Source organism: Synechococcus sp. C9, assembly GCF_022984075.1.
Taxonomy (GTDB): Bacteria; Cyanobacteriota; Cyanobacteriia; order Gloeomargaritales; family Gloeomargaritaceae; genus Gloeomargarita.
Window position 1 is genome coordinate 1,089,816 of record NZ_JALAAD010000001.1, and the last position, 55,237, is coordinate 1,145,052.

The following is a 55,237-nucleotide window of genomic DNA, read 5'->3' on the forward strand; positions in this document are numbered from 1 at the left end:
ATGAGGTGCTCAATGCCGCCTTTCGCCGGTGTGGCGTTTTGCGGGTGGATAATATCTCCGATCTCTTTGACATGGCGGAGGTGCTTTCCAAACAGCCCAAACTGCCCCAGGGGAATCGTTTAATTATTCTCACGAATGCCGGTGGTCCGGGGGTGATCGCCACGGATGCGTTTATTGAGGGGGGGGGCACGTTGGCGGCAATTGCTTCTGAGACCCAAGCCAAACTCGACCCGATTTTGCCCAAGCACTGGAGTCATGGGAATCCGGTGGACATTTTGGGAGATGCGGATGCCCAACGGTATGCCCAAGCCTTAGATGTGGTCGCCCATGACCCCAATGGGGATGCCATTTTGGTCATTCTCACGCCTCAAGCCATGTCCCAACCGACGGAAACGGCGGCACAACTGATTGCCTGTGCCAAAAATTATCCCAAACCGCTCCTTGCCAGTTGGATGGGGGGAGAAAGTGTCGCCCCTGCCATGCACGCCCTGAATGCGGCGGGGATTCCCACCTTTAGTTATCCCGACACGGCGGCGCACATTTTTAACTATATGTGTCATTACAGCAGTAACCTGCGGGCACTCTACGAAACCCCCCAACTGCCCCCGGATTCGGACGAATTTACCCCGAACCGCCCCCTGGTACAGGAGATATTTGCCCAGGCACGCCAAGCCGGACGGAACCTGCTCACCGAGTACGAAGCCAAACAAGTCCTCACCGCCTATGGGATACCCACGGTGCCGACGGAAATTGCCACCAGCGCCGAGGAAGCCATTGCCATTGCCAACCGCATGGGTTATCCGGTGGTCGTGAAATTACTTTCCGAGGTGATCACCCATAAGAGTGATGTGGGGGGGGTGCAACTGAATTTATCCAACCCTGAGGCGGTAGCGGCGGCTTTTAATCTGATTCGCACCAATGTCAAACCTTGGGAAGCCCAGCATCCCGATGTGTTTTTGGGTGTCACCGTGCAACCCATGTTCCGTGCCCAGGGCTACGAACTGATTTTAGGCAGTAGCATGGACGTGCAGTTTGGTCCTGTGATTCTCTTCGGCACGGGCGGGCAACTGGTAGAAGTCTTCCAGGATCGTTCCTTGGCACTGCCCCCCCTGAATAGCACTTTAGCCAAGCGGATGATGGAGCGCACCCGGATTTACCAAGCCCTGTTGGGGGTACGGGGCAACCGTCCGGTGGACATGGATGGTTTGGCGCAACTGCTGGTGCGGTTTAGCCAGTTGGTGGTGGAACAGCCGGAAATTCAAGAGATTGACATCAATCCGCTCTTGGCTTCGGCGGAACATCTGATTGCCCTGGATGCCAGGGTGGTTTTGCGCTCAGACGCTCCCCCCAAATTGGCGATTCGCCCCTATCCCAGCCAATACATCAGCACTTTTACCCTCAAAAATCATCTGCCGGTCACCATTCGCCCGATTCGCCCGGAGGATGAACCCCTGCTGGTGGAATTTCATAAACTCCTGTCCGAGGAGAGCGTGTATATGCGCTACACCCACATGATGAACCTGCAACACCGGATTGCCCACGACCGGCTCACCCGCATTTGTTTTATTGACTACGACCGGGAAATGGTGTTAGTCGCTGACCACAAGGACCCCGAAACCGGCAACCATCATGTGGTGGGGGTGGGGCGGTTATCCCGTTTTCATAACTCAAATAAGGCGGAATTTGCGATGATTATTGGGGATCGTTTTCAAAAGCAAGGTTTGGGCACCGAACTCCTGCGCCGTTTGGTGGAAATTGCCCGGATGGAACACATATCCCAAGTGGAGGCGTATATGTTACCGACCAACACCGCCATGCAAAAAATCTGTGAACGGGCAGGGTTTGCCTTTGACCCCCAATTAGAAGAAGGGATGGTGAAAGCCGTCTTAACTTTATCCCCATAATTTGATAGGCTATTTTGCGCCCAAGAATATAGCAATCCTACTTGATTAACAAACAGCAATTCTCCAGAACCAAGGGCGTGCGACCCATTTTTAGAAGTGCCCATAATTTAATTTTTTGCCCAGGTGTTGGTGGGATTTGGTTTTCCCTTCGTTCTTAAACATGACCCGCTACCCAAACCCTGAGCCACATGGCCACGAGTACGGGAGCGTGGGTACGGAGAGGGGGGGATTTGAACCCCCGTTGGGTGTGACCCCAAACTTGATTTCGAGTCAAGCGCATTCAACCACTCTGCCACCTCTCCTGGGGCATTCTCTATTATTAGCCGATTTATCAACCCCTGCGCTGGGATGCAAATGACCCCAGGGGTGATACCCTAGTAGGGGGCGAGGCTTGCGCTCTTCGTAACACAAATGGGGATGGATACTCATGGTTGCCACTGCTGAACAGACAAATGTGGGTCGGATTGTCCAGGTGATTGGGCCGGTGCTGGATGTGGCGTTTCCGCCCGGGCAGTTGCCCAAGGTTTATGATGCCCTGCGGATTCAGGGTAAAAATGAGGCGGGTCAGGAAGTAGCGGTGACCTGCGAAGTCCAGCAATTGCTGGGGGACAATACGGTGCGGGCGGTGGCCATGAGTTCCACGGACGGTCTGGTGCGGGGAATGCCGGTGATCAATACGGGGGCACCCATTAGCGTGCCGGTGGGAGAAGTGACCCTGGGACGAATTTTTAATGTGTTGGGCGAACCGGTGGACGAAAAAAGCGAGGTACCCAGGACGGTCACCCTGCCGATTCACCGCTCAGCGCCCAAGTTTACCGACCTGGAAATTAAACCTTCGATTTTGGAAACCGGGATCAAGGTGGTGGATTTGCTCACCCCCTACCGCAGGGGCGGTAAAATCGGTCTGTTTGGTGGGGCCGGTGTGGGGAAAACCGTGATCATGATGGAGTTGATCAACAATATCGCCATCAACCACGGGGGAGTCTCGGTATTCGGCGGTGTGGGGGAACGCACCCGGGAAGGGAATGACCTCTACAACGAAATGATTGAATCCGGGGTGATCAACCAGGAAGACCCCAGCAAGTCCAAAATTGCCCTGGTGTACGGTCAGATGAATGAACCGCCGGGGGCCCGGATGCGGGTGGGGCTGTCGGCGTTGACGATGGCGGAGTATTTCCGGGATGTGAATAAGCAGGATGTTCTGCTGTTTATTGACAATATCTTCCGGTTTGTGCAGGCGGGTTCGGAGGTGTCGGCGTTGTTGGGGCGGATGCCCTCGGCGGTGGGGTACCAGCCGACCCTGGGGACGGACATGGGGGAATTGCAGGAGCGGATCACCTCCACCCGGGAAGGTTCGATTACCTCGATTCAGGCGGTGTATGTCCCGGCGGATGACCTGACCGACCCGGCACCAGCGACGACCTTTGCCCACCTGGACGGCACGACGGTGCTCTCCCGGAGCTTGGCTTCCAAGGGCATTTACCCGGCGGTGGACCCCCTGGATTCCACTTCGACCATGTTGCAACCGGGTATCGTGGGGCAGGAGCATTACACGGTGGCCCGGCGGGTGCAGGCGACCTTACAACGGTATAAGGAATTGCAGGACATTATCGCCATCCTGGGGCTGGATGAACTTTCGGAGGAGGACCGGTTGACGGTGGCCCGGGCCCGCAAGGTGGAGCGGTTTTTGTCCCAGCCCTTCTTCGTGGCGGAGGTGTTCACCGGTGCCCCTGGCAAATATGTTAAGCTGGAAGATACCATCAAAGGATTCAAGATGATCCTGGATGGGGAGTTGGACGACCTGCCGGAACAGGCCTTTTACATGGTGGGGGACATCAACGAAGCCAAGGCGAAGGCGGAAAAACTGAAGGCTGAGGGGAAAGCATGACCTTAACCGTACGGGTGATTACGCCGGGGCAAACCGTTTGGGACGGGGCGGCACAGGAGGTGATTTTGCCCAGTACCTCGGGGCAGTTGGGGGTGTTGACGGATCACATTCCCCTACTGACGGCTCTGGATATTGGGGTCATGCAGATCAAAAGCGGTGGGGATTGGTTCCCCCTGGTGGTCTTGGGGGGCTTTGCCGAGGTGGAAAACAACGAGGTGACGGTGCTGGTGAACGGGGCGGAAATGGCCTCGACCCTCGACGGGGCCAAGGTACAGGCGGAGTTGGCTCAGGCGGAGGCGACCTTGGAAAAGGCGGTCAGCCGCAAGGAAAAGCTGGATGCCGCCCAACAGGTGAAACAGGCCAGGGCACGGTGGCACGCAGTGCGGATGGTATCGCCGGAACGATGATTGCGGTTGCCAGTTACACCCACCCGATTCCCCCGCCGACGGAACCTTTGCAGTACCGGGCGATTGGGGTATTGCGGGGTCGTTATGAACCTTCCCAGGAGCAGTTCACAAAGGGCATTTTGACCACCCACGACGGGGTGCAGGTGGATGCGGTACTCCTGGGGCGGTTGATGACCTTGGTGAAAAAAAAGCTCGACCTGTCCCAGGAACACCTCTGGGTGGTTTATCCCCGCACCCGCAACAAACCCCGCACTAAACCCGGAGAACCGGTGCCGGACACGCCCTTTTTGCCCTTGCACGTGCAGATGATGGGGGTGTGGGAACCGGGGGAACTGCACCCGGAGGAGGAGGACTTGGTCGCCGGGGACATTCGGGTCGAGGAAGATTATTTCTCCGTGCGGGGGGAGGTGGTGCGCCAAAATCATCGGGCAGAGGTGGTCACGGTACGGATTCGGCGGGCGCCCATGAATTTAACGGGAACGGCGGAAACCTTTAAGCTGGAACTGAAGGGCACGCTGCCCCAACCGGGGAAGGGAATGTTTTGGGATTTGCAGGTGCAACGCCAGGGCACCGACCTCCTGATCCGGCAAGCCCATCAGGTGGCGGCGATTTTGCCCAACAAACCAGCGGCTCGCCGTCCTGGCCCTGGTGCCCGCCCTTCCCGACCGCCAACGACCGGGGGGGGTGGTCGTCCCGTGCCCCGTCCCAAACCCGCACCCCCTAGTGCTGGAACCTCCTAAACCCCAACTCCGGGCGCATTTACGGGGACAACGGCAGAGCATTTCACCAGCCCAACATCGGCAATTCAGCCAGCAGGTGATACATCATTTAACCCGCCATCCCCGCTGGCGGACAGCAGAACAGGTCTTTGGCTATGTCAGCATCCAAGGCGAACCGGATTTGGACTGTTTGTGGGACGAGGGGGGCAAAATCTGGGGCTTACCCCGCCGTTATGGGCAGACCTTGCGCTGGCATCGCTGGCAGACAGGTACCGCTTTAATCGCAGGCACAATCCCGGAACCGAACCCGGATGCCCCCCTACTCACACCCCAACCGGGGGATTTACTGCTCATCCCGGCGTTAGCCTACGACCGGCAGGGCTATCGTTTGGGGTATGGGGGCGGTTATTTCGACCGGCTGTTGGCGCAACCGGAGTGGCAGGGGGTGTACCGGGTGGGCATTATTTTCCAGGCATTTCTCCTGCCCCTGTTGCCCCGTGACCCTTGGGATCAGGCGGTGCAGGCGGTGTGTACCGAGCAGGGTTGGTGGGAGATAAGCCCGCCTGGGTAAGAATTTCCGGGATCAAATCCTCCCGTTTGACCGCCATCAGATGCACCCCTTGGCAGAGTTGTCGCGCCCATTGCACCTGCTCGCTGGCGATGCGTATCCCTTCTTCTAGGGGATGGACTGCCCGTTCCAAGCGTTGGATCAGGGCTTCGGGAATCTTCACCCCCGGCACGTTCTTATTAATATAGTGGGCGTTTTTGGCGGATTTGAGCAGAAAAATGCCTGCTAAAATGGGGCGACCACACCCCTGGGCAATCTGGGTCATGAACTTTTCTAAACGGTCAAAATCCACAATCATTTGACTTTGGAAAAATTGCGCCCCCGCTTGCAGTTTCCGTTCAAAACGCCTTTGTAATCCCGACCAACTCCCGGATTGGGGGTCAACGGCGGCACCGGGAAATAGATTTAACGCCCCGTCTGGCAAGGGTTGATTTTCGCTGTCCATGCCCTGGTTGAGTTTTTGGATCACCTGCAACAAGCGCACCGATTCGTAGTCATAAACTGCCTTGGCTTGGGGCTGATCCCCCGCCCGCACCGGGTCGCCGGTCAACGCCAGAACATTGCGAATGCCCAGGGCGTTGGCACCCATCAAATCCGCTTGTAGGGCGATGCGATTGCGATCCCGACAGGCGACTTGGTAAATCGGTTCTAGGTGATGCTGTTGTAATAAGCTCGCCGCCGCCAGAGAACTCATACGCAGGACCGCACGACTGCCATCGGTGACGTTGATGCCATGCACCCAGGGGTCTAAAAGCTGTGCCATGTGGAGCATGGTTGCGGGGTTGCCACCTTTGGGGGGCATGACTTCGGCGGTGATCAGAAATTCCCCCCGTTGAATCCCCTGTTGCAAACGGCTGAGATGGGTCATGCAATTCCCCATCCATTGGTTAGGAAATTCATGGGCAAGTTTATAGGCAAATTCATAAAAGCGCCGCCATGCCCATCGCTTTTTGCACCTGTTCTAAGGTGGTTTGCGCCACCTGATGCGCCCGTTCCCGTCCCTCCCGCAACACTTGATAAAGGTAATCTTTTGCCCCCATTAATTCCTGATAACGGGTTTGCAAGGGACGCAGATGCTCAATAATGGCATCGGTTAATTTGGGCTTAAATTCTCCCCAACCCATGTCTTTCACTTCACTAGCCACAGCGGTTTTTTCCCGTTCCGTAAAAATTTGATAGAGGGTCAGGAGATTATGGCATTCCGGTCGCTCAGGATGGTCAAATTCCAAGCCCTTGATCGGGTCGGTTTTACAGCGTTTAATTTTTTTCTGAATCAGATCGGGCGGGTCGAGTAAGTTAATCCGGCTCATGTCTGAGGGGTCGGATTTGGACATTTTGCTCGTACCATCGGTCAAACTCATCACCCGTGCGCCTGCCGTGCCAATCAGGGGTTCCGGCACTTTCAAAATCGGTGTCTCCGGCGTGGCAAATAGATAATTGAACCGCTGGGCAATGTCCCGGGTGAGTTCCAAATGCTGTTTTTGATCCTCCCCCACCGGCACCAAATCCGCCTGATACAGCAAAATATCGGCAGCCATCAACACCGGATAATCCAATAACCCCACCCCCACATCTTCCCCCTGTTTCAGGGCTTTTTCCTTGAATTGAATCATCCGCTCCAACCAATTCAAGGGCGTGATGCAATTTAACAACCAAGCCAGTTGGCTGTGGGCAGGCACATGGGATTGGATGAATATCACACTGTACTGGGGGTCGAGTCCGCATGCTAAGTACAAAGCCGCTACAGTGTAGGAATTTTGTGCCAGTTCTGCGGGCTGGTAGGGCACGGTCATGGCGTGTAAATCCACCACACAGAAATAATTTTCCCGCTCCTTTTGCCCCATCACCCAGTTGCGGATGGCACCCAGGTAATTGCCGAGATGGAGATTGCCGGTGGGCTGTACCCCCGAAAGCACCCGTGGACGTTGCATTCTGTTCTGAAAAAATTAATTAAGGCTGAAACCTATTGTAAGGGGCGGAGGGATGCCCGGCGGGATTCCGTGCTAAAAAGGGAGGGAAGGGGTCAGCGAGTGGGTCGGGGTGGGCAACCGCACACACCATTGGTTTCGTTTGGCGGTGCAACTGCGGGGGTCGGTGTTGCCACGAATTGCCCCCCGGATTGTCCTATTCATGGGCTACAGTGCTCTGATTGTTTTTTCCCGGCAGATGGGTTGGAAATTGCCGATCAGTATTTTGGGGGAATTGACCTCAAATGTGGCTTATAATTTGGTACTCGGTCTTTTACTGGTTTTTCGCACGAATAATTCCTACGACCGCTACTGGGAAGGGCGCAAAGCCTGGGGACAAATTGTGATTTCCCTGCGCAATTTGGCGCGCACGATGCAGGTGAGTATCCCGGTGCAAAATGAACAGGAATGGCAACAGAAAAAAAGGGCATTTCAATTACTCATTGCCTTTCCCATTGCGGTGAAACTCCACCTGCGGGAAAACCCAGATAATCAAGAATTAACGGATTTCCTGACCCCCGCTGAACGTGCGACCCTTGACCAGGTACCCAATCGCCCCATTTATATCACGCTGTGGTTGCAGGATTATTTCCAAAAACAAGTGGCGCACCAACGTTTGGATTCCAACCGTGCCTGGGAATTGGATGATTCAGTGAATCAATTGATTCAGGGTTTAGCTACCTGTGAACGCATCGTCAGTACCCCCCTGCCGATGGCTTATGTGATTTATTTGAAACAATTAATTTTGGTCTATTGCTTGGCGTTGCCTTGGGGGTTGAAACCGGAGTTGGGCTGGGCAATGGTTTTGATCGTGGGGGTGGTGGCGTTTATTTTAATGGGCGTGGAAGAATTGGCGCGGGAGATTGAAAACCCCTTTGGTTTGGATGTGAATGACTTGCCTTTGGAAGACCTCTGCACCATGATTCGCCGGAGTGTTAATATGATTAGCCAGTTTCAGCCCCCCGTGTTCCCTGCTGCCGATGACCGCTAAATCCCCGCCCCCGGCGCACATCTGGCTCTGGTTGCGTACCGTGTTGACCCTGCGGGGGTCGTTACTCCCCAACATTTTACCATTAATGGGTGTATTTACATTATACAGTGCAGCAATTGTGGAGGCGTGGCAGATGCATTTCCCTTTACCCATCCGTGTCTTTGGGGAATTGACCAACAACGTGGTGTTTAACCTGGTGCTGGGGTTACTGCTCGTCTTTCGCACCAATAGTTCCTACGACCGGTTTTGGGAAGGGCGCAAAGCCTGGGGGGATATTGTGGTGAATGTGCGGAATTTGGCGCGTACCATTCAACTGTGTATTCCCGTGCAAACCGAGGCGGAATCCCAGCGGCGGCAACGGATTTTACAGATGTTGACCGGGTTTGCGGTGGCGACCAAACTGCATTTGCGGGAGGTGACGGACAATCCAGAATTAGTGCCCTATTTTAATGCGGATGAATTAACCCAATTGCAACAGAGTCGCAACCGTCCCCTGCAAATTACCCTGTGGATTCAGGATTATCTTCAGCAGGAATTTCAACAGGAACGGATTGATACGGTGCGATTGCTGGAACTGAACCAATTTCTCAACGCCATTATCCAGGGGTTGACCGCCTGTGAACGGATTCGCCAAACCCCCATTCCCCCCGCCTATTTGATCTACCTGCGCCGATTGATTGCCCTGTACTGCCTATGTCTGCCCCTGGCACTGGTGACCCAATGGGGCTGGTGGACGGTTTTGGTGGTGGGCGTTGTGGGGTTTATCCTGTTTGGCATTGAGGAACTGGGGCGACAGATCGCTGACCCCTTTGGGTTTGACCCCAACGACTTGCCCCTGGAAGCCATTTGTACTACCCTGGCGGAGAATGTGAGTACCATTGCTGGGGTCAATGGGTTCGACAATAGTCCACCAATGCCGCCAACCCCCAGCGATAGCTCGCTACTCCAAACCCACTGATTTGCCCCACCGCCACCGGCGCAATCCAGGAATGATGCCGATAGGACTCCCGGGCGTAGATATTGCTCAGATGCACTTCCACTGTGGGAATGCCAGTCCCCCGGATCGCATCGGCAATGGCTAAACTGGTGTGGGTGTAGGCTCCCGGATTGATCAGCAAACCCTGAAATGTTCCCACCGCCTGGTGAATCCAATCCACCAATACCCCCTCATGGTTGGACTGGCGGCAGGTAATGTTGACCCCTAAATCCTTAGCCTGAAGTTCTAACTGAGCGTTGATTTCCGCCAGGGATAGGTTGCCATAAATGGTGGGTTCCCGCTGTCCCAGCAGGTTCAAATTGGGACCATGCAGGACGAGAATCTGCACTAACGGCGGTCGTCCACTGGCACGGGAATCGGCTCCGCTTCGGGCTGGGGACCAAGCAAAATGTCAATCAAACGTCTCAACAAGTCTCTTAGTTTGGCGAGGATGCTATCCATAAATGTGATTCCCAAAGCAACAGCCCGATACACCGGTATTTTTTATTATAATCAACGACTACGCAACCGTCAGGGGCATCCCATTCCCCACCCCTTGGGGCTATGATATTTTGGGATACTTATGACCAGCCGTAGCCGATGGGGTAATGGGTAGCGAATCCACCATTCTGTTCGCCGACATCAGCGGCAGTACCAAACTCTACGAAACCCTGGGGGACGAAGCGGCCTTGGTGCTGGTGAGCGATTGCTTACAACTTCTGCATCAACTGGGACAAAAGTATCAGGGGCAGGTGGTGAAAACCATTGGGGATGAAATCATGATCCGCTTCCCGAATCCTTCCCTGGCGGCGCAGGCGGCTTTTGAGATGCAGGATCAGTCCGCCCAATTTTTCCTCAACCGCAAGGTAATTTCTGGATTGAAGGTCGGATTTAACCACGGCACGGTGATCGAGCAGGAGGACGGGGATGTGTTTGGGGATGCGGTGAATGTGGCGGCGCGCATGGTGCAACTTGCCAAACGCAACCAAATCCTCACCCCGGCGGAGACGGTGCGCCTCATCGATCCAGCGTTACCCCTACAAAAACGGCTGGTGGAGCGTACCCTGGTGCGGGGGAAACAGGAACCGGTGGACGTGTACGAAATCCTGGTACACGCCTCCGATGCCACCATAGTGGGTGCGGACATCACCCCACCGGTCATGCCGCTGCAAGCCCTCCGGTTACGGCTCCAATTTCGGGATCAGGTGCATTATTTGGATGAACAACACCATTCCTTGAGTTTGGGGCGGGCACCGGATAATGATCTAGTAATTCGCTCGGATCAGGTCTCCCGCCAGCACGGTCGGATTGAATTTCGCCGGGGCAAATTTATCCTGGTGGATCAAAGTTCCAACGGCACCCACATCCATCCCCAGGGGGAACCCCCGGTGCATATCCGCCGGGATGAATTTATCCTCCAAAAAGAGGGCACGATCCACCCCGGTGCTCCCGATACGGAGCCGATTCGCTATCAGTGCCTGGTGAGCCGTTTGGGTTGACAGCGGGGGCAGAAATGGCTGGAACGACCGGCGATTTTTTGCCGCTGGATCGTCGTACCACAGACCCGACAGGGTTGCCCCGCCCGCCCGTACACCCAGGCTTGGTTCAGATAATGACCGTTCATGCCTTGCACATGGCGAAAGTGGGCAAAGGTCGTGCCCCCCGCCTGGATGCTGGTTTCTAGGACTTGCAGGATCCCCCGGTGCAGGTGGGCAACCTGGGCAGGCGATAACAGCGCACTGGGGGTTTGGGGGTCCAGACCGCTCAGGAACAAACACTCATCGGCGTAGATATTCCCCAACCCGGCGATCCAGGTTTGGTCCAAAAGGGCGGTTTTAATCGGACGCTGGGTTCCTTGGCATTTTTGGTAGAGATGGTCAATGGCACAATCCCAGGGTTCCGGTCCCAGGTTCTGTAACCCGGTCACCACCTGGGTTAAAACGTCCCCTGGGGCAACCCACCACAACCGACCAAAGGTGCGCTGGTCCACAAACCGCAATTCCTGTCCGCCGCTGAAAAAAATCCGTGCCCGGGTGTGTTTGGTCACGGGTTGGGGGGTGGTTAGCCACAACAACTGCCCGGTCATGCGCAGATGCACCACCCACTGACCGCCGTTGGTTAATGTTCCCAACAGATACTTGCCCCGCCGCTGCCAATCCTGGAGAACTTGGTAACGCAAACCGGCTTGGAATTCCTGGGCAGAACCCGCCACACAGTCCGGGCGCAGGAGTTCCACCCGGTCAATGGGGAAACCGGAGGTCAGGTTGACCAACCCCCGGCGGATGATTTCGACTTCCGGCAATTCCGGCAAGGGAGCGACCCGTTATTTACCTTTTTTCGGGGGCGGTTCCACTTCCACCAGTTCATCCAGGGCAAAATTATTGGTCGCCACCCCGCCCTGTTCACCGCTGTAGCCGGTGTAGTTGACTCGGTCAAAGCGCACAATCACCGGATATTTGATCCCGCTTTGATCCACCGACGCCACCGTGCCCACATCCTGATACCAGTAGGACTCTTTGCGGAGAATCCGTACTTTTGAACCCCGTTGCACCATACTTTCCTCCCATACACAGGCTGTTTTTTAGCTTAAAGCCAGCCCCGCCCCAATGGTAGGGATGAGGTGCTAAGAATTATTACCAGGTGGGGTCGTGATAGAGGTGAATGGTTAACGTGGCTTCCCCTGGGGGAATCGAGGTCAAACAGGCGCGCACCACCTCCGGTTCCGCCCCCGGCTGGGTTTCCCAGTCCACCACGCAGGCATGGCAGGAACCCATCAAACAGCCCGTGGGAATCACCACCCCCGCCCGAGCCGCCACCTGCAACAGGGGTTCCCCCACCGTCGCCGTCACCGTAATATCCTCCGGCAAAAAACGCACTTGCACCGCCATACTGCTCATGGGTTAAGGGGTTGCTGTTCAATTTTAAGCATGACTTTCCGCATTCGTGTGCCCTGGTGGGTCTAGGCAAGTTTTGCTTAGTGCTTTTCATTGATCGCTACTTCTTCCGAGAGCTTGTAACACTTGCGGTTCTGGTAGTTTTCTCCCCTCCTCCCTGTGACTTTCAATTAACAACTCCAGGACTTCCTGCGCATTCGTCAATGCTTCTTCGTAGGTGTCACCATGGGTAAAGTAGCTTTGTATGGATGTAGCAAACTCTGGCAATTCTACTAGATAACAATTATCTTCTTCCGACCAGATGATATTGATACGATATTTAGCTGGAATCATTGCTCTTCCTCCTTATCTCTAAGTGCTTGCAGTGCCACTCTAACCAACTTTTCTAAGTAGGGCTTAGCATCGAAGTTCTGGTAGTGCCGCGTGTATCCAGCGCTCATGACTGCCTCGAATACGCCGACATACAAAACCTGCTAGCTCTCCAATTTTTTTGGGCATTGACCGCCACCTTCGGTAAAATTGCCTGGATCAGAAAATATAGCAGTCCTATTTGATTAACAAACAGTAATTCTCCAGAACCAAGTATGGGAGCGGTGCCCCTGCGACCCCTATTCCATTTTCATTTAGGATTGCTATATGTCTTTCCCCATCCGTTTGCCGTTGTCGGTCTAGGCAAGACCGGGAAAGTCCCGTATAGTAGAACATAGGATCAATATGCTCATCACATACGCTCCAGCAGTACGTTTCACTTATTCTCCGAGGAGTGAAGATTCCCATGAAACAATTCCTAGTTTTAGCCTTGGGTGGTTTGGTGTTGGGGGTAGCCACGCCCGCCCAAGCGCAATTTTTTGAACAGTATCCCAACGGGTTCACCCACTTTACCACGGGACCCAATACCCTACCCCTGCAACGGATGTACAACCAAGTGTACTTCGGCAATACGGGCGGCTACTATTACCAATCCTGGTTGGCGGGGCAGACCCAGACCCTGTTCAATCTGCACATTGGTCGCCTGAAGACTACCCCCGGGGGCCCGGAAATTGCGGTGCAGACCGATACCCGCAACCTGTCCGAGTTGAATGTGAACATCATGGACATCCAGGGGCAGATTCCCGGCCCGACCTACCGGGTGCAGGATTTCCCCAACCCCTACTCCGCATCCCTGTTTAACCTGAATTGCCGTCCCATTGAAACTGGATGCGCCCGGGATGGTGCTTTTTACCCTCCGGCTCCAGCGGTGGAAGTGCCCCAAGAATTTGTCCCACCCCCTGCACCGATTCGGGGTCGGGGTTAAATTCCTTTGACGTTCCGAACGTTGATTCACTCCTCACGTAGTCTGTTAAGGGCACTTTTAGGTCGCAGGGGCGTAGCCCCCGTCTGTGGTTCTCAATAGTATTGGCATTCTAGGGAGATAACCTTCTGGTAATCCAAACAAAGAGAGGTGCCCTTAATTTGACTAATTTCACCATTTCAAGAAGGCGGCGGTGGCTCCTTGCTCTCGCCGTATTTTACTATCTTCTTCAAACCAGGCGATAATCTGGCTGGGGGTGAGTTGCTCCACCGGCACTTGGTAACTTGCGGCAATGTGGATAAGCAGGCGCAGGGAGGAAATGGTCAACCGAGTGAGGAATTTTTCGTGGGAGGAGAGCAGGGCGGCATCCACCTGGGCGGATTCGTCCAAAGTCAGAAATTGCTCGTTCATCGGCTGGCTTTGATCGTGGCAAGGGCTTTGTCCACATGGGCACGGAAGTCAAACTGGGAATCAAACACCAACCGCACGACCCCCTCCGGGTCAATCACATAGGTCACCCGCCCCGGAATTAAGCCAAAGGTCGCCGGTACGCCGTAGGTGCGCCGCAGTTGGTTGTTGGCATCGCTGAGGAGGATAAACGGTAAATTGTACTTACTTTTGAACCGCTCATGGCTGGGGGTATCATCGCCGCTGACCCCGATCACCACGGCTCCGGCATTCTGAAATTCCGCATAACTGTCCCGAAAGGCGCAGGCTTCGGCGGTGCAACCAGGGGTGTCGTCCTTGGGATAAAAATACAAGACCACCCACTGCCCCCGAAATTGCTGAAGCGTGACCAATTGCCCGCTCGTATCCGGCAGTTGCCAATCCGGCGCAGGCTGACCAACGGTGATTTTAGCCATGATGGTATTAAGAATTATTACTTAATTTTAGTATAGGTCAAGGCGGTCAGGCGTAGAAGCGGAATTTCACCGTGCCTTTTTGTCCCAGGATGATCACATCTTGATCTTCCAGACGCACTTGGGTAATCCGGGGGTGCTGGACACTATTAATAAAAGTGCCGTTGGTGGAGCCACAATCCCGCAGGGTGACGTGGGTTTCGCTCACTTCGATACAGGCGTGTTGCCCCGAAACCTGGGGGTCAGGGATGACGATATGACAGCGTTGGCTGTCCCGTCCCAAGTAATGGGTGCCCACCAGGGTAAATTCCTCCCCTTGGGCGGGCCCGGCGATGCAGACCAGACGGCTGGGGCGGTACTCCTCGGTCGGCAGGGGGCGGTCAGGTAGGGCGGAGCGGGGGGGCGGGGTAATCACCTGGGTTTCCGGCTCGGGGGGGGGTTCTGGCTCGGCGATGAGAGGCAGCGGTGTGAGCATCTGGGTGGGGATGGCTTCCGGGGGGGTAACCGTCGGGTTTTCCGCATGGGGAAGCGTTGGGGGGGTAACAGGGGCGGTCATCTCTACCTGCCCTATCGCCACGGTCATCGGTTCCGTTGGTATTGCGGGAATTCCCTGCACAGGCGGTACCGGACGGGAACGACGGCTGAACCAAATCGCCAATCCCACCGCCCCGGCTCCCAGCCCCAAAATACTCGCCCCCACTACCACCAGCCCCATCTGCCACCAATCCACCGGGGAACGGTCCTGCCCTTGCTCGATCTGTTCCTGCGCCTGGGTCAAGAGGCTTTGGGCGCTGTGGTGCTGGGGATAACGGTTGAGGATGGACTGAAAAACCGGCTGGGCAAGGCGGTAGTGGGCTTCCCAAAAATGGGTTAACCCCTCGTGCCACAGGCTGTTCACTGGGCTGTCCTGGTTTTCTACCCCCGCTTGCTGGAGAAATTGCCGGAGGGTGGTGGCGGCAATCAGACGCACCTGTTTGTCCTGGACAGTAGCCAAGCCCAACACGTCCCCATTAGCCAAAAAGACGATGGCTCCCGCCAACCCCTGCGCCTGCCCTGAGGGAAAAACCATCCCTGAGCCGTTCCAGGTGCCCGCATCCAGGGTCGGGGTGATTCTATCCTGGGCGTAGGTTTGGGCGAGGGCATAAATGGGGGTGCCCGCTGTGGGGGGCTGGGCTTCCCGAAACACCAGGGTAGGGGTTTGGGTCAATGGCACCGTGACCAGGGCGAGATTCCGTTGGGGGTCGTACTTGACCACCTGAAATTCATAGGGTTGATCCGCCTGTCCCCCGGGGAGCAATACCTGATTAATTCGTTCCAATTGCTCCAGTTGGGCTTCCGGTTCGATCCGGGCGACCGCTGTCTGGATGTTTTCGGGCGTAATGGGAATTTTTCGCTCGGGGAAGGCTTCGTTGTACAGCATCAACCGTTGCCGGGCTAAATCTTCGAGCAGACGGCGTTTGCCTTGCTTGTCCCCTTGAACACTCCCCTGTACCACCGTCGCCAGGGTAAGAACTTTGCCGTTGGGATGGACAAATACCCCCGTGCCCTGGGTTTGCACCACCGTCTCCCAGGTGCGTTCTTCAAACCGCCATTGCCCCTGATAGCCGCTGATCAGATAGACCAGGGTGGGTTGGTGCCACAGCTTCCATTGGTCAGGGGTATTTTGCGCCCACACCGGGGGAATCCAGCCCAGGAGCAGGAGGAGCCACCAGCCCCGCAACGTTCCCATCCGCTACACTCCCCCAGCTAGGGCAACGACTACCAGCCTTTTTCCGCCTGCGCCACCACGTAGTTCGCCACATCCTCAATATCGGTAGCACTCAGGCGACCCTTGAAGGCGGGCATGGCATTTTTCCCATTGGTGACTTGATAGATGATGGCTTCCAAATCCATGCCATATTTCGCCAAATCTTCCTTTTTCAGGGATTTACTGGCGACGACCACATTCCGACCCCCCGCATGGCAGGCGGCACAGTTGGCACCGAACACCTTGCCCCCGTGGGCAATATCAGCGGCTTGAGCAGGCATGACCCAGCTTCCCAGCATGATCCCAATGGCGAATAGTACGGTCAAAACAACACGCATGGTTCCCCTCGTATAAAAAAATTCAACGCATGGGGTGATCCCCCCCAATGTATCCTAACTGAATCTTTTTACCCAAGTCACACAAAACTGAGAAGATATTTAACAATGTTTGTTACGATGCCTGAGGAAGCCATGTGTGGTCATAGGGAATGCTGAAAGCGGGAATTGTCGGTCTGCCCAACGTAGGAAAATCCACCCTCTTCAATGCCTTGGTGGAAAATGCCAAGGCGGATGCCCAAAATTATCCATTCTGTACCATTGAACCCAACCGGGGGGTGGTGAATGTCCCGGATGAACGCTTGGCGGTTTTAGCCAAACTCTCCCGTTCCCGGCAGATTGTCCCGGCGCAGATTGAATTTGTGGATATTGCCGGACTGGTGGAGGGGGCGAGCCGGGGGGAAGGGCGGGGCAACCAGTTTCTCTCCCATATCCGCCAGGTGGATGCGATTGTCCAGGTGGTGCGCTGTTTTGATGACCCGGATATTATCCATGTGAGCGGTTCCGTTGACCCGGTGCGCGACATTGGGGTGATTAACCTGGAACTGGCCTTGGCGGATTTGGAGCAGGTGGAACGGCGGCGGGAAAAACAAAAAAAACTCGCCCGTACCCAAAAAGAGGCGCAGGCAGAATTAGAACTCCTCGACCAGGTGGCCGCCGAGTTGAATGAGGGGCGTTTGGTGCGGCAATTGGGCTTGACGGCGGAACAACAGGCGATGTTGCGCCCCTTGGATTTGCTCACCGCCAAACCGATGATCTACGCCACCAACGTCAGCGAAACGGATTTAGCCAGCGGCAATGCTTGGACCCAGCAGGTGGAGGCGCTCGCGCACCAGGAACAGACCCGAGTGGTGCGGGTGTCGGCGCAGGTGGAGGCGGAACTGACGGAACTCCCCCCCCCGGAACGGGCGGACTACCTCGCCAGCTTGGGGGTGAGCAGTGGCGGCTTACAGGCGTTGATCCGTGCTACTTATGAATTGCTGGGTTTACGCACCTTTCTCACCACCGGCGAAACCGAAACCCGGGCTTGGACGATCAAAGCGGGCACCTTGGCTCCCCAGGCCGCTGGGGTGATTCACACGGATTTTGAGCGGGGGTTTATCCGTGCGGAAACCATTAGCTACGAGGACTTGGTACGGTGCGGTTCGCTGGCGGCGGCCAGGGAAAAGGGACTGATTCGCAGTGAGGGCAAGGAATATCTGGTGCAGGAAGGGGACGTGATGGTGTTTCGGTTTAATGTCTAATTAAGGGCACTTCCTCAAAATGGGTCGCAGGGCACCGCCCCATCTTAGTTCTTGATAGCCTGCGTAGCCATTAGCATGGGTATTCGAGCCAGATAACCTTCAATCGGTGCAAATAAATAGAGGTGCCCTTAAGAGTTCCAAATTGGTGAAAAGCGTTTAGTAGCTATAGCTAGGTAGGTTAAGGTTGTCGCCTTAAGATTCTGGGAAACCAATGTGGGGCTACGCCCAACGACCCATATCATGTCAACCTTTGTATGCTTAGCTATAGAAAGATTCGGATGTGTATGACGACACTAATTTGGCACCGTACACAGCATGATACAAGCGGGCAGGGGGAATCGAACCGCCATCAACAGTTTGGAAGACTGTAATAAAATAGCGATGCCTACGGGGTTTTAGGACTACCTCTAAAGAAATTACACCGAATCTACACCTATTTCGGGAATTTGGAGTTATCCCCCGCCCCTGATGATGGTGAGGACTACCCCGGCGATAACGGCAATGGTGGCACCGGCGATCAGGGAAGTTGCGAGTCGCTCTAGGCGTTCCCCCGTTTTCTGGGATGCTTCCATTTCAAATCGGATACGGGAAATTTGCTCTTTGGTTTCCCGTAGCTCTGCCAATACCTGGGCTTGGAAGTCTTGGGGCGGTAATTCGGATTGCATAATGGAAACCATCGGTGTATATTTCCACTCTAAGGCTATTGGCTACTAATTCGCTCCAGCAGTCTTTGTATTTTTGCCCTAGCCGCCACTGGCAATCGGGGCACTCCCCTTCGGCACCTTCGCCGCCCTTGTCCCCATTGGTGTACCTACGTTTGCCTACACCAAAAATACTATGGCAATCTTACTTGATTAGTGAACAGAGATTTCCCAGAACCATACACCGCAGGTGCTTCTTGGACGGGGGCGGTGCCCCTGCGACCCCTTTTCCATTCTCATTTAGGAGTGCTATAGATATGGCTACATTTCTGTACTAATCCCTAGCTTTGATGTACTAATGGGGTAAATTCTGTAAGTACCGTAGAATCGGTGTATTCGGCTCTCTGTGGGAGTAAGCGGGCAGGGGGAATCGAACCCCCATCGACAGTTTGGAAGACTGTAGTTTTACCACTAAACTATGCCCGCATCGGTACTCTAGTATAGGCAATATGGTACAAATTGGCACGATGGCACAGACCTACGAGCAGACCAGTCTGGACTGGCAGACCCGCCTTTTACAACAACGCCTCCAGGAATGGTGGGAGTTTACCATCGCCCGCTTGAATCCCAATCTGCCCAATTTAGAGGGTATTGGTGTACCGCCATTGTATATTCAATTGTTGCTGTGGCTGGGCTTGGTGGGGATGGGAGTATTCCTGGGATTGCGCCTGACCCGCTGGTTGCACAATCGTCGCTGGAACCAATGGCGATGGTATTCCCCCAGGAGTGGGAGCGCCACAGTAACCCATCAAAATTCCTGGCTAGAGGAAGCCCAAAGGTGGCATGGGCAAGGTGATTATACAGAAGCAGTGCGTTGTTTATACTTTAGCCTGTTGGAATATCTGCAAATCCGCCGGGGGATTACCCCTTTGGCAAGTCGCACGGATGGGGAATATCGCCGTTTAACCCAGCACCTTGCCCCCCAGGAAAGCTATGATCTGCTCTGGCGGGTGCATGAACGGATTTGTTTTCGGCAGGACACGGTATCCCAGGAGCAATGGCAAACCTATTGGCAGGCGTATCAACGGGTGGTGAACGATTGACCTTCCCCCTGACGGCGGTGGTAGGACAGGAGCGGTTGAAGCTTGCCCTGCTGTTGGCGGCGGTGGATATGGGGATTGGCGGGGTGTTGCTGGCGGGAGCGAAGGGTACGGCGAAATCGGTGCTGGCACGGGGGATTCATGCCCTATTGCCGCCGATTGAGGTGGTGCAGGGTTCCCCCTACCAGGATGACCCTCAACACCCGGAGGAATGGTTGTTTCACCCAGAAACCGTAGTCACTCAGATCACCGCCCCGCCATTTGTCCAAATTCCCTTGGGGGTGACGGAAGACCGGTTGGTGGGGGCAGTGGATGTGGCGGCTTCTCTGCAACAGGGGGAGGCGGTGTTTCAACCGGGTTTATTAGCCCAGGCGCACCGGGGCGTGTTGTATGTGGATGAATTGAATTTACTGGATGATAACGTTGTTAATATTTTGTTAACGGTTTTGAGTGAAGGGGTTAACCGGGTGGAGCGGGAAGGGGTGAGCGTGGTGCATCCCTGTCGTCCGCTGTTGATTGCCACCTACAACCCGGAGGAGGGGGCGGTGCGGAGTCATTTGCAAGACCGGTTTGCCATCCAACTGGCGGCGGTGCCCTTGGCGGAATTGGCGGAACGGGCGGAGGCGACCCAGCGGGCGGTGCGGTATGGGGATCAGCCCCAGGCGGTCTGGGCGGAGCAGGAAGAAGAAATGGCGGCATTACGCACCCAAATCCTCCTGGCACGGGAATGGTTACCCACGGTGCGGATCACGGCGGCACAGGTGCAGTATTTGGTGGAGGAGTCCTTGCGGGCGGGGGTACAGGGACATCGGGGGGAGTTGTTTGCCACCCGGATTGCCCAAGCCCATGCGGCTTTTTGGGGACGGAATCAGGTCACCGCTGAGGATTTGCGGGTGGGGGTGGAATTGGCAATCATCCCTCGTGCCACAACTGTCCCGCAAACAGAGCCACCGCCGCCCCCCCCGCCTCCGCCCCAGGATTCCCAAACGGAGCAACCCCCGGAAGCGCAACCGGAGGAGAACAACAGCCTCCCGGAGGAATTTATCTTTGACCCGGAGGGGGTGATTCTCGACCCGGAGTTGCTGTATTTTGCCCAAAAATGCCAACCCCGCACCCGCGCCGGTACCCGTAATCAGAGCATTAACCAGCAGAGGGGTCGGTATGTGAAACCGATTTTACCCCAGGGCAATCACCCCCGGATTGCGGTGGATGCGACCCTGCGGGCGGCGGCTCCCCATCAGCAAAAACGCCGTCAAGCCCAACCGGGGAAAAAAGTGGTGGTCACGGGGGAGGACGTGCGGGCGAAACGGCTGGTGCGGAAGGCGGGGGCGTTAATCGTTTTTGTGGTGGATGCCTCGGGTTCGATGGCGCTGAATCGGATGCAGGCGGCAAAAGGGGCAGTGTTGCGGTTATTGACCGAGGCGTACCAAAACCGGGACATGGTGGCATTGATTCCCTTCCGGGGGGAACAGGCGGAGGTGTTACTGCCGCCCACCCGTTCGATTGAAGCCGCCCGCCGTCGTCTGGATCAACTGCCCTGTGGGGGTGGCTCGCCCCTGGCGCACGGGTTAACCCAAGCGGTACGGGTGGGGATGAATGCCCGTCAAGGGGGGGACATTGGTCAGGTGATTGTGGTGGCGATTACGGATGGGCGGGGCAATGTGCCGCTGGCTCGCTCCCTGGGACAACCCCCTGACCCTGGGGTGGATATTAAAACCGAACTGCTGGAACTTGCCGGTAAAATGCGTTTGTTGGATTTCCGTTTGCTGGTAATTGATACGGAAAATAAGTTTGTTTCCACGGGATTTGCGAAAGAATTGGCGCAAAAAGCAGGGGGGAATTATTACCATTTGCCCCGTGCCAACGAACGCACCCTCGCCCAAGTCACCCAAAATGCCCTGCGGGAGGTGCGGCAAAATTAAACCCCGTTTGTAATTTATACTCAATTTATACTTAAGGGCATCTCTAAAAATAGGTTGCAGGGGCGTTGTCCCCGTCTTTAGTTCTGGGGAATTTCGGTTGGCTAATCCCATTATTATAGCCATTGACAGGATTGACCCCAAAATTGATCGAAACGATAGATACCAGCCAGCGGTCTCAGGGAATTACCCAGGCGGCATCCTGCCGACTGCTGGGGGAAAAGCCCCGCACTTGTGCGATATAATCAGATGCAAATGGACACAACTTGAGAAGTTCTTTAGATGTTAATCCTGTCTGCTGAACAAGTGGAGCCGATTGGGGCGGACTACCGACAAGCCATGCGGATTCAATACCAATGTAAGGTTTTTGAGCGGTTGTGCTCCTTTGGTGTCCACCAGCGCCAGCAGGCAATCAAAGAATGCCAAAAGTATTTAGATTCCCATACCCGTGGTTGCTTGGTTGTGGAAGACCCGTCGAGTTATACCCTTTGGACTTATGTGCCGGATGCCGAACTCTAAACATGATCCCGGCTGAAGGCGAGGCTTAATAGGTTATTACTAGGTTCTTAAAAGTTTAGCAGTATGTACTTATATTTTACTTAAGTTTAGCGAAACATTTTGGCTTGGTTCACCGGCTATCCCCCCCAACTGCGTAATCGTACGGAAAGAAGCGGGGAAATTTTTTGCCATGATAGGTATTATTGGGTGTTATATTGCACACTATGTCAGCCTGACATAATGCGAGAATGGAACACGTCACCCTTGACCTCGAGCGGATGCCGTTGCAATTCAGTGCCCTTTCCCACCCTGGGGTTGTCCGGCAATACAACGAGGATGCCTACCATGTGGATGCCCAAGGGCGATTTTTTATCGTGGCGGATGGCATGGGTGGCTATTCCGGGGGGGAGCGAGCCAGCCAGTTGGCGGTGGGGGTGATGGCGCTTTACCTGGAGACCTACTGGGGGCAGACCCAGGCGTTGGCGGAAGTCATGCAACAGGCGGTACTGCGGGCGAATGAGCATTTGCTGGCGGAGCAGGTAGCCAACCCGGTGATCAAGGATATGGGCACGACGGTGGTGATGCTCTGTCGGGGGGAGGGGTCGCAGGGGTGGTTTTGCCATGTGGGGGACTCCCGTTTGTACCGTCTGCGGGGGAATCATTTGGAGCAACTCACCCGAGACCATACCTGGGTGGCGCAGGCGATTGAATCCGGGGGGTTGTCCCCCATGCAAGCCCGTTCCCATCCCTGGCGGCATTTGCTCACCCAATGTTTGGGGCGGGATGACCTGGAGCCGGTGACCGTGCATCCCCTCACCCTGGAACCGGGGGATTGTTATTTGCTCTGTAGCGATGGGTTGACGGAAGAGGTGTTGGACTGGCAGATTGCCGCTACCTTGCGGTTGATGCGTTCCCCGGAGTGGACGGTGCAAACCCTGGTGGATGCGGCGTGTAAGCGGGGGGGGCGGGACAATATCACGGCGGTGGTGGTGCAGGTGCCCTGGGAGCAAAAGCCTACGGATACTTAGGCTCCTACGCTATGGTAGAGCTAGCGAGGAGGAGAACCTATGGCAGAGCAGGTGCGGGCGTGGCTGCAACCAGCGGCGGATTTTTTTGCTGGCTTGAATTTTCCAGAACCGGTTGTCCACTGGGGGCATCCTTTGATGATGGGCATTGTGTTGGTGTTTATGGGGAGCTTTGCGGCGCTGACGGGCTGGCGGGGGCGGTTGGCAACGGACCCGGAGGTAGCACAAACCGCTTGGGGGGAGCATCGGAAATTAGTCCCCTGGCTGTACCTTTTTTTGGCTTTGGGCTACAGCGGTGGTCTGCTTTCCTTGGTGATGCAGGGGCAGGAGATTTTCCAGAGTCCCCATTTTGTGACTGGGACGGTGGTGCTGGCGGGGTTGACGGTGAATGCCCTGTTGTCCTTGGGGATGAAAGGGCAGGCATGGACCCGTACCCTCCACGCCTATGTGGGCAGTGCGACCCTGGCGGTGGCGGTGGTGCATATGGCTCTGGGGGTGAAATTAGGGTTGTCGTTTTAGGAGTAGGTCAGGCATGAGGTGCCGTTGGGGTCGGTGGGTTCTCGTTTTACTCTTATTTATCCTGAGCTTCACCTGGGCACAGCCCGCCCTGGCACTGACGGAACCGGAACGGCTGGTGGTGGAGGTGTGGCACATTGTCAATCGGGCTTATGTGGACCCCACGTTCAACGGGCACAATTGGCAGAAGGTGCGGCAGGCGGCACTGCATCCCCCCCCGGAGACGATGGAGCAGGCGCAAGCGGTGATTCAGGAGATGCTCAGCCGGTTGGATGACCCCTTCACCCGGGTGTTGCCCCAGAGCCAATACCGGAATCTGCAAACCACTACGGCGGGGGAATTGACCGGGGTGGGTCTGCAAATTGTCTTGGATACGGAACGGCGGGTGCCCCTGGTGGTAGCGCCCATTGCGGGTTCACCGGCGGCGCAGGCGGGGGTGCAGAGCCAGGATCGGATTTTAGCAATTGATGGGGAGTCCACCCTGGGGATGGGGATGGATACGGCGGCCAGTCGGATGCGGGGTCTGCCGGGCACCCAGGTGGTGCTGACCCTGGAGCGGGGGGAACGGCGGTGGCCGGTGACCATTACCCGCCAGCGGGTGACCCTACCGTCTCTGACCTGGGACCTGCGTCCGGGGGGGGTCGGCTACATCCAACTCAGCCAGTTTAGTGCCGGGTCGGCGGCGGAGATGGCGAAGGCGATCCAAGCCCTGGAAGCCCAGGGGGTGCGGGGGTATGTGCTGGATTTACGGAATAATCCGGGGGGTCTGTTTCAGGCGGGTTTGGAAATCGCCCAGGAATGGCTCGACCAGGGCACGGTGGTCTATACGGTGAACCGGGATGGACTGGAAACGGATTTTACCGCCGGGGGCAAAGCCCTGACGGACAAACCCCTGGTGGTGTTGGTGAATCATGGTACCGCCAGCGCCAGTGAAATCCTGGCCGGAGCCTTGCAGGATCATCGGCGGGCGACCCTGGTGGGGGAAACCACCTTTGGGAAAGGCTTGATTCAGTCTGTGTTCAAGCTCAGCAATGGGGATGGGTTGGCCGTGTCCGTGGCCCGCTACGAAACCCCCCTCCACCATGACATTCACCGGCGGGGGATTGTGCCGGATCAAATGGTTTCATCCCAGTCGGAAGCAACGGCAAACGACCCCCAATACGAAGCGGCGGTGGCCTGGCTGGCCAAAAATTTCGTCCCAACCGTAGCGGCGGGGGGGTAAACCTCTATGCTGGAGGGGGAGGTAGTCTATGACTGAGAACCGAACCATTCGGGTGGGCTTGTTGGGGCTGGGAACGGTGGGGGCGGGGGTGGCCCAAATTCTCCTTGACCCCAAGGGACGGCATCCCCTGTTGAGTGAATTGACCCTGCATCGGGTGGGGGTGCGCTCCCTGCACAAACCCCGGGCGTTGCATCTCCCCCCCGGACTGCTGACCACGGATTTGACCGCCCTGGTGCAGGACCCGGAGATTGACCTGGTGGTGGAGGTCTTGGGGGGCTTGGAACCCGCCCGCAGTTTGATGTTGCAGGCCATTGCCCAGGGGAAACACGTGGTTACGGCCAACAAGGCGGTGGTGGCCCGTTACGGAGCGGAGCTATTTCAGGCGGCGCAAGACCAGGGGGTGTATGTGCTGATGGAGGGGGCGGTGGGGGGCGGCATTCCCATCATCCATCCCCTCAAGCAAGCCCTGGGGGCGAACCGGCTGTCCCGGGTGCTGGGGATTGTCAACGGCACCACCAATTTTATCCTCACCCAGATGGCCCAGGGGCGGGGGGATTTTGCCACGGCCTTGGCCACAGCCCAGTCCCTGGGTTACGCAGAAAGTGACCCCAGTGCCGATGTGGATGGGGAAGATGCCGCCGATAAAATTGCCATCCTGGCGACTTTGGCCTTTGGGGTGCGGGTGAGTCGGGAGCAGGTCTATTGCGAAGGGATTGGCGGGATTCAGCCGGTGGATTTGCGCTACGCCGAACGCCTTGGGTTTCAGGTGAAATTGCTGGCCCTGGCGCAACGGCAGGGGGAAGCCCTGGACATCCGGGTCCATCCGACATTAATTAGCCACGACCATCCCCTCGCCAGTGTGCAGGGGGTGCAAAATGCCATTGTGCTGGGGGGGGAACCCCTGGGGGAAGTCATGTTCCAGGGGCCAGGAGCCGGGGCGGGACCGACCGCCAGTGCCGTGGTGGGGGATGTGGTGAATGTGGTGGCGACCCTCCGGGCCAATTCCGGCTACCATCCCCTTTTGGGGGCACCGGTGGCCACGGCGATTCCCCAACTGGCAATGGATGAGGTGCAAACCCGCTTTTATACCCGCATCCTGACCCAGGACCAGCCGGGGGTGATCGGTCAATTGGGCACCTGCTATGGTCGCCACGGGGTGAGTTTAGAATCCATCGTCCAGATCAGCACTCAGGAACAGTTGGCGGAAATTGTGGTCGTGACCCACCAGGTGCGGGAGGGGAATTTCTGGCTGGCGCTGGAGGAAATTCGGCAATTCCCGGCGGTGGCGGCAATTCCGACCGTGTTGCGGGTGTGGTCGTGAAGGACCCCCAACTGCTGGCGATTGAGCAATCCGTGCGGGCGGCGGTAGCGTCACGCCAGGGGGATGCGGTGGCTTTATTGGCGGTATTGCGCCTCCTGGAGTCTCTCCACCGGGAGATTGAGACCGGTGCCTTTGCCGCCGCCTTACCCCAGACCCGCCGAGAGTTGTACGACTTCCTGCTGGACATCGAAACCCAGGGGGGCTGGCCCTACATTTACCGCCGCAGTCTGGAGAGTTTCCTGACCTATCTCCGCAAAACCGAGGCCAACGCCGGTCACGATGCCCCCGCTTGAGGAATTTTTTGCCGAAATTGCCCCTTCCCAGTACCCGTTTTAGCAAAAATAACGGTACACTGATGCCATACTCCTGATGTCTGTTCGCCTGCCCACCCATCATCACCCAAGGGAGAATGGTCATGTTGCCGGAACAACAGCAGAAAATTTTGGTGTACTTCATTGAAGAAGCCAAAGAGCATCTCCAAACCTTAGAACAGGGGTTGATGAATTTGCAGACCAACTCCCAGGATCAGGAGATGGTGAATGAAATGTTCCGGGCCGCCCACTCCATCAAGGGGGGAGCCGCCATGTTGGGGTATGACAGCATTCGCCGCACGGCACACCGGCTGGAGGACTGCCTGAAGGTGGTGAAAGAACAACCGGGCACGGCCATTGACCAGGAGTCGGAAGATTTATTTTTGCGGGGATTTGAAACCCTGGAATCCTTGGTCAACCATCTGGAGCAGGGGAATCTCACGGAAGACTTTGGCCAAACGGCGTTTCAACAGGCGGAGCCGATTTTCGCCCTCCTCCAACAGCGGCTCACCGGGGAAATGGTGACCGGAGAGAGCAAACCTCTTGTCCCTGCCAATTTCTCCGCCCAGGTGTTGCAGGTGTTGCGGCAGATGCTGGAACTGATCAAGCAGGGGGCGACCCCGGAACGTACCCAGCAGGTGGCGGCTCTGTGTGGTCGGTTGGGGACTTTCGCTCCCGGCGTAGCCACCTGGCAGACCCTCACCCAGACGGCCCAAAAAGCGGTGACCAATCCCCGGGTACCCCTGGCGAAGCTGGCGGGGCCGTTGCTCAATGAACTCAAGCAGGCCAGCGAATTGATCCAGCAGGGCAAGGCGCAGATGGTCGTCCCCAGTGCCACCCTCTGTAGTTTGGCGGGGGTGGATGCGGCCAGCGTTGCCCCGACCGTGGCGGCTCCGGCGGCCCCCAAACAAATTACCATTCCGGTGGAACCCCGGGAGGCGGCCAAGCTCTTGATTGCCAACTTTGAGCCTGCCCAGTTGGCCGCCCTGGCCAAGTTGTTGGTGCAAGCGCTGAAACGCCCCGCCTGATGTGTCGCAAAATTCTGATTGTGGACGATGAACCCCACATTCGGTTGTTGTTGGAACAGACCCTCGAGGACTTGGCGGATGAGGCGGACATTGAACTCCTGACCGCCAGCAACGGCCTGGAGGCTTTAGACGTTATCCAAAATGAACGGCCCAATTTAGTATTTTTGGACGTGATGATGCCCAAGATGAACGGCTTTGAGGTCTGTCAACGGGTGAAAAAGGAACTCCTGCTCGAAGGTGTCTATATTATCATGCTCACCGCCAAAGGGCAGGAATTTGACAAGGTGCGGGGGCAGGAGGTGGGTGCCGACCTGTACATGACCAAACCCTTTGACCCGGACCAAGTGGTCAAACGCTCATTGGAGGTGCTGGGGTGCTGACCTGGGGCGAACGTACCTATCTGATGGGGATTCTCAACGTCACCCCGGATAGTTTCAGTGATGGTGGGCAGTATTTTGACCTGGATTTAGCGGTACAGCAGGGCAAAAAATTAGTGGCTGAAGGGGCGGATATATTGGATATTGGCGGCCAATCCACCCGTCCGGGAGCCAGTATTATTCCCCTGGAGGAGGAATTGCGGCGGGTGATCCCCGTGATTCAGGCTCTAGCTACCGAGGTCAGCGTACCGATTTCCGTGGATACCACCCGGGCGGTCGTGGCCGCTGAAGCCATCGCTGTGGGGGCGACTTGGGTCAATGACGTTTCCGGGGGTACGGATGACCCGGAACTCTTGCCGGTGGTCGCCCAGGCTGGGGTCACGGTGGTTCTCATGCACCGGCGGGGCAATCCCCAAACCATGCAATCTTTGACTGACTATGGGGATTTAATCGGGGAAATTTATGAATTTCTTGCCCAACAACGGGACAAAGCCCAACAATTAGGCATTGAAAAAATTGTCCTTGACCCCGGCATTGGTTTTGCCAAAAATACCGAACAAAATTTAATTTTACTGCGGAACTTATGCCGATTTCGGGACTTAAATTGCCCGCTTTTGGTGGGGCCTTCCCGGAAAAGTTTTATCGGTCAGATTCTCAATCAACCCGACCCCCAACAACGGGTATGGGGTACCGCCGCCGCTTGTTGTGCCGCCATTGCCCAGGGAGCGGATATTCTGCGGGTTCATGACGTTGCCCAAATCAAACAAGTGGTTCAGGTTGCCGATGCCCTTTGGCGCAGTCATGGGGTCACATCCTAATATCCTCATTTTGACCACGGGGTGCCTGTCCTTGGCGCACGGAACTGGGGCACGTTTGCTCAGTCACTTTGCCACCTATCCCCCCGCCCACCTGTGGAATGTGTTTGCCGGTTTTCAGGGGGAACCCGCCCTTCCCCAGCATCTGTGGGTGCGGCGATACGATACGGATTGGCGGTCAGAATTACGCCGTTGGCGACGCAAATTACTGCAAATTCATTTACCTCACCAGGCGAAAGATATGCGGGAAATTCGGTCGTACTTAAACCGCAAAAAGTGGTATCCCGATTTAATTTACGCCACCTGTTTGTGTCGAGATGACTTAGAAATTTTGGCTGAAATTTTACGGCAATATCATTATAAACTTCCAGTCATTCAACACTTTTTGGATTGGCATCCTGACGATGCTCGCATGATCCCCTTATTGCAACAATTGAATCCCCATTTAAGCCAAGTGTGGGCATTAACCGAAGCGATGCAAGCGGACATTAGTCAGATTTTAGACCGGCCGGTGCCGGTGGTGAGCGTCTTTCACTGCGATTTACCAACCCTTTATAAACAAAACCATCCCCCCTATAATGCCCATTTTCGAGCGGTGATCATCGGCAACTGTGGTTATACGGAAATCTTAGATGACCTTGCGCAAGCATGGCGTGTTTTGGCTCAGGAATTTGCTAATTTGCAACCCATTCATTGGTACGCCCATCCCCGCTCCTGGCAATGTTTACAGGAACGCAATTACGAATTACCCCCCGAAATTGACTACCGGGGTTTTATCCCGCCAGAGGCATTAATGACACAACTCAGTGGTTATGATTTAGCACTGATTCCCTTTAACCGTTGCGACCAACCCGAATCCTGGTATGCCCGCTATTCTAGCCCTTCCCGTCTGACGGAATTAGCCAGCGTTGGTTTACCCCTTTGCCTATTAGCCGGAGCAGGAACCGCCGCCGCCCAATATATGGTGAATCATGATTTGGGCGTAGTAGTGAACCCCAGCGATCACCCCAAGTTAATTAATACCCTCAAGTTGCTAATTGCAAACCAGGAATTACGGCAAACATTGGGGCAAAAAAGCCGTCGGTTTGCGGAGGCACATTTCAATGTTTCAGAACACCGCCAATTCCTCTATGAAACCTTCGCCCAACTCTGCCAACGCCCTACTGAAATTTAGCCTGTTTACGCAACAGTTCCTCTAGGGTAAGTTGGAAATCAGCTTTACCATCGAATACCGTACCCACTTCCTGTTTGTAGAACGTTACCTCTGCCAAATGATAATGCTCATCCGTGAGGGGAATATAACCCACATTGGGCACAATTTTGGCGGCATTTTTTAGGTAAAATCCCACAAAGTCCTTAAGCACTTCTTTCTCTTGCGCTTTGGCAGCATTCACATAAATAAATAGGGGGCGGGTCAAGGGACGATATTTGTTCAACAACACATTTTGCAATGTGGGTGTCACCGGACCATCCCCATTGTCAATGGGAACCGCTTTCATCTTGTCCCGATTCTTCTCAAAGTAAGCAACGCCAAAATACCCAAGCGCATTCGGGTCTTGGATAATTCCCTGGGCGAGCGTATCGTCATCTTCACTAAAAACCACATCTTTCCGGCTGGCATCCACCTTGCCCACAATGGCTTCCGTGAAATAATCAAACGTACCTGAATCCTCACCGGGGCTGAATAAATTCAGGGGACGGTCAGGGAAACTTGGGCGTACTTGGTTCCACTTTTTGATTTTCCCTTGCGCCGCCGGTTCCCAAATCTTTCGCAATTCTTCCACCGTCAATTTGTCCACCCAATCATTGCCCTTATTAACCGCTACGGTGAGCGCATCAAATGCAACTGGTAATTCAATATAACGGACATCATTTCTGTTACACAAAGCCATCTCTTGTTGATTAATCGGACGGGAGGCATTGGCAATATCCACCTTCCCTTCACAAAACTTACGGAACCCCCCGGTTGTCCCAGAAAATTCCACAGTTAATTCCTCCAAAAGCTTCGGTTGGGTTTTCTTAAATTCCTCTGCCACCGCCTTGCTAATTGGATAAACCGTACTCGAACCGTCAATGGCAATACTCGCAGGCTTAGGGGCACCGCCAAAATTACATCCCCAGAGCAGAACCGGGATGCTCAGCATCAGCAATACAAATCTTAACCCCCGACTCCAGCGTTCCATCCCCACCCACCTCCGTAATTAGACAGACAAAAGCATTACCAATTAATCCTGAAGTTTACCCTGATTTTTTGTGCAATGAAAACCCTAACGATTACAGAAATAACCTACCGGAGCAACCCTGTCAAGTAGGAATCCAGGAGAACATCGAGATAAAGGGAAACCTTCCATTTTTCTTAACCCAATCCCACAGGAGATTGATTATAATTAGAGCCAACCTAAAAAATCGGCCTTAAAAACGATGGATGAAGTTTTAGAAAAAATTCGTCAACAGTTTAACTACGGTCCCTATCCCCGTTACCCTTTAGAGAAGTCCCCCAAGGATGACCGAGAATTTTTATGGATTCATAATGTCACCACGCCTTACTATCTGCGGTACCGGCAACGTCCTCCCCAGGATTTAGTGATTTTGGATGCGGGGTGCGGTTCCGGGTACAAAGCCTTAGCCCTTGCCCTTGCCAATCCGGGGGCTAAAATTGTCGGGATTGACTTTTCTCCTAACTCGGTGGATTTGGCTATCAAAAGATTCGAGTTTCATGGTCTATCCAACTATGAATTTCATGTCCTCCCGATTGACCAGGTGGGTGAATTAGGCTTAACGTTTGATTACATTAACTGCGATGAAGTTTTATATCTAATGCCTGACCCGGTAGCCACATTAGCGACTTTTAAGCAGGTCTTAAAACCCCTGGGGATTCTCCGAGTTAATGTGCATAATCAATACCAGCGGGAGATGTATTTCAAAGTCCAGGAATTCTTTGGGCTGTTGGGTTTAATGCAGGATAATCCCGAGGAATTTGAATTAAAAACCGTTCAAGAGATCATGGGGCAACTCAACGATAGATGTGAACTAAAGCGGATAACATGGAGTAAAAAATATGAGGGCGAATTAAATGATCATATCAGCGAATTTATTTTGATGAATTGCCTGCTCCAGGGGGACAAGGGATTTACCATTCCCCAGATATTTGGGTGTTTGGAGGAGGCTGGTTTAGAGTTTATTGAAATGGTGGCCTGGCCAAAATGGCGTATCAAATCCCTGTTCAAAGACCCTGAGAACCTACCCACCGTGTTAACTTTGGCACTGGCAGAAGCGACACCGATGGAGGTATTACACCTGGTGAATTTGTTGCATCCAGGGGAGCGACTTTTGGATTTGTGGTGTGGTCATCCCAATGCCGAACCAACGGTTGTTTCCCAAGGTCAGGCGATGGTTTCTCTGCATCCCCAATTAAGAAACGAAACGGTGCAACAAGCGTGGCAAGCCCATTTGCAGGGAGGGCGGCCTTTAATCCTGTCAGATTACTTGAAATTCCCTGTCCAGGGCGCATTACAGATTGAGAAAGTGGAAATTGATGCGATTGCCCTTGGGGCTTTGTGGCCTTTGTTTGAGGGCACCCAATCTTTTGAAAGTCTTTTGCAACGTTGGTTACAACTCTATCCCCGGGATTTACTCACCTTGGAACCGGTGCCTGTTGAAATTGCTCGTACCATGTTAAGGGAATTACTATTATTTTTAGAACAATCCCTTTATGTGCTACTAACGGTTGAGTAAGGCATGGCTGACAATGGGAATAACAGCAATAGTAACCTTATAAAAATTAGGGAGCAATTTGACTTTGGCCCCTATCCCTATTTCCCCTTGGAGCAATCCCCCCAGCATGAAACAGAATCTTTATTTATTCACAATCTGACCACCCCTTACTATTTGAAATATAAGCGACTTCCACCGCAAGATAATTTAATTATTTTGGATGCGGGATGTGGTTCGGGTTACGGTGCCTTAACCCTGGCGTTGGCGAACCCTAATGCCCGGATTGTGGGGATTGATTTATCTGAAAAATCTATCGAACTGGCCCGCCATCGTCTGCATTATCATGGGATAAAAAACTATGAATTTCATGTATTACCCATTGAGGAAATTGGTTGTTTGAATTATCAATTTGACTACATTAATTGCGATGAAGTCATCTATTTATCGGATGACCCCAAAGTAACGTTACAAAAGCTGGCTCAAGCCTTAAAACCCCAGGGAATTATGCGGGTGAATTTTCACGACCAGTACCAGCGTGCTGAGCAATATCGGGGTCAGGAATTTTTTGAGTGGCTCGGCTTAAAAAAAAATAACCCTGAAGACCAAGCCATTCATACGGTGCGCCTGATCATGGAACAGTTGCAGGATGAGGTTAATCTCAAAAAAAACTGTTGGCAACCCGCCTTAGGTAATCGTTTAGACCGATGGGGTCAGGAATATATTTTAATGAATTACCTCTTTCAATGTGATAAAGGATTTACGCCCCTGGATGTGAGTCACTATTTAGAGTATGCCGGTTTGGAATTGATTGAAATGGTCTATTGGCGCAAGTGGCGATTAACGGAATTATTTACTGACCCGGAGAATGTACCGGCGATCATTGGGGCTGTTGAGGCGATTGCTACCCCTTGGGAGCGGTATTATCTCAGGGATTTAATTCATCCTCACGAGCGGCTCATTGATTTTTGGTGCGGCTATCCCACCGCCCCACAAGCAACGATATTAACAGCGGAATCTCTGATTTATTTGCACCCCCAACTCTGTACCGATCTGGTCAAAACCGCTTGGCGGAGTACCTTGGAACAGGGACAGGCTTTTCCGATTTCTCATTTCTTGAAAACTCCAGCACAAAGTTGTTTTTTTCAAGCGGAAGTAAGCCTCGATTTTGTGACCGCAAGTGTGCTATGTCCTTTACTGGAAATGCCCATGAGATTCTCTCAAATCAAAGATAGATGGTTGCACTTATACCCCCAGGATTGGTTAACGTCAAACCCTACGGATGTGCAAGCAATTACCATCAAATTGCAAGAGATATTATTGATGTTAGAAAAATATCTTTATGTACTGATTGTATCTGATTCATCTGATTCCTAGGAGCCACTATAGCAATCCTACTTGATTGACGAACGGAAATTCCGCAGAACCAAGAACGGGGGCGGTGCCCCTGCGACCCCCTGTTCCATTCTCATTTAGGACTGCTATAGTCGTTTCACAAGAAAATGCAACGCTTTGAGGCACTGGTAATCACTGTATCCCCTTCTAGGACAGGGTTTGCAGGTAAAGGCGAATGTTGCAAACTTGTTTGAAATTACTATATATCTGATTCCTAGGAGCCACTATAGCAATCCCAAACCATTACGCAACAGAAATTTTCCAGAACCAAAGACGACCCCTATTCTATTTTCATTTACGATTGCTATAGCATCTGTTTACAATCCGGTTGCAGGCTGTTCACCAATGAAAGCATACCAAGCATCTTAGAGCCGGTGGGTTGACAGCCGTATCCCGGAACCACTGCAAAGGCTGACTGCGCCGCTTAAATCAAGATGTCAATTGTGGCACGCCCAGTGGTTTTCAGCCAGTTCTGGGCTTCAATGTAGTTGTTGGGGGCAAGGCGAATCGCCTGTTGCCAATACTGGGCGGCTTGGTCGAATAATTGCTCGGCTCGTTCCAAATCATTGGCGGCCTTGGCCTGCTCCGCCTGGTAATGGTAAATCACCGCCACATTATTCAACGCCTGGGGCATCCGGGGGTTCAAGTCCAGGGCTTGCTGGTAATAATCCAGGGCTTTCTCGTGATCCCCGTTGCTGGTATGAATCAGGGCAATGTTGTACAAAATAAAGCTCCGGTCGTAGGTGTCATCCTCTAGGGCCAGGGCTTCTTCGTAGTTTTGCAGAGCCTCGGCGTATTCCCCTTCCGCCTGGGCGTTCATGCCATCCCGGTAGTAAACAAAGGCCGCTTTTTGTTTGGGGGTGGCGGGCAGTACCTTCAGCAAAATATCCGCCAGAACTGTAAAGGTTTTGTCAATGAAATTGTCGTTGCGCTGGGAGCGGGGCATGGCTATTCCCCTGAAGTGACATGGACAGTTTTTACCCATTTTAACCGTTTTGGCCGCACAGCTACCCGCACCATCATGGCCGCCATCACGGGTAACCAATGGGTCATGTAGAGCATGGCCCGCAGGGAAGCCCCCAGGAGTTGCCAAGGGGAGCGGGGTTCCAGCCGGGACAGCCCCCGCCAGGTAGAACCGCAGAACAAGAGCAACATCACGCTGGTTAAGGGCCAGAGTAGGGGGGGGTGTTTGCCCCAGATTGCCCACAGACTATCGGGGATGCTGGCCGCCGGGAGCAGGTATTGGCTCACACAAGTTACCCCCGTATCAAAGCGTTTCCAAGCCCCCCAGGGCCAGAACAGCCAGGGTCGCCAATAGTCTAAATACCGTTGATAGCCCCCTTCTGCCCAACGGTTGCGCTGGTGCCACAGGGCCCGGAAATTGGTCACCCCCTCTTCCATGACGCTGGGGGTAAAGAGAAATTCAATATCCCAGGCATCCAAGTGCAGGCGAAAGGTTAAATCCAGGTCGTCGGTGAGGGTGGCTTCATTCCAGCCCCCCACTCGGTTCAGGGCGGTGCGGCGGACAAATTGCCCATTTCCCCGCAGTTCGGCGATCCCCCCCAGGCGGCGGCGTTGCTGTTGCAAAAAGGCATCCAGGATCATTTCCACCCGTTGCCCGGCTAACCACCAGTTCGGCGGGCCGGGGGCAATGGCCTTGCGTACCTGGACGGCCCCTACCTGGGGTTGCTGAAACAGGGGCACAATCCAGTGCAATAGGTCCGGGGACACCTGGGCATCCGCATCAAACACCCCCACAATCTCCCCTTGGCTGAGGCGCAGTCCCTCGTTCAGGGCACCGGATTTGCCCCCCCCTGCTCCGGCCGGCCGGTGTAAGACCCGCAGTTGGGGATAATGGGGGCGGAGTTGATCCAAAATTTGCCCGGTGGCATCCGTACTGGCATCGTCAATCACCCACAGGTCATAGCAGGGGTAATCCAGTTGACACAGGGAGCGCACCAGCCGTTCAATCACCGCTTCTTCATTTTTGGCCGCCACCAGCAGGGTCACGGAGGGGAGCGGGGTGTCTCCCGTCAGGGCGGGGGGCGTTTCCGGGATGGCTTTCCCCCAGAGCAACCGCAGTACCTGCCAGCCCACCACGCTGGTTAACGCCCATACCACCCAGGTTCCCCAGGAAACCCAATGCAGTGCCAGGGTGCCCCCCCAAATCAGGGACAGTACCACTGCGGCTTTGCGGCGCCGTCCTTGCCCGTAGGCGTTAAAATCCTGGGGGGTGGGGTCGTAAAATTCGGGTTGCTCCCAAATCTGCTCGGCGGCCATAGGCATTCCTACACGTTTGCCCCCACTATACTATGGGAACACGGCACTCCGCACGGCAACTATGCTGGGTCAAATTTTGGATAACCGTTATCAAATCCTGCAACAGTTGGGGTCGGGGGGCTTCAGCCGCACCTACCTCGCCCGGGATACCCGCCGGCCGGGGCAACCCCCCTGTGTGGTGAAACACCTGGTGCATCGAGCCGATGACCCGGAACATTTCGCCCTGGTGCGCCAACTCTTTCGCCAGGAAGGGGAAATTTTAGAACGCCTGGGGGAACACGACCAAATTCCCCGGCTGTTGGCCTATTTTGAGCAGGGGGAAGAATTTTTCCTGGTGCAGGAATATATTGAGGGAACTGCCCTGGAGCAGGAACTGGCGCAACCGCCGGTGTGGAACGAAACCCAGGTGGTGAATTTCCTCAAGGATGTCCTGACCATTCTCACCTTCGTTCACAGCCAAAAGGTGATCCACCGGGATATTAAACCCAGCAATCTGATGCGGCGTTACAGTGACCAAAAAATTGTCCTGCTGGATTTTGGGGCGGTCAAACGCATTGCCACCGGGGATACTCCCAGCGGACAACCCACCCTGGGCTTAGGTACCACCGGCTATGCCCCCCTGGAGCAGGTGGAAGGTCGTCCCCGCCCCGGCAGTGACCTGTACGCCCTAGGGGTACTGGCAATTCAAGCGGCAACCGGGCTGAGTCCTTTGCAGATTCCCGAGGATGACCAGGGGGAATTGCTCTGGCAGGTGCCGGACTTTGACCCAGCCTTGACCGCTGTGCTGTGCCGCCTGACCCGCCGCTATTACTGGGACCGCTACGACCGTGCCGCCGCTGTTTTGGCGGATTTAGCCACGGTGGAAAAACACCTCTATGAACCCCCGGAAACCCTCTTTTTGCCCCAGTCCCCAAGCCGTTCCCGTCAAGGGGATATTTTGCTCGTGGACGACCAGCCGGAACGCCTGCGCTGGTTAAGTCTAACCCTAGCGGAACAGGGGTTTACCGTACGCTCAGCGGTGCATGGACTCCTCGCCCTGGAAGCCGCCCAAGCCCAGCCCCCGGATTTGTTCCTGGTGTCAGCCACCCTGCCGGGGATGGATGGGTATGAATTTTGCCAACGATGCCAGGGACAACCCGCCCTCCAGGGGATTCCGGTGGTACTGCTCGGTGACCAGGCGGCACCCTGGGCGGTCGTAAAAGCCTTGAGTGTGGGGGCGGTGGACTATCTGCCCCGTCCTTTCAAGGTGCTGGAACTGATCGCCCGCTTGGAAACCCGCCTCCACCAGGGGCGCATCTGCCGGGAAGTGCTCTCCCTACGCCAGCAGTTGCAGGAAACCCAGGCACGGTTACAGATGGAAATCCAATGCCGTCAGGATTTGGAACAAAAATTAGCCCCAAAACCAGACTCGGAACCCCCCAAAAATTAAAGTGCCCCGGCTACGGTTTGATCCAATAACCCATCCGTGCGGGTCAAATTCAACATTTGTAAAACCGGTGCCCCCCCGGCTCCTTCGGGGTAGTCAATCACACTAATCGCACCATTGCCCTGTTTGAATAACCAAAAATGCGCCGGTTCCAGATGAAATAGCTGGCACAAAATGGCTTTATTGATCGCATCATGGGCAACGACCATGCCCTGTTGACCCTCGTATTGAGTAATGATTTTTTGCCAGACCTGTCCCGCCCGTTCCCACACTTGGTTGAGGTTTTCTCCCCCCGGCATTTGCACCTGTTCGGGATGCTGATTCCAAGTATCCAACATCCCCGGAAATTCGGCTTCAACTTCCCGATGAAATTTCCCTTCCCAGTCCCCGTGGCTAATTTCTTGCAGGTCGGGAATGAGGTTAAGGTTCACTTCTGGATGGGAGGCTAATATGATTTCTGCGGTTTCCCGGGAGCGGCTCAAAGGGCTACTGATGGCAAAATCCAAACTAACTTGGGACAATAATTTTTGGGTTTGTTGGGCTTGGTATTTCCCCTGTGCATTCAAAGGAATATCCCTCTGCCCTTGAAATTGCCCCTGACGATTCCAATCCGTTTCCCCATGCCGGACGAGATAAATCCGAGTGTTGCCTTTGGTTTTGGGGAATAGGTTGCCGGTGTGAAAAACCAGATTCAGGGCTTCCAATTGCACCCGTTCCGGTTCCCAATTCAGCACCGTTAAACCACAATTGCTCTGTTGCAGGCGAAAATAATGCGCCAGTTTGAAGCCCAATAAGCGCACCAGTAACATCCGGTTGATCGTGGCGTGCCCCACCACGAGGATGGTTTCGCCGGGATGCCTGGGGAGAACCTCCTGCCAAAACTGCTCCGCCTGCGCCGATAACTCCAGCACCGGATACCGCCCCGCCATCACAAACCGTTCCGGCACCTGTCGCCAGTACTGGTAATCCTGGGGGAACTGGGTGCGTACCTGCTCATGGGTCAACCCTTCCCACTCCGGCAGGTCAATTTCCAGCAGATGGGGGGAGGGGGTGATGGGCACCCCCGTTAGGTTTAATAGCTGGGCGGTTTCCAGGGCACGACGCAGGGGGCTGACATAGATGTGATCTACGCCCACCCCCTGGAGGAGTTGTCCGGTCGCCACCGCCATCTGCCGCCCCCGCTCGGTCAAGGATGCCGTATCCGAACGACCCTGCACCCGGGATTGAACGTTGAAGGTGCTTTCGCCGTGACGGGTGAGCAAGATGCGAGTACGGGGGGACATGGGCGCAGGGGGTTACTTCACCGCCACTGTAGCACCCGCTTCGACCAATTTGGCCTTGACTTTTTCCGCCTCGTCCTTGGGAATCCCCTCCTTGACCGCCTTGGGTGCCGCTTCCACCAATTCCTTGGCTTCCTTCAGCCCCAGCCCGGTCAGTTCCCGCACCACCTTCAGGATGGCAATTTTCTTATCAGCAGGCACTGCTTCCAAAACCACGCTGAACTCGGTCTGTTCCTCCACAGGTTCCGCCGCCGCCGCCGGAGCCGCCCCAGCCCCCGCCACCGCCACGGGAGCCGCCATCATCATCCCCCCAGCGGGAGCTGCCGCACTCACCCCAAAGGCCTCCTCGATCTGTTTGACCAACTCGGCCGCCTCCAACAGGGTAAGGCTTTTCAATTCCTCCAAAATCGCATCGGTTTTTGCAGACATGGTTGATTCTCCTGATTAAGTAACGTGATTCAACAACTGACCAAACAACACCCCCTAGGAAGCGGCGGCATCCTCCCGTTGGGCTACCGCCTGAATCGCCCGCCCCAGGGAAGCAGGCACCTCGTTGATCCCGGTCGCCAGTTGGGTGGGCACCGCATGGAGCGCCGTTGCCAACTGGGTGGGCAGGGTTTTCAACATCCCCGCCACCTTGGCCATCAACACCTCTTTGGGGGGTAGTTCCAGGACAGCCTTAATGCCCTTTTCATCCAGGGCTTGCCCCTCCATCACCCCGCCCCGCAGTTCGGTTTTTTTGGTGGCTTTTTGGAACTCCTGGTAGGCTTTCACCGCCCCGGGCAGGTCATCTCGCACCAACAAAAACGCCGTCGTCCCCCGGAGAAAACTCTCCATCGGTTGCCAGGTGGGATTGTCCCGAATCGCTATCCCCATCAGGGTATTTTTGGTGACTTTGCAGACCGTCCCTGTGGGGCGCAACCGCCGCCGTAGATCGGTCATTTCCGCCACCGTCAACCCCTGGTAATCAATCACCAAAGTCATCTGGGTTTGCCCCAGAGTTTGCTTCAGTTCGGCGACAATCGCCTCTTTATCTGCGAACGTTCGTCCCATACATCACTCCCAACAAAAAACCCGGTCATGGGCCGGGTCACAGCCTTCCATCCCCCAACGGACGGAATCACTGTTGACCTCGGCAGGAAATTTTACGCATTGACGCATCATGCACCTGCGGTCTGCGGTCAAAGATTCACTTGGGGGATTGGTCAATAGGCAAACTCCTAACTCACTAAAGTAATGCTGAAATCCTTACGCTTCCGCCACCTTCATCTCCCGCAGGATGTTGAAATCCACCTGGATACTCGGCCCCATGGTAGCGGCAACAAACAAACTGCGCCAGTAGCGACCCTTCGCTCCCGAGGGACGGTTGCGGTCAATGGACTCCTGCACCGCCTTCAGGTTCACCAACAGGTCATGGGCGGGAAACGTCGCCTTACCAAACAAAAGGTGGACAATGCCGGAACGGTCAGCCCGGTACTCCAGCTTCCCGCCCTTAAATTCAGCAATCGCCGCCCCCAAGTCAAAGGTCACCGTCCCCCCCTTGGGCGAGGGCATCAACCCCTTCGGCCCCAGCAGTTTTCCTAGTTTCGCCACCTTGGGCATGATGTCCGGGGTGGCAATCAGCTTATCAAAATCCAATCGCCCCCCGGCAATCTCCTCAATCAGTTCCTCGGAACCATACACATCCGCCCCCGCCGCCTGGGCTTCCGCCACCTTCTCCCCCCGGGCGATCACCGCCACCCGCACCGTCTGCCCCGTCCCCTTGGGCAAGCTCACCGTCGCCCGCAGTTGTTGATCGTTGAATTTGGGGTCAATCCCCAACCGCACATGGGCTTCCACACTCTCAGGAAATTTAGCCGTGGCCGTTTCCTTGAGTAGGGCAATCGCCTCCTCGGGTTCGTAGGCCCGTGGCTCCACCTTGGTTAGCAAAGCCCGCAACCGCTTCGACTGTTTTTTCATGGATGTCACCTCTGGGGTGCCAACGAAGGTAATCCTTCTCCCCCAAAATAAATGCAATTTTTTATCTTACAACGGCATAAGAATCCTGTCAATCCACAATCGTGATCCCCATTTGCCGAGCGGTGCCAGCGATGGTCTTCATCGCCGCTTCCACGTTCTCCGTATTCAGGTCAGGGAGTTTGGTCTGGGCGATTTCCCGCAGTTGCGCCCGGGTGACCTGACCCACTTTTTTCCCCTTCGGATCGCCGGAACCCTTGGCCACCCCAGCCGCCTTCGCCAACAGCACCGAAGCTGGGGGGGTTTTCAGGACAAACGTAAAACTGCGGTCCTCAAAAATAGTAATTTCCGCCGGAATGATCATGCCTGCCTTGTCAGCGGTTTTGGCATTGTACTCCTTGCAGAACATCATGATATTCACCCCATGTTGCCCGAGGGCAGGGCCGACCGGGGGCGCAGGGTTGGCTTTTCCCGCCGGTAGGGCCAGCTTGACAATCGCCGTGACTTTTTTGGCCATGGTAGTTAGCTTCCTTGTTGAAAAAAATTAACTCTCTTTTTGAATCTGGGTAAATTCCAGTTCCACCGGGGTTTCCCGCCCAAAGATGGAGAGCAGGGCCTTGAGTTTGCTCCGCTCCGGGCTGACCTCGATCACTTCCCCTCGGAAATCCTTGAATGGGCCAGCAATGACCAGGATCAAATCCCCCGGTGCCATGTCCACCTTCACCTTGGGTTCCTCCACCGCCACCGACTGGAAGACCCGCTCCACCTCCGCTTCCGACAGGGGCATGGGTTTCACATGGCTCCGGCCCCCGGCGCGCAACTGTTGGGAGCCCACAAAATTGATCACATGGGGGGTGTTGCGCACCAACTGCCACGCCTCGTCGTCAATTTCCCATTGCCCTTGCTCGTTCGCCACCGCCAGCATTTGCACATAGACATAGCCGGGGTAGATTTTTTCCTCCGCATTTTGACGGCTCCCATCCTTGCGAATCCGTACCACCGGGGCCTGGGGAATCGCCACCTGCAAAATTCGATCCGTCATGTCCAGAGTACGACTGCGTTGCTCCAGGGTGCTTTTCACCTTCTGTTCACAACCAGAGGCCACCTGCACCACATACCAACAGGGGCGACCAACCAGTTCTTCCCCTTCCACCGGGTCCGCCGAATAGGTCATGCAAATACCTGCCGGGACAACCATGCAAATAAGGAATCCACCAGGTAAATCAACAGGGTGGACGCCACCACCATTAAAATCACCGCAAAGGACTCGCTGATGAGTTGTTGCCGGGTCGGCCAGATGACCTTCTTCAACTCATTCCGCACATCATTGATAAATGCCAATGGTCCACTCCCCGGGGGAGCCGCCATCGTTTCTTTCTTTTCCATGCAGGCGCAACGGGTGAGCAGAACCCGCTCATTTTTGGGCATTGACTATATTAGCATACCTTTCCCAAATTCGTACCTCTTGCTGGAATGAAAAGCCCATGCTACTATTAGAGACTGTTGCAAAATTCTAACCCTATGTCTCGTTATCGTGGCCCCCGGGTGCGGGTGATCCGCCGGTTGGGGGAACTGCCTGGTTTGACCCGCAAAGCCGCCCGCAAGCGACCCAACCCCCCTGGTCAGCATGGGCAAGCGCCCCGCAAGCCCTCGGAGTACGCCAAACGGCTGGAGGAAAAGCAAAAACTGCGGTTCAACTATGGACTTTCGGAGCGGCAACTCCTGCGCTATGTCCGCAAAGCCCGGCGGGTGAAGGGTTCCACGGGACAGGCATTGTTGCAGTTATTGGAAATGCGCCTGGACAATACGGTATTTCGTCTCGGCATGGCCCCCACGATTCCGGCGGCCCGGCAGTTGGTCGGACACGGGCATATTCAAGTGAATGGCCGCACGGTCTATTCCCCCAGTTATGAGTGCCGTCCGGGCGACCAGATCACCGTCAAACCCCAGGCATCCTCCCGCAAATTGGTGGAAGCCTACGCCGAATACCCCGGTTTGGCGACCCTGCCCACCCACCTGGAATTTGACAAAAACAAACTGGAAGGCAAGGTCACGGGGGTGGTTGAGCGGCAATGCGTGGCACTCCAAGTGAACGAACTGATGATCGTGGAATTTTACTCCCGCAAGGGTTAAGCAGGGGGAAGGACAGGTACCGGGTAACTTTTGGGTGCTTGGAACTGTTTTAACCTTCACCTGTTTATGGGCACTTCTAAAAATAGGTCGTAGCCCCCGTCTCTGGTTCTCAATTGGCATTCCAGGGAGATAACCTTCTCGTCCCTAGTTCTGGATGACATCAGTATCTTGCAGGAAGTTTCATATCCTGACATTTCCTAATTTTTGATGCCACTGGTAGCGATACCCTGAATAAGGGCATTTTGTCCCCAAAGAAATAGCCCCATAATCGGCAAAGTTGTTAACACAATCGCCGCCATCAATACCCCCCAATCACTGGTAAATTGTTCCTGCAATCCAGCCAGAGCCAGTTGCACTGTCCGCAATTCTGGTCGGGTTGTAAAGACCAGGGGTTTGAATAGGTCATTCCACTCCCCAATAAAGGCCAACAATCCTACCGTCACCAAGGCCGGTCGGGACAAAGGCAGGATAATTTCCCACAGAATTTGCCAGGGCTTTGCCCCATCCAAAAGGGCTTGAGCTTCTAATTCGATGGGAATGGTGAGGAAATACTGGCGCAACAAAAAAATGCTAAACCCACTGGCACTACTGGGTAAAATTAACGCTCCTAGGGTATTCAGTAAATGCCCGGTTTTCAATACTAAAAATACAGGAATGACCAGCACGGGTAAAGGCACCACGATACTGGCAATAATCAAGGATAAAATCAACCTTTTGCCGGTAAATTCTCCCCGGGCGAGGGCATACCCCGCCAGTACCGCCGTCAATCCTTGGGTCAGTACCACCCCCATCGCCACCCCCAGGGAAATGAACAAAGCGGGCAAGAGTTGCGCCTGTTGCCAGGCCAGGACGTAGTTTTGCCAGTGCCACCCAGGGGCGAGGGAGGTCTGCACCACAATCACCCCCGGCCAGAGCAACACCACGGCTCCTAGGGCGAGGATACCCGTCAGTAGGAGAGAACGAGGGGACATGGGCTAAACGGCAGAGAAAAAGCGATCCAAGTCGGTTGGTAAATGATCGTCATTTTACTCGACTAACAAACCAAAATTGCCCAAAATTTCGATCTAGCAATCCTACTTGATTAGTGTTAGCTTGCGTGCCGTAGGCATACAGGGATTTCCCAGAACCAAGGGCGGGGGGTGTCCCCTGCGACTGCTAATTTTGAATTGCTAGAGGTACCCTTAGTATATTTGGATTCATAAAGATACCCCAAAAACACTAATTCTTTTCATGACCACCATTCATGTCATTGGCGGCGGTTTAGCCGGGACGGAGGCCGCTTGGCAGATTGCCCAGATGGGATTTCCCATCACCCTGTGGGAAATGCGCCCCACCACCCCAACCCCTGCCCACCACACCGGGGACTTGGCGGAACTGGTCTGTAGTAATTCCTTTGGCGCGCGGGCGGTGGATCGGGCAACCGGTTTGCTCCAACAGGAATTGCGGGAGTTGGGTTCCCTAGTCATGCAGGTGGCGGATGCCCAGGCCGTACCCGCTGGCGGTGCCTTGGCGGTGGACCGGGTGCAGTTTAGTCGGGAGTTGACCCACCGGTTAGCCCAGCATCCCTTGGTGACCCTGCGGCGGGCGGAGGTGCGAGACATTCCCCCTGGCATCGTGGTTTTGTCCACCGGCCCGCTGACCAGTCCCCCCCTAGCGGCGCAACTGCAACGCTTGACTGGCCAGGAATACCTGAGTTTTTTTGATGCCGCCAGCCCCATCCTGCTGGGGGAGAGTATTCACCGGGAGATTGCCTTTCTCGCCAGCCGTTATGACAAGGGGGAAGCGGCCTACCTGAATTGTCCCTTGAACCCAACGGAATACGAAACCTTTTGGCAGGCGTTAATTACCGCCGAACAAGCCCCCCTGAAAGAATTTGAGCAGGAGGAAAAACGGTTTTTTGAAGCCTGTTTGCCGGTGGAGGAACTGGCACGGCGGGGGAAAGATACCCTGCGGTTTGGGCCGTTGAAACCGGTGGGACTGCGAAACCCCCAAAACCCAGCCAGCCGGCCCTATGCGGTGGTGCAACTGCGACCGGAAGACCGGGCGGGGCAGTTGTGGAATATGGTCGGGTTTCAGACCAACCTGCGTTGGGGCGAACAGCAACGGGTGTTTCGTCTGATTCCCGGTCTAGCCCAGGCGGAATTTGTGCGCTATGGGGTAATGCACCGGAATACGTTTCTCAATGCCCCCCGTCTGCTCCACCCCACCTTGCAGTTCCGGGCCTATCCCCACCTGTTTGCCGCCGGTCAACTCACGGGCACCGAGGGCTACATCGCCGCCGTGGCCGGGGGTTGGCTGGCCGGGGTGAATGCCGCCCGTTTTGCCCAGGGGTTGCCCTTGCTCACCCTGCCGCCGACGACCATGATGGGGGCGTTATTGCACTTCATCAGTACCGCAGAAGCCAAATTTTTTCAGCCCATGCCCGCCAATTTTGGGATTTTGCCCCCCCTAGCGACCCCGGTAAAACAGAAGTCCGCCCGGTACCAAGCCTACAGTCAACGGGCGTTGGCGGATTTGGCGGTTTGGCAGAGGCAATTGAACCTCCAGATACCGCTGGGTCATCCTTCGTCCTAGACTGGGAAATGTTCCTCCTGCATTGGCGTATATGTCTATCCTGCCGGTCGCTTGGGCCTATGACCATGTGCGTTTGATTGACCAAACCCGCTTGCCTACGGAGTTTGCCTATGTGGAAATCCGGCGAGCGATGGATATGGTGACGGCGATTCAAACCATGATTGTCCGGGGTGCCCCGGCCATTGGGGTGGCGGCGGCCTTTGGCATGGCTCTAGCCGCTCAGGAAATTGAGACCGAAGACCGGCAGGAATTTTTGGACCACCTGGAGAGCGTCGCCAATGCCCTGCGCCAGACCCGCCCGACAGCGATTAACCTGTTTTGGGCAATTGACCAGATGTTGAATACGGCACGGCAAACCGTCGGCCCGGTCAGCTTTCTCAAGGAAAAAATGGTCGCCACTGCCCAAGCCTTGGCGGTGGATGAATACCAAACCTGCGTCGCCATCGGGGAAAAAGGCTTAGCCTGCCTGCCTGCTGAACCCCAACGCCTGACCCTGATGACCTACTGCAACGCTGGCGCTCTGGCGACCGCTGGCTATGGCACCGCCCTGGGCGTGATCCGCTCGGCCTACCGTGCCCAACGTTTACTACAAGTGTACATCTGCGAAACCCGCCCCCGCCTGCAAGGTGCCCGACTCACCGCCTGGGAATGCGTACAAGAAGGGATTCCCGCCACCCTGATTACCGACAACATGGCTGGCTATTGTCTGCACAAAGGCTTAATCCATGCCGTGGTGGTAGGAGCAGACCGCATTGCCAGCAACGGGGACACAGCCAACAAAATCGGCACCTACAGCCTCGCCGTCCTCGCCCACGTCCACCAAATTCCCTTCTATGTGGCCGCCCCCCTGTCCAGCATTGACTGGAGCATCAGCGACGGCTCCCAAATCCCCATCGAAGAACGGAGCATCGAAGAAGTGTACAAAATCGGCGACCAATGGCTGACCGCCCCCGGCATTGACATTTTTAACCCCAGCTTCGATGTCACCCCCGCCCGCTACATCACCGGCATCATCACCGAACGGGGCATGATCCCCCCCGACCAACTCCACCAACTCCACGCCTAAACTCAAAATCGTTATGAGTATGATATAGTCATAAATGTTAAGGATTTGTGATCGCACACCATCGTTTAGGAGTGGAACCTATGGAAGGTTGTTTACAGGTGGGGCAAATGGCGCCCGATTTTGAGGCCACCGCCGTGGTGGACATGGAATTCAAAACCATCAAGCTCTCGGATTATCGGGGCAAGAAATATGTAGTGTTGTTTTTCTATCCCTTGGATTTCACCTTTGTGTGCCCGACGGAAATCACGGCCTTTAGCGACCATTATGAGGAATTTGCCAAGCTGGACACGGAAATTTTAGGGGTGTCGGTGGACAGTCAATTTTCCCATTTGGCCTGGATTCAAACCGACCGCAAAGACGGGGGTTTGGGGGAATTGAAGTATCCGTTGGTAGCGGATTTGAAAAAGACCATTAGTGCCGCCTACAACGTGTTATCCCCTGAAGGGGTGGCCTTGCGGGGTTTATTTATTATTGACAAAGAGGGAGTCATTCAGCACGCCACGATCAACAACTTGGCCTTCGGGCGGAGTGTGGATGAAACCCTGCGTACCTTACAGGCGATTCAGTATGTGCAAAGCCACCCGGACGAGGTGTGTCCCGCCAACTGGCAACCGGGTGAAAAAACCATGAACCCCGACCCGGTGAAGGCTAAGGAATACTTCGCCGCCGTGTAGGTTATTCAACCCAATGGGGTGATCCGAGCCAGTCCTAGTTCCCTGGGGCTGGTTTTGTATTGGGTGAACGCCGCTGGGTTTCCCCCAGGTACTGACGCACGCCGGGATGGTAATTTAAGCCCGTGAGAAATGGATTTTGTTGCGCATCCAAGGTGAATAACGCCCAAAACGGGTCGGTCTGCCGGAGGGTTGCTTGTTGTTCATACAATACACGGGCAAGGCGATACACCAGGGGTTGCTCCAGGGAACGGCGGGCAAAGAGACAGGAATAGGTCGCCAAAGCGGTTACGGGTTGGGTCTGCCAGGGATAGGTACCGGCGGGGATGGGGGTGGGACGATAGAGTGCCGCCGCTTCGGGAAATGTTTTCTGGGCTTGCTTCAGCACCTCTTGCCCCATCGGCAGGAGTTGAATTTTAGACTGGGCGGGCATGGACTTGAGGGCGGGCGACCCCACCGCACTGGTGACAAACACCGCATCCAGTTTCCCGGCTAACAAATCCTGAATCTGTTGACGCACTTCCCCGGTGATCAGCCGCTCCCGGGTGACATCCAAATCCGCCATCTGGAGCATCAATAACGCACTCACATAGGTGCCCGAATCCTGGGGGCCAACCCCGATCCTTTTGCCGCTTAAATTCGCGAGGGACTTGACCCCTGGGCGGGTGAGGAGATGCACCACTTCCTGATTGACCGGCCCGATGACGGTGAGGTTTTCCGCTAAGGCCCGTTCCTTACCCCCCAAATTTTTGAACAGGACAAAGGCATCTTTTTGGGCAAAGGCTAAATCCCCCTGTCCCTTCGCCAATTGCTCCAGATTGAACATGGAACCCGGCGATTCCTTGAGGGTGAGGTTAAATCCCTGGGGTTTCAGAACTTTTTGCAAGGACTTTCCCGCCCGTTCATACACACTACCGGGGCGAGCGGTGAAGAGGGTTAACGGGGTGGTCGCCCCTGCCGTTCCTCCTATCAGTAAACTGCCCAGTAAGCTCGCAACCCCCCACCCCCACAGTTCCCGGCGTTTCATTCGTCCTCCCATTGGAATACTTCTTTGCCCACTTGCAGTACCCGATAGCCCGAATCCACCGGCTCCAGGGGGTCTTTGCGTAAGCGATGGCGCAGACACAGCACCAGCACCCGCCGAATATCCGCCACCGTCGCCAGGGTACGCCCTTCCCAAGCCGCCAGCGCCTTGGCCGCCCGGTTGGTGACAATATCCCCCCGCAGACCGTCCACATCCAACGTGGCACAGACTTGGGAAATACCCACCCGCAGGTCGTAGTCCATCTGCACTTGGGGTAAGAGGGTGCGCGCCTGGATGATCTGCATCCGTAGGGACGTTTGCCGCTCCTGGTATTGTTCCAGAAAATCCCAGGGGTTGCGGTCAAAGGCGGTTCGTTGTTCCACAATTTGCACCCGCAGGGCTGGGTCTTTCACCGTGCGAATCTCGGCGTGCATCCCAAACCGGTCCAATAACTGGGGGCGCAATTCCCCCTCCTCCGGGTTGCCCGAACCCACCAGTACAAACCGAGCCGGGTGACGCAGGGAAATCCCCTCCCGTTCCACCGTGTTCCAGCCCGAGGCGGCGGCATCCAGCAGGACATCCACCAGGTGGTCATCCAGGAGATTCACCTCATCCACGTAGAGAATCCCCCGGTTCGCCCGTGCCAGCAGTCCCGGTTCAAAGGCTCGCACCCCTTCCGTCAGGGCTTTTTCAATGTCAATCGTGCCGCACACCCGGTCTTCCGTCGCCCCCAAGGGCAAATCCACCATCGGCACCTTTTGTTTCACCACCCGCAGGGGTTCGCCCCGTTCTTTGGCTTGGCGCACGGTTTCCGCCATCAACTCCGGGTCCTCCGGGTCAGAGTTAAAGGGGTCACCTTCGACGACCGTAATTTCCGGCAGGACATCCACCAAAGCCCGAATGGTGGTTGATTTCCCCGTCCCCCGGTCGCCCATGATCATCACCCCGCCGATTTTGGGGTCAATCACATTCAGCAATAGGGCTAATTTCATCTCCTCCTGGCCAACGATGGCACTGAAGGGAAACACCGGACGGGTCAGGGGGCGAGTGGCGGTAGCAGGCACAGGTTTCTCGATGATTAAGACTAACCATCCATTCTGCCATAGGGAGCGGGTAGTATTACATGGGGCGTGTCAACTTACTCGGAAAACCGACGCAAAAGGTATAAAACCAGAGAAAAAATGAAAGAAAGCCCCAGAGAAATCAGAATGGATGTGCCCAGGGGGAAATAAAAACTAAAATTCTCCCGCTCGATTTTGAAATCCAGGGGCAAACGACCCAACCAATTCAACACAGGCACCTTGGGCGCTAAGTAAAGCCCTAAACCAATCAGTAGCAGAACTGCCCCAAAAAAGATCAGAGACTTACCAAGTTCGGACATCATCGGTTTCTGGTTTATGGAATTTATCTTGATTTTAATTTTATTTTAATTTAATTTATTTTATTTTAAGGGCACTTCTAAAAATGAGTTGCAGGGGCGTAGCTCCCGTCAAAGAAGCACCTGCGGTGTATGGTTCTCGATAGGATTGGGTATCTCAGCAAAATATAGCCATCCTCACTAAATTTAGAATAGGGGTCGCAGGGGCACTGCCCCCGTCCTTGGTTCTGGAAAAGTTTTGTATGCCTACGCACGCAAGCTAACTACAAAATCGAAAAACAGCCTATTTTAGGGGATTTCAACCTTATAGGTGTAAAATTTTTACTCACAATTTATCTGAAACTACCCGCTCCAGTTGGTGAATCATCCCCTGGTCGGATAAAATTTCTAAGTACTTACACCATACATTCCCATCTCCTGGGTAGATGAGCCGCCCAAGGGTACTCGTGGGGAAAAATACTTATTGCTCGAACGAGTCTCCAAGTGAGTCCCGGAGTGTGGGAAGATTCTAAAATAACCGCAATTTCTTTGGTTCCCGCATGGCTATTGGCTATCTGGCGCTTGTACTCCACGCTCACCTACCCTTTGTCCGCCACCCCGAGAGCGATTACGTTTTAGAGGAAGAGTGGCTATATGAAGCCATTACCGAAACCTATATCCCCCTGATTCGGGTCTTTGAGGGACTGCAACGGGATGGGATTGATTTCAAAATGACCATGAGTTTGACCCCGCCCCTGGTGCAGATGTTGCGGGACCCGCTACTGCAGGAACGGTATGACGAACACCTGGCAAAACTGGAAGAATTGGCGGAATTAGAAGTCGAACACAATCAGTACAACGGTCATATTCGTTATCTGGCGGAGCATTACGCCCGGGAATTTAATCTGATCCGGCAGACCTGGGAAGAGTACGACGGGGATTTGATTACCGCTTTTAAGCAATTTCAGGACACCAATAATCTGGACATCATTACCTGTGGGGCGACGCACGGCTATTTGCCCCTGATGCAGATGTATCCCCAGGCGGTGTGGGCGCAGTTGCAGGTGGCGTTTGAGCATTACCAGGAGCATTTTGGGCAACCCCCCCGGGGCATTTGGATACCGGAGTGTGCCTACTACGAGGGCTTGGAACGAATGCTGGCGGATGTGGGGATTCGGTACTTCATTTGTGATGGACATGGGTTGCTCTATGCTCGTCCCCGTCCCCGTTATGGCACCTATGCCCCCGTATTTACCGAAACCGGTGTGGCGGCTTTTGCCCGGGATCACGAAACTTCTCAGCAGGTGTGGTCCTCGGAGGTGGGCTATCCGGGCGACCCGGTGTATCGGGAATTTTACAAAGATATTGGTTGGGAGGCGGACTACGAGTACATCAAGCCCTACATCATGCCCAACGGTCAGCGCAAAAATGTGGGGATTAAGTACCACCGCATTACCCATCGCAACGGCAGTTTATCCGATAAAGCCCTCTATGACCCCTACTGGGCAAAGGAAAAAGCCGCCGAACACGCTGGCAATTTTATGTACAACCGCACCCAACAAATTGGGCATTTAGCGGAACTGATGCAACGTCCGCCGATTGTCACCGCCCCCTACGATGCGGAATTGTATGGACATTGGTGGTACGAGGGACCCTGGTTTTTGGATTATTTATTCCGTAAATCCCACTACGACCAGGATGTGTATGAGATGACCCATTTGAGCGATTATTTACGCCGTCATCCCACCCAGCAGGTGTGCCGTCCCGCCCAATCCAGTTGGGGTTACAAGGGGTTCCATGAGTATTGGTTGAACGAGACCAACGCCTGGATTTATCCCCACCTGCACAAGGCGACCGAGCGGATGATCGAACTCAGCCAGCGGGAACCCCAGGATCAATGGGAATGGCGTGCCCTCAATCAGGCGGCGCGGGAATTGCTGTTGGCGCAGTCCTCGGATTGGGCGTTTATCATGCGGACCGGCACGATGGTGCCCTATGCGGTGCGGCGTACCCGTTCCCATTTGCAACGGTTGAATCGCCTGTATGAGGACATCCGGGCTGGCAAGATTGACCGGGACTGGTTGACCCAAGTGGAACAAATGGATAACATTTTTCCTCATATCAACTACCGGGTGTATCGCCCCTTGGCTTAAATTATCGCCGGGTCGCCCTGTACGCTAAATTAATCCTAGAGTCCTGTTTGTACTGCTTTGCACATCTATGACCAAGTTAGACCAACGCCCGAACGATAAATCAGCGAAACCAACCAACGAAAATAGTGCGGTTGAATGGGGCAAAACCATTGGGGTGAGTTTACTGCTCGCCTTTGGGATTCGGACGTTTGTGGCGGAAGCTCGTTATATTCCCTCCGAATCCATGTTGCCCACCCTGGAGGTGAATGACCGGTTGATTATTGATAAAGTCACCTATGATTTTCGCACCCCAGAGCGGGGGGAAATTGTGGTTTTTCAGCCCACCGTTGCCCTCAAGGAACAGGGATTTCGGGATGCGTTTATCAAGCGGATTGTGGGCTTACCGGGTGAACAAGTGCAGGTCAAAAAAGGGATAGTTTTTATCAATGGTAAACCGTTGGCGGAACCCTATTTAGCCGCTCCCCCGGATTATGAGTATGGTCCAGTGGTGGTGCCTGCCGATCATTATTTGGTGTTGGGGGATAATCGCAATCACAGTTTCGATAGTCATTTTTGGGGTTTTGTCCCCCGTAAAAACATCATTGGGCGGGCGGCGGTGCGGTTTTGGCCACCCCATCGGATTGGTGGCATTGGCTCCCCCTCACAGCCCCAGTAAAGGGTTAAATTCGTAATTTTTGTATTGTTATCTATAGCAATTTTACTTGATGAACAAATAGAAATTTTCCAGAACCAAGGACGGGGGCGATGCCCCTGCGACCCCTATTCCATTCGCATTTAGAGTTACCATACATAGCAATTTTAATTAATAAACAAATAGAAATTTTCCAGAACCAAGGACGGGGGCGATGCCCCTGCGACCCCTATTCCATTCGCATTTAGAGTTACCATACATAGCAATTTTACTTGATGAACAAATAGAAATTTTCCAGAACCAAGGACGGGGGCGATGCCCCTGCGACCCTTATTCCATTCGCATTTAGAGTTACCATACATAGCAATTTTAATTAATAAACAAATAGAAATTTTCCAGAACCAAGGACGGGGGCGGTGCCCCTGCGACCCCTATGTTATCTATAGCAATTTTATTTGATTAATGAACAGAAATTTCCCAGAACTATAGTCATTTTTAATAAAAATGCAACATTTTATGAGAGGAGGGTGTCAGATAGAGAAGAAGTATAGTTTTTTCAGATTTTTTGCTTCCCTTACCCAACCATTACAAAAATAACACCACTGGCGGGTCACAGATTACTTGTTGAACTACACATCACCCATGAGTAATACGGCATCATAGAATGGAAACATTCACCCATCACCTTTTTTCACCCCGACCCCCATGACTCGTACCCCCACCAAACCCACGGTTCCTGCCCCTACGAACCCGACCAGTCTCAACGGTTCTCGCTCAGACACGGCACCGATTTTGCCCAACGAACCCCCTGTCCCGGTGCGTTCCCTGGGCAGTCGTCTCGCCATTTTAGCCATGATTACCGGCTTGTGTGGGGCGGTGGCGGGGGTGGCGACCTATGCGGCTTTGTCTCCCCAAACCCCGACTACTCGGATGGAGCAAAAGACCCTGGCGGGTGGGGCGGCGGCGGTGGTGGGCTTGCTGATTGGCTTGGCGGCGGCGGCGTTGTTGGGGCAGGGCTTGACCAAACCGGCACTTTTACTCATGCAGATGGCGCAACGTCTGCGGCGGGGGGACTGGCAGGCACGGGTGTCCTTGCCGGGGGAGGATGAGTTGACCCTGGTGGGGCAGGAATTAAATGCCTTGGCGACGACCCTGCAAACCCTCCAGGAGCAACAGCAGGCGGAACAACAGCGCAGTCAAAAATTTCAGGAATTGGTGCGGCAATTGCGCCAGACCCAAGACCCCCAGACAATTATGGACACGGCGGTGCGGGAAGTGCGTCAGGTGTTAGCCTGCGACCGGGTGGTGGTCTATCGGTTTGACTCCCAGTGGGTGGGGACGGTGGTGGCGGAATCGGTCGGTCGGGGCTGGGTAGCCGCCTTGAGTGAAAAAATTGATGACCCCTGTTTCCGGGGGCAATACGTGACCCAGTACCAGGCGGGGCGGGTGCAGGCGACGGCGGACATTTACCAGGCGGGGTTGAAAGATTGCCATATTAAAATCCTGGAGCGGTTCCAGGTGAAGGCGAATCTGGTCACCCCGATTCTGGTGGAAGGGCGTTTGTTGGGGTTGCTGATTGCCCACCAGTGCAGTGAACCCAGGGAGTGGCGTGCCGGGGAACAGGAATTTTTAGCGCAGGTGGCGGTGCAGGTGGGGTTTGCCCTGGACCAGGCGCAGTTGTGGCAGGCGCAACAGACCCAGATGACCCAGGCGAATCTGTTGAACCAAATCATTGCCAAAATGCGGGAATCCCTCAACCGCCAGACCATTTACCAGACCACCGTGCGGGAACTGCGCCAGGCACTCAAATCCGACCGGTGTGTGGTGTATTTATTTGATGAAAAATGGCAGGGTACGATTGTGGCGGAATCGGTTCTGCCGAGCTTTCCCAAGGCATTGGGGGCGCAGATTCTGGACCCCTGTTTTGCGGATAAATATGTGGAACAGTACCGCTCCGGGCGGGTGAAACCGACGGCGGATATTCACAATGCGGGCTTAACGGAATGCCATTTGCAACAACTGGAACCGTTTCAAGTAAAAGCCAATTTGGTGGCACCCATTTTGGCAGAAGGAAAACTACTAGGGTTGCTCATCAACCATCAATGCAGTGCCCCCCGGGAATGGCAAACCCCAGAGATTGAACTTGCCCGCCAAGTGGCTTTACAAATGGGATTTGCCCTAGATCAGGCGATTGCCTTGGAACGGCAGGAAGAACTGCGGCGGGAACAGGAAACCAAGGCGAATTTGGCGCAATTATTAAACGACATTACCCTGCGGATTCGGCAATCTTTGGATCGGGAAGCCATTTTCCAAACAACGGTGCAACAGATGCGGGAAGCCCTGGAAAGTGACCGCTGTGTGGTGTATTTGTTTGATGAAAAATGGCAGGGCACGGTGGTGGCAGAATCGGTGGCTCCCGGCTGGCCGAGGGCGTTAGGGGCAAGGATTGCTGACCCCTGTTTTGCGGATAAATATGTGGAAAAATACCAACGGGGACGGGTGCAGGCGACCCCGGATATTTACCGGGCGGGGTTGACGGAATGCCATTTGCAACAACTCGAACCCTTTGCCGTGAAGGCGAATTTAGTGGCACCAATCCTATTAGAAAATAAGCTATTCGGCTTACTCATTGCCCACCAATGTAGTGGTACCCGGCAGTGGCAAAGCGGCGAAATTGAATTAATGAAACAGGTGGCGGTGCAGGTGGGATTCGCTCTGGATCAGGCGAATTTACTTGCCCAACAAAAAGCCAAGGCGGAGCAGGAGCAATTACTCAACCGGATTACCTCAAAAATTCGGGAATCTCTGCAACGTGCCACCATCTATGAAACCACCATTTGGGAAGTCAAAACCGCCCTGAAATGCGACCGTTGTGTGGTGTATTTGTTTGACGAAAAATGGCAGGGCACGGTGGTGGCGGAAGCCTTGACCCCCGGTTATCCCCCGGCATTGGGGGCATTGATTGCCGACCCCTGTTTTGCCGACAAATATGTGGAGCAGTACCGGGCGGGGCGGG

At 54.8% G+C, this 55,237-nt stretch carries 59 protein-coding genes and 2 tRNA genes (2 of these 61 only partly in view); 32 read left to right on the forward strand and 29 right to left on the reverse strand.

Annotated features, from left to right (window positions below):
• Positions 1 to 1,904, forward strand: the 3' portion of a protein-coding gene (locus tag MLD66_RS05410) for a bifunctional acetate--CoA ligase family protein/GNAT family N-acetyltransferase (RefSeq protein ID WP_247215917.1). It extends 841 nt beyond the left edge of the window; only the last 1,904 of its 2,745 coding nucleotides appear in the window; the start codon falls outside the window, past its left edge; its stop codon occupies positions 1,902 to 1,904.
• A gap of 215 nt (positions 1,905 to 2,119) precedes the next feature.
• Here MLD66_RS05410 and MLD66_RS05415 read toward each other — a convergent pair.
• Positions 2,120 to 2,206: transfer RNA gene (locus tag MLD66_RS05415), tRNA-Ser, on the reverse strand.
• A gap of 125 nt (positions 2,207 to 2,331) precedes the next feature.
• On the opposite strand from MLD66_RS05415, the gene atpD reads away from it, so the two are divergent.
• Genes atpD through MLD66_RS05435 form a run of 4 tightly spaced genes read left to right on the forward strand, consistent with a single transcriptional unit; the run spans position 2,332 to position 5,489 of the window.
• Complete coding sequence (gene atpD / locus MLD66_RS05420; protein WP_247215918.1) at positions 2,332 to 3,792, forward strand: F0F1 ATP synthase subunit beta; 1,461 nt, start codon at positions 2,332 to 2,334, stop codon at positions 3,790 to 3,792.
• On the forward strand, positions 3,789 to 4,199 hold the full coding sequence (atpC, locus tag MLD66_RS05425) for an ATP synthase F1 subunit epsilon (protein WP_247215919.1): 411 nt from the start codon (positions 3,789 to 3,791) through the stop codon (positions 4,197 to 4,199). Before atpD ends, atpC begins: the two co-directional genes overlap by 4 nt.
• Positions 4,163 to 4,939, forward strand: coding sequence for a hypothetical protein (locus MLD66_RS05430; RefSeq protein ID WP_247215920.1), 777 nt, complete (start codon positions 4,163 to 4,165; stop codon positions 4,937 to 4,939). Before atpC ends, MLD66_RS05430 begins: the two co-directional genes overlap by 37 nt.
• On the forward strand, positions 4,923 to 5,489 hold the full coding sequence (locus tag MLD66_RS05435) for a 5-formyltetrahydrofolate cyclo-ligase (RefSeq protein WP_247215921.1): 567 nt from the start codon (positions 4,923 to 4,925) through the stop codon (positions 5,487 to 5,489). Before MLD66_RS05430 ends, MLD66_RS05435 begins: the two co-directional genes overlap by 17 nt.
• Here MLD66_RS05435 and MLD66_RS05440 read toward each other — a convergent pair.
• Positions 5,380 to 6,354, reverse strand: a complete 975-nt coding sequence (locus MLD66_RS05440) for a methylenetetrahydrofolate reductase (protein ID WP_247215922.1) — start codon at positions 6,352 to 6,354, stop codon at positions 5,380 to 5,382. The genes MLD66_RS05435 and MLD66_RS05440 overlap by 110 nt on opposite strands.
• A gap of 52 nt (positions 6,355 to 6,406) precedes the next feature.
• Entirely contained in the window at positions 6,407 to 7,417 is a 1,011-nt protein-coding gene (gene trpS, locus MLD66_RS05445; RefSeq protein ID WP_247215923.1) for a tryptophan--tRNA ligase, read from the reverse strand.
• 109 nt (positions 7,418 to 7,526) lie between these two features.
• Between trpS and MLD66_RS05450 the strand changes: the two genes are divergently transcribed.
• Together MLD66_RS05450 and MLD66_RS05455 are read left to right on the forward strand one after the other, a co-directional pair.
• Positions 7,527 to 8,444 carry a bestrophin family ion channel gene (locus MLD66_RS05450; protein WP_247215924.1) on the forward strand — a complete coding sequence of 306 codons (918 nt, stop codon included), beginning with the start codon at positions 7,527 to 7,529 and terminating at the stop codon, positions 8,442 to 8,444.
• The gene (locus MLD66_RS05455; protein ID WP_247215925.1) at positions 8,434 to 9,402 is read left to right on the forward strand and encodes a bestrophin family ion channel; all 969 of its coding nucleotides are present in this window, start codon (positions 8,434 to 8,436) and stop codon (positions 9,400 to 9,402) included. The genes MLD66_RS05450 and MLD66_RS05455 overlap by 11 nt, the downstream gene beginning before the upstream one ends.
• On the opposite strand, the gene aroQ is transcribed toward MLD66_RS05455, so the two are convergent.
• A complete protein-coding gene (gene aroQ / locus MLD66_RS05460) occupies positions 9,332 to 9,769 on the reverse strand; it encodes a type II 3-dehydroquinate dehydratase (RefSeq protein ID WP_247215926.1) in 438 nt (145 codons plus the stop codon). The two genes, MLD66_RS05455 and aroQ, sit on opposite strands and share 71 nt — an antisense overlap.
• Complete coding sequence (locus MLD66_RS05465) at positions 9,769 to 9,882, reverse strand: DNA topoisomerase I (protein ID WP_247215927.1); 114 nt, start codon at positions 9,880 to 9,882, stop codon at positions 9,769 to 9,771. The genes aroQ and MLD66_RS05465 overlap by 1 nt, the downstream gene beginning before the upstream one ends.
• Before the next feature lie 146 nt (positions 9,883 to 10,028).
• On the opposite strand from MLD66_RS05465, the gene MLD66_RS05470 reads away from it, so the two are divergent.
• Entirely contained in the window at positions 10,029 to 10,919 is an 891-nt protein-coding gene (locus MLD66_RS05470; protein ID WP_247215928.1) for an adenylate/guanylate cyclase domain-containing protein, read from the forward strand.
• Here the strand turns inward: MLD66_RS05470 and MLD66_RS05475 are convergent.
• The 4 genes from MLD66_RS05475 to MLD66_RS05490 all read right to left on the reverse strand — a co-directional run bounded on the left by MLD66_RS05475 (position 10,892) and on the right by MLD66_RS05490 (position 12,647).
• Entirely contained in the window at positions 10,892 to 11,731 is an 840-nt protein-coding gene (locus MLD66_RS05475) for a DNA-formamidopyrimidine glycosylase (RefSeq protein ID WP_247215929.1), read from the reverse strand. The two genes, MLD66_RS05470 and MLD66_RS05475, sit on opposite strands and share 28 nt — an antisense overlap.
• Positions 11,732 to 11,743: 12 nt before the next feature.
• A complete protein-coding gene (locus MLD66_RS05480; protein ID WP_247215930.1) occupies positions 11,744 to 11,974 on the reverse strand; it encodes a photosystem I reaction center subunit IV in 231 nt (76 codons plus the stop codon).
• Between the two features lie 79 nt (positions 11,975 to 12,053).
• Positions 12,054 to 12,308 (reverse strand): 2Fe-2S iron-sulfur cluster-binding protein, encoded by a 255-nt coding sequence (locus tag MLD66_RS05485; RefSeq protein ID WP_247215931.1) that lies wholly within the window; start codon positions 12,306 to 12,308, stop codon positions 12,054 to 12,056.
• Positions 12,309 to 12,404: 96 nt separating this feature from the next.
• The gene (locus MLD66_RS05490; protein WP_247215932.1) at positions 12,405 to 12,647 is read right to left on the reverse strand and encodes a type II toxin-antitoxin system HicB family antitoxin; all 243 of its coding nucleotides are present in this window, start codon (positions 12,645 to 12,647) and stop codon (positions 12,405 to 12,407) included.
• Positions 12,648 to 13,089: 442 nt separating this feature from the next.
• On the opposite strand from MLD66_RS05490, the gene MLD66_RS05495 reads away from it, so the two are divergent.
• Positions 13,090 to 13,608, forward strand: a complete 519-nt coding sequence (locus tag MLD66_RS05495; RefSeq protein ID WP_247215933.1) for a hypothetical protein — start codon at positions 13,090 to 13,092, stop codon at positions 13,606 to 13,608.
• Between the two features lie 168 nt (positions 13,609 to 13,776).
• On the opposite strand, the gene MLD66_RS05500 is transcribed toward MLD66_RS05495, so the two are convergent.
• From MLD66_RS05500 to petJ, 4 genes are read right to left on the reverse strand one after another with little or no spacing between them, the layout of a single operon-like run.
• Complete coding sequence (locus tag MLD66_RS05500) at positions 13,777 to 14,016, reverse strand: hypothetical protein (protein WP_247215934.1); 240 nt, start codon at positions 14,014 to 14,016, stop codon at positions 13,777 to 13,779.
• Complete coding sequence (locus tag MLD66_RS05505) at positions 14,013 to 14,468, reverse strand: peroxiredoxin (protein WP_247215935.1); 456 nt, start codon at positions 14,466 to 14,468, stop codon at positions 14,013 to 14,015. The genes MLD66_RS05500 and MLD66_RS05505 overlap by 4 nt, the downstream gene beginning before the upstream one ends.
• A 46-nt stretch (positions 14,469 to 14,514) precedes the next feature.
• Positions 14,515 to 16,194 carry an FHA domain-containing protein gene (locus MLD66_RS05510; protein ID WP_247215936.1) on the reverse strand — a complete coding sequence of 560 codons (1,680 nt, stop codon included), beginning with the start codon at positions 16,192 to 16,194 and terminating at the stop codon, positions 14,515 to 14,517.
• A 29-nt stretch (positions 16,195 to 16,223) separates the two neighbouring features.
• Positions 16,224 to 16,550 carry a cytochrome c6 PetJ gene (gene petJ, locus MLD66_RS05515; RefSeq protein WP_247215937.1) on the reverse strand — a complete coding sequence of 109 codons (327 nt, stop codon included), beginning with the start codon at positions 16,548 to 16,550 and terminating at the stop codon, positions 16,224 to 16,226.
• Between the two features lie 149 nt (positions 16,551 to 16,699).
• Between petJ and ychF the strand changes: the two genes are divergently transcribed.
• On the forward strand, positions 16,700 to 17,791 hold the full coding sequence (gene ychF / locus MLD66_RS05520) for a redox-regulated ATPase YchF (RefSeq protein ID WP_247215938.1): 1,092 nt from the start codon (positions 16,700 to 16,702) through the stop codon (positions 17,789 to 17,791).
• Between the two features lie 452 nt (positions 17,792 to 18,243).
• Here the strand turns inward: ychF and MLD66_RS05525 are convergent, their stop codons facing one another.
• Both MLD66_RS05525 and MLD66_RS05530 read right to left on the reverse strand, forming a co-directional pair.
• Positions 18,244 to 18,456 (reverse strand): hypothetical protein, encoded by a 213-nt coding sequence (locus tag MLD66_RS05525; RefSeq protein WP_247215939.1) that lies wholly within the window; start codon positions 18,454 to 18,456, stop codon positions 18,244 to 18,246.
• A gap of 391 nt (positions 18,457 to 18,847) precedes the next feature.
• Positions 18,848 to 18,918 (reverse strand) — tRNA-Gly (locus MLD66_RS05530).
• 41 nt (positions 18,919 to 18,959) lie between these two features.
• Between MLD66_RS05530 and MLD66_RS05535 the strand changes: the two genes are divergently transcribed.
• The 12 genes from MLD66_RS05535 (at position 18,960) to MLD66_RS05590 (ending at position 29,738) form a co-directional block, all read left to right on the forward strand.
• Positions 18,960 to 19,535: a DUF4129 domain-containing protein gene (locus MLD66_RS05535; protein WP_247215940.1), complete on the forward strand. Its 576-nt coding sequence runs from the start codon at positions 18,960 to 18,962 to the stop codon at positions 19,533 to 19,535.
• Positions 19,490 to 21,454: a magnesium chelatase ATPase subunit D gene (gene bchD / locus MLD66_RS05540; RefSeq protein ID WP_247215941.1), complete on the forward strand. Its 1,965-nt coding sequence runs from the start codon at positions 19,490 to 19,492 to the stop codon at positions 21,452 to 21,454. Before MLD66_RS05535 ends, bchD begins: the two co-directional genes overlap by 46 nt.
• Positions 21,455 to 21,733: 279 nt before the next feature.
• Complete coding sequence (locus tag MLD66_RS05545) at positions 21,734 to 21,970, forward strand: hypothetical protein (RefSeq protein WP_247215942.1); 237 nt, start codon at positions 21,734 to 21,736, stop codon at positions 21,968 to 21,970.
• A 227-nt stretch (positions 21,971 to 22,197) separates the two neighbouring features.
• A complete protein-coding gene (locus MLD66_RS05550; RefSeq protein ID WP_247215943.1) occupies positions 22,198 to 22,977 on the forward strand; it encodes a protein phosphatase 2C domain-containing protein in 780 nt (259 codons plus the stop codon).
• Between the two features lie 39 nt (positions 22,978 to 23,016).
• Positions 23,017 to 23,493, forward strand: a complete 477-nt coding sequence (locus MLD66_RS05555) for a DUF4079 domain-containing protein (RefSeq protein ID WP_247215944.1) — start codon at positions 23,017 to 23,019, stop codon at positions 23,491 to 23,493.
• A 13-nt stretch (positions 23,494 to 23,506) separates the two neighbouring features.
• Positions 23,507 to 24,712: a S41 family peptidase gene (locus MLD66_RS05560; protein WP_247215945.1), complete on the forward strand. Its 1,206-nt coding sequence runs from the start codon at positions 23,507 to 23,509 to the stop codon at positions 24,710 to 24,712.
• A 28-nt stretch (positions 24,713 to 24,740) separates the two neighbouring features.
• Positions 24,741 to 26,033 (forward strand): homoserine dehydrogenase, encoded by a 1,293-nt coding sequence (locus MLD66_RS05565; protein ID WP_247215946.1) that lies wholly within the window; start codon positions 24,741 to 24,743, stop codon positions 26,031 to 26,033.
• Positions 26,030 to 26,326, forward strand: coding sequence for a hypothetical protein (locus tag MLD66_RS05570; RefSeq protein ID WP_247215947.1), 297 nt, complete (start codon positions 26,030 to 26,032; stop codon positions 26,324 to 26,326). The genes MLD66_RS05565 and MLD66_RS05570 overlap by 4 nt, the downstream gene beginning before the upstream one ends.
• A gap of 122 nt (positions 26,327 to 26,448) precedes the next feature.
• On the forward strand, positions 26,449 to 27,372 hold the full coding sequence (locus MLD66_RS05575; RefSeq protein WP_247215948.1) for an Hpt domain-containing protein: 924 nt from the start codon (positions 26,449 to 26,451) through the stop codon (positions 27,370 to 27,372).
• Positions 27,372 to 27,752, forward strand: coding sequence for a response regulator (locus tag MLD66_RS05580; protein WP_247215949.1), 381 nt, complete (start codon positions 27,372 to 27,374; stop codon positions 27,750 to 27,752). The genes MLD66_RS05575 and MLD66_RS05580 overlap by 1 nt, the downstream gene beginning before the upstream one ends.
• A 23-nt stretch (positions 27,753 to 27,775) precedes the next feature.
• The gene (folP, locus tag MLD66_RS05585; RefSeq protein ID WP_247218987.1) at positions 27,776 to 28,567 is read left to right on the forward strand and encodes a dihydropteroate synthase; all 792 of its coding nucleotides are present in this window, start codon (positions 27,776 to 27,778) and stop codon (positions 28,565 to 28,567) included.
• Complete coding sequence (locus MLD66_RS05590; RefSeq protein WP_247215950.1) at positions 28,551 to 29,738, forward strand: hypothetical protein; 1,188 nt, start codon at positions 28,551 to 28,553, stop codon at positions 29,736 to 29,738. The genes folP and MLD66_RS05590 overlap by 17 nt, the downstream gene beginning before the upstream one ends.
• On the opposite strand, the gene MLD66_RS05595 is transcribed toward MLD66_RS05590, so the two are convergent.
• Complete coding sequence (locus tag MLD66_RS05595) at positions 29,725 to 30,747, reverse strand: PstS family phosphate ABC transporter substrate-binding protein (RefSeq protein ID WP_247215951.1); 1,023 nt, start codon at positions 30,745 to 30,747, stop codon at positions 29,725 to 29,727. The genes MLD66_RS05590 and MLD66_RS05595 overlap by 14 nt on opposite strands.
• A gap of 238 nt (positions 30,748 to 30,985) precedes the next feature.
• Between MLD66_RS05595 and MLD66_RS05600 the strand changes: the two genes are divergently transcribed.
• Together MLD66_RS05600 and MLD66_RS05605 are read left to right on the forward strand one after the other, a co-directional pair.
• Complete coding sequence (locus tag MLD66_RS05600; RefSeq protein WP_247215952.1) at positions 30,986 to 32,299, forward strand: class I SAM-dependent methyltransferase; 1,314 nt, start codon at positions 30,986 to 30,988, stop codon at positions 32,297 to 32,299.
• Positions 32,300 to 32,302: 3 nt separating this feature from the next.
• Positions 32,303 to 33,652 carry a class I SAM-dependent methyltransferase gene (locus tag MLD66_RS05605; protein ID WP_247215953.1) on the forward strand — a complete coding sequence of 450 codons (1,350 nt, stop codon included), beginning with the start codon at positions 32,303 to 32,305 and terminating at the stop codon, positions 33,650 to 33,652.
• Between the two features lie 442 nt (positions 33,653 to 34,094).
• On the opposite strand, the gene MLD66_RS05610 is transcribed toward MLD66_RS05605, so the two are convergent.
• Both MLD66_RS05610 and MLD66_RS05615 read right to left on the reverse strand, forming a co-directional pair.
• A complete protein-coding gene (locus tag MLD66_RS05610; protein ID WP_247215954.1) occupies positions 34,095 to 34,616 on the reverse strand; it encodes a photosystem I assembly protein Ycf3 in 522 nt (173 codons plus the stop codon).
• A 2-nt stretch (positions 34,617 to 34,618) separates the two neighbouring features.
• The gene (locus tag MLD66_RS05615) at positions 34,619 to 35,950 is read right to left on the reverse strand and encodes a glycosyltransferase family 2 protein (RefSeq protein ID WP_247215955.1); all 1,332 of its coding nucleotides are present in this window, start codon (positions 35,948 to 35,950) and stop codon (positions 34,619 to 34,621) included.
• A 61-nt stretch (positions 35,951 to 36,011) separates the two neighbouring features.
• Between MLD66_RS05615 and MLD66_RS05620 the strand changes: the two genes are divergently transcribed.
• Positions 36,012 to 37,379: a serine/threonine-protein kinase gene (locus tag MLD66_RS05620; protein WP_247215956.1), complete on the forward strand. Its 1,368-nt coding sequence runs from the start codon at positions 36,012 to 36,014 to the stop codon at positions 37,377 to 37,379.
• On the opposite strand, the gene MLD66_RS05625 is transcribed toward MLD66_RS05620, so the two are convergent.
• The 7 genes from MLD66_RS05625 to secE form a co-directional block, all read right to left on the reverse strand.
• Entirely contained in the window at positions 37,376 to 38,659 is a 1,284-nt protein-coding gene (locus MLD66_RS05625) for a histidine phosphatase family protein (protein WP_247215957.1), read from the reverse strand. The two genes, MLD66_RS05620 and MLD66_RS05625, sit on opposite strands and share 4 nt — an antisense overlap.
• Positions 38,660 to 38,671: 12 nt before the next feature.
• Positions 38,672 to 39,085 carry a 50S ribosomal protein L7/L12 gene (rplL, locus tag MLD66_RS05630; RefSeq protein ID WP_247215958.1) on the reverse strand — a complete coding sequence of 138 codons (414 nt, stop codon included), beginning with the start codon at positions 39,083 to 39,085 and terminating at the stop codon, positions 38,672 to 38,674.
• Positions 39,086 to 39,139: 54 nt separating this feature from the next.
• Positions 39,140 to 39,709, reverse strand: coding sequence for a 50S ribosomal protein L10 (gene rplJ / locus MLD66_RS05635; RefSeq protein WP_247215959.1), 570 nt, complete (start codon positions 39,707 to 39,709; stop codon positions 39,140 to 39,142).
• A 195-nt stretch (positions 39,710 to 39,904) separates the two neighbouring features.
• Complete coding sequence (gene rplA / locus MLD66_RS05640) at positions 39,905 to 40,615, reverse strand: 50S ribosomal protein L1 (protein ID WP_247215960.1); 711 nt, start codon at positions 40,613 to 40,615, stop codon at positions 39,905 to 39,907.
• 88 nt (positions 40,616 to 40,703) lie between these two features.
• The gene (gene rplK, locus MLD66_RS05645; protein WP_247215961.1) at positions 40,704 to 41,129 is read right to left on the reverse strand and encodes a 50S ribosomal protein L11; all 426 of its coding nucleotides are present in this window, start codon (positions 41,127 to 41,129) and stop codon (positions 40,704 to 40,706) included.
• A gap of 27 nt (positions 41,130 to 41,156) precedes the next feature.
• On the reverse strand, positions 41,157 to 41,786 hold the full coding sequence (gene nusG / locus MLD66_RS05650; RefSeq protein WP_247215962.1) for a transcription termination/antitermination protein NusG: 630 nt from the start codon (positions 41,784 to 41,786) through the stop codon (positions 41,157 to 41,159).
• Positions 41,783 to 42,040 (reverse strand): preprotein translocase subunit SecE, encoded by a 258-nt coding sequence (secE, locus tag MLD66_RS05655; RefSeq protein ID WP_339396922.1) that lies wholly within the window; start codon positions 42,038 to 42,040, stop codon positions 41,783 to 41,785. Before secE ends, nusG begins: the two co-directional genes overlap by 4 nt.
• 93 nt (positions 42,041 to 42,133) lie before the next feature.
• Between secE and rpsD the strand changes: the two genes are divergently transcribed.
• Entirely contained in the window at positions 42,134 to 42,745 is a 612-nt protein-coding gene (gene rpsD / locus MLD66_RS05660) for a 30S ribosomal protein S4 (RefSeq protein ID WP_247215963.1), read from the forward strand.
• 197 nt (positions 42,746 to 42,942) lie between these two features.
• Here rpsD and MLD66_RS05665 read toward each other — a convergent pair whose 3' ends face one another.
• The gene (locus MLD66_RS05665) at positions 42,943 to 43,716 is read right to left on the reverse strand and encodes a carbohydrate ABC transporter permease (RefSeq protein WP_247215964.1); all 774 of its coding nucleotides are present in this window, start codon (positions 43,714 to 43,716) and stop codon (positions 42,943 to 42,945) included.
• Positions 43,717 to 43,975: 259 nt separating this feature from the next.
• Here MLD66_RS05665 and trmFO point away from each other — a divergent pair, with 259 nt between their 5' ends.
• The 3 genes from trmFO to MLD66_RS05680 all read left to right on the forward strand — a co-directional run bounded on the left by trmFO (position 43,976) and on the right by MLD66_RS05680 (position 47,059).
• The gene (trmFO, locus tag MLD66_RS05670) at positions 43,976 to 45,319 is read left to right on the forward strand and encodes an FADH(2)-oxidizing methylenetetrahydrofolate--tRNA-(uracil(54)-C(5))-methyltransferase TrmFO (RefSeq protein ID WP_247215965.1); all 1,344 of its coding nucleotides are present in this window, start codon (positions 43,976 to 43,978) and stop codon (positions 45,317 to 45,319) included.
• Positions 45,320 to 45,350: 31 nt separating this feature from the next.
• Positions 45,351 to 46,385 (forward strand): S-methyl-5-thioribose-1-phosphate isomerase, encoded by a 1,035-nt coding sequence (mtnA, locus tag MLD66_RS05675; protein WP_247215966.1) that lies wholly within the window; start codon positions 45,351 to 45,353, stop codon positions 46,383 to 46,385.
• A gap of 80 nt (positions 46,386 to 46,465) precedes the next feature.
• Positions 46,466 to 47,059: a peroxiredoxin gene (locus MLD66_RS05680; protein ID WP_247215967.1), complete on the forward strand. Its 594-nt coding sequence runs from the start codon at positions 46,466 to 46,468 to the stop codon at positions 47,057 to 47,059.
• Between the two features lie 34 nt (positions 47,060 to 47,093).
• Here MLD66_RS05680 and MLD66_RS05685 read toward each other — a convergent pair whose 3' ends face one another.
• The 3 genes from MLD66_RS05685 to MLD66_RS05695 all read right to left on the reverse strand — a co-directional run bounded on the left by MLD66_RS05685 (position 47,094) and on the right by MLD66_RS05695 (position 49,464).
• Positions 47,094 to 48,083 carry a TAXI family TRAP transporter solute-binding subunit gene (locus MLD66_RS05685; RefSeq protein ID WP_247215968.1) on the reverse strand — a complete coding sequence of 330 codons (990 nt, stop codon included), beginning with the start codon at positions 48,081 to 48,083 and terminating at the stop codon, positions 47,094 to 47,096.
• Positions 48,080 to 49,144, reverse strand: coding sequence for a magnesium chelatase ATPase subunit I (gene bchI, locus MLD66_RS05690; protein ID WP_247215969.1), 1,065 nt, complete (start codon positions 49,142 to 49,144; stop codon positions 48,080 to 48,082). Before bchI ends, MLD66_RS05685 begins: the two co-directional genes overlap by 4 nt.
• A gap of 74 nt (positions 49,145 to 49,218) precedes the next feature.
• A complete protein-coding gene (locus MLD66_RS05695) occupies positions 49,219 to 49,464 on the reverse strand; it encodes a DUF2905 domain-containing protein (protein ID WP_247215970.1) in 246 nt (81 codons plus the stop codon).
• A gap of 533 nt (positions 49,465 to 49,997) precedes the next feature.
• Here MLD66_RS05695 and MLD66_RS05700 point away from each other — a divergent pair.
• The 3 genes from MLD66_RS05700 to MLD66_RS05710 all read left to right on the forward strand — a co-directional run.
• Positions 49,998 to 51,590, forward strand: coding sequence for a glycoside hydrolase family 57 protein (locus MLD66_RS05700; RefSeq protein WP_247215971.1), 1,593 nt, complete (start codon positions 49,998 to 50,000; stop codon positions 51,588 to 51,590).
• 67 nt (positions 51,591 to 51,657) lie between these two features.
• A complete protein-coding gene (lepB, locus tag MLD66_RS05705; RefSeq protein ID WP_247215972.1) occupies positions 51,658 to 52,245 on the forward strand; it encodes a signal peptidase I in 588 nt (195 codons plus the stop codon).
• 681 nt (positions 52,246 to 52,926) lie between these two features.
• On the forward strand, positions 52,927 to 55,237 hold the 5' portion of the coding sequence (locus MLD66_RS05710; protein WP_247215973.1) for a GAF domain-containing protein. The gene runs 1,829 nt beyond the window's last position; the window shows 2,311 of its 4,140 coding nt (coding positions 1-2,311); its start codon is at positions 52,927 to 52,929; its stop codon lies off the right edge, out of view.

Excerpts from the sequence above, each read along its gene's own strand:
- atpD (WP_247215918.1), top strand. The coding sequence starts at position 2,332 with ATGGTTGCCACTGCTGAACAGACAAATGTGGGTCGGATTGTCCAGGTG.
- atpC (WP_247215919.1), top strand. The coding sequence starts at position 3,789 with ATGACCTTAACCGTACGGGTGATTACGCCGGGGCAAACCGTTTGGGAC.
- MLD66_RS05440 (WP_247215922.1), bottom strand. The coding sequence starts at position 6,354 with ATGACCCATCTCAGCCGTTTGCAACAGGGGATTCAACGGGGGGAATTT.
- trpS (WP_247215923.1), bottom strand. The coding sequence starts at position 7,417 with ATGCAACGTCCACGGGTGCTTTCGGGGGTACAGCCCACCGGCAATCTC.
- MLD66_RS05455 (WP_247215925.1), top strand. The coding sequence starts at position 8,434 with ATGACCGCTAAATCCCCGCCCCCGGCGCACATCTGGCTCTGGTTGCGT.
- MLD66_RS05465 (WP_247215927.1), bottom strand. The coding sequence starts at position 9,882 with ATGGATAGCATCCTCGCCAAACTAAGAGACTTGTTGAGACGTTTGATT.
- MLD66_RS05470 (WP_247215928.1), top strand. The coding sequence starts at position 10,029 with ATGGGTAGCGAATCCACCATTCTGTTCGCCGACATCAGCGGCAGTACC.
- MLD66_RS05480 (WP_247215930.1), bottom strand. The coding sequence starts at position 11,974 with ATGGTGCAACGGGGTTCAAAAGTACGGATTCTCCGCAAAGAGTCCTAC.
- MLD66_RS05485 (WP_247215931.1), bottom strand. The coding sequence starts at position 12,308 with ATGGCGGTGCAAGTGCGTTTTTTGCCGGAGGATATTACGGTGACGGCG.
- MLD66_RS05490 (WP_247215932.1), bottom strand. The coding sequence starts at position 12,647 with ATGATTCCAGCTAAATATCGTATCAATATCATCTGGTCGGAAGAAGAT.
- MLD66_RS05495 (WP_247215933.1), top strand. The coding sequence starts at position 13,090 with ATGAAACAATTCCTAGTTTTAGCCTTGGGTGGTTTGGTGTTGGGGGTA.
- MLD66_RS05500 (WP_247215934.1), bottom strand. The coding sequence starts at position 14,016 with ATGAACGAGCAATTTCTGACTTTGGACGAATCCGCCCAGGTGGATGCC.
- MLD66_RS05505 (WP_247215935.1), bottom strand. The coding sequence starts at position 14,468 with ATGGCTAAAATCACCGTTGGTCAGCCTGCGCCGGATTGGCAACTGCCG.
- MLD66_RS05510 (WP_247215936.1), bottom strand. The coding sequence starts at position 16,194 with ATGGGAACGTTGCGGGGCTGGTGGCTCCTCCTGCTCCTGGGCTGGATT.
- petJ (WP_247215937.1), bottom strand. The coding sequence starts at position 16,550 with ATGCGTGTTGTTTTGACCGTACTATTCGCCATTGGGATCATGCTGGGA.
- ychF (WP_247215938.1), top strand. The coding sequence starts at position 16,700 with ATGCTGAAAGCGGGAATTGTCGGTCTGCCCAACGTAGGAAAATCCACC.
- MLD66_RS05525 (WP_247215939.1), bottom strand. The coding sequence starts at position 18,456 with ATGCAATCCGAATTACCGCCCCAAGACTTCCAAGCCCAGGTATTGGCA.
- MLD66_RS05535 (WP_247215940.1), top strand. The coding sequence starts at position 18,960 with ATGGCACAGACCTACGAGCAGACCAGTCTGGACTGGCAGACCCGCCTT.
- bchD (WP_247215941.1), top strand. The coding sequence starts at position 19,490 with ATGGCAAACCTATTGGCAGGCGTATCAACGGGTGGTGAACGATTGACC.
- MLD66_RS05545 (WP_247215942.1), top strand. The coding sequence starts at position 21,734 with ATGTTAATCCTGTCTGCTGAACAAGTGGAGCCGATTGGGGCGGACTAC.
- MLD66_RS05550 (WP_247215943.1), top strand. The coding sequence starts at position 22,198 with ATGGAACACGTCACCCTTGACCTCGAGCGGATGCCGTTGCAATTCAGT.
- MLD66_RS05555 (WP_247215944.1), top strand. The coding sequence starts at position 23,017 with ATGGCAGAGCAGGTGCGGGCGTGGCTGCAACCAGCGGCGGATTTTTTT.
- MLD66_RS05560 (WP_247215945.1), top strand. The coding sequence starts at position 23,507 with ATGAGGTGCCGTTGGGGTCGGTGGGTTCTCGTTTTACTCTTATTTATC.
- MLD66_RS05565 (WP_247215946.1), top strand. The coding sequence starts at position 24,741 with ATGACTGAGAACCGAACCATTCGGGTGGGCTTGTTGGGGCTGGGAACG.
- MLD66_RS05575 (WP_247215948.1), top strand. The coding sequence starts at position 26,449 with ATGTTGCCGGAACAACAGCAGAAAATTTTGGTGTACTTCATTGAAGAA.
- MLD66_RS05580 (WP_247215949.1), top strand. The coding sequence starts at position 27,372 with ATGTGTCGCAAAATTCTGATTGTGGACGATGAACCCCACATTCGGTTG.
- folP (WP_247218987.1), top strand. The coding sequence starts at position 27,776 with ATGGGGATTCTCAACGTCACCCCGGATAGTTTCAGTGATGGTGGGCAG.
- MLD66_RS05590 (WP_247215950.1), top strand. The coding sequence starts at position 28,551 with ATGGGGTCACATCCTAATATCCTCATTTTGACCACGGGGTGCCTGTCC.
- MLD66_RS05595 (WP_247215951.1), bottom strand. The coding sequence starts at position 30,747 with ATGGAACGCTGGAGTCGGGGGTTAAGATTTGTATTGCTGATGCTGAGC.
- MLD66_RS05600 (WP_247215952.1), top strand. The coding sequence starts at position 30,986 with ATGGATGAAGTTTTAGAAAAAATTCGTCAACAGTTTAACTACGGTCCC.
- MLD66_RS05605 (WP_247215953.1), top strand. The coding sequence starts at position 32,303 with ATGGCTGACAATGGGAATAACAGCAATAGTAACCTTATAAAAATTAGG.
- MLD66_RS05610 (WP_247215954.1), bottom strand. The coding sequence starts at position 34,616 with ATGCCCCGCTCCCAGCGCAACGACAATTTCATTGACAAAACCTTTACA.
- MLD66_RS05615 (WP_247215955.1), bottom strand. The coding sequence starts at position 35,950 with ATGGCCGCCGAGCAGATTTGGGAGCAACCCGAATTTTACGACCCCACC.
- MLD66_RS05620 (WP_247215956.1), top strand. The coding sequence starts at position 36,012 with ATGCTGGGTCAAATTTTGGATAACCGTTATCAAATCCTGCAACAGTTG.
- MLD66_RS05625 (WP_247215957.1), bottom strand. The coding sequence starts at position 38,659 with ATGTCCCCCCGTACTCGCATCTTGCTCACCCGTCACGGCGAAAGCACC.
- rplL (WP_247215958.1), bottom strand. The coding sequence starts at position 39,085 with ATGTCTGCAAAAACCGATGCGATTTTGGAGGAATTGAAAAGCCTTACC.
- rplJ (WP_247215959.1), bottom strand. The coding sequence starts at position 39,709 with ATGGGACGAACGTTCGCAGATAAAGAGGCGATTGTCGCCGAACTGAAG.
- rplA (WP_247215960.1), bottom strand. The coding sequence starts at position 40,615 with ATGAAAAAACAGTCGAAGCGGTTGCGGGCTTTGCTAACCAAGGTGGAG.
- rplK (WP_247215961.1), bottom strand. The coding sequence starts at position 41,129 with ATGGCCAAAAAAGTCACGGCGATTGTCAAGCTGGCCCTACCGGCGGGA.
- nusG (WP_247215962.1), bottom strand. The coding sequence starts at position 41,786 with ATGACCTATTCGGCGGACCCGGTGGAAGGGGAAGAACTGGTTGGTCGC.
- secE (WP_339396922.1), bottom strand. The coding sequence starts at position 42,040 with ATGCCCAAAAATGAGCGGGTTCTGCTCACCCGTTGCGCCTGCATGGAA.
- rpsD (WP_247215963.1), top strand. The coding sequence starts at position 42,134 with ATGTCTCGTTATCGTGGCCCCCGGGTGCGGGTGATCCGCCGGTTGGGG.
- MLD66_RS05665 (WP_247215964.1), bottom strand. The coding sequence starts at position 43,716 with ATGTCCCCTCGTTCTCTCCTACTGACGGGTATCCTCGCCCTAGGAGCC.
- trmFO (WP_247215965.1), top strand. The coding sequence starts at position 43,976 with ATGACCACCATTCATGTCATTGGCGGCGGTTTAGCCGGGACGGAGGCC.
- mtnA (WP_247215966.1), top strand. The coding sequence starts at position 45,351 with ATGTCTATCCTGCCGGTCGCTTGGGCCTATGACCATGTGCGTTTGATT.
- MLD66_RS05680 (WP_247215967.1), top strand. The coding sequence starts at position 46,466 with ATGGAAGGTTGTTTACAGGTGGGGCAAATGGCGCCCGATTTTGAGGCC.
- MLD66_RS05685 (WP_247215968.1), bottom strand. The coding sequence starts at position 48,083 with ATGAAACGCCGGGAACTGTGGGGGTGGGGGGTTGCGAGCTTACTGGGC.
- MLD66_RS05695 (WP_247215970.1), bottom strand. The coding sequence starts at position 49,464 with ATGATGTCCGAACTTGGTAAGTCTCTGATCTTTTTTGGGGCAGTTCTG.
- MLD66_RS05700 (WP_247215971.1), top strand. The coding sequence starts at position 49,998 with ATGGCTATTGGCTATCTGGCGCTTGTACTCCACGCTCACCTACCCTTT.
- lepB (WP_247215972.1), top strand. The coding sequence starts at position 51,658 with ATGACCAAGTTAGACCAACGCCCGAACGATAAATCAGCGAAACCAACC.